Genomic DNA, 57,671 nt, shown 5'->3' on the forward strand with positions numbered 1-57,671 from the left:
AGAGCCAGAGCCAGAGCCAGAGCCAGAGCCAGAGCCAGAGCCAGAGCCAGAGCCAGAGCCAGAGCCAGAGCCAGAGCCAGAGCCAGAGCCAGAGCCAGAGCCAGAGCCAGAGCCAGAAGTGGTTGCTGAGAATGTTGAGGGTGCTGCAGATCTATCACCAGAAATGGAAGACGCAGTGGTGACATTTGCATCTGTTGAGCCGCATCCGCATATGACAGAACTGGTGGAACAGAACCGTCAGTTACGTCAGGATCTGGCAGATGTGCTGGTGGAGCTAGAAGAGTTCCGTAAAAAGCTGGTTTCTTAAAAAATTGTGTCAGGGGTGGGTTGTGTTGCAGAAAACCTCCTGCTAAACACCACTCCACACTTAACGGGCAGTAGCGCAGTCTGGTAGCGCATCAGTCTGGGGGACTGGGGGTCGTGGGTTCGAATCCCGCCTGCCCGATATTTTCTCTGAAAAATCAGTGTTGCAGAACAACCCAAAAGCCTAACTGGCTTTTGGGTTGTTTCCGTATGCCCACCGGCACCACAGCAGATTAAGTGCTGCCATAGCCGCAGGCCCAACAAACAGGCCAATCAGCCCCCATGTTTCTGCGCCGCCCAGAATACCCAATAGCACCCAAAGGAAAGGCAGCTTGGTGCTGCCGCCAATAAGGGCAGGGCGGATAAAATGGTCAGCGGTAAAAATAATCACTGCGCCAATGCAAAAAGTTGTAATGGCGGCAACAGAGCTACCCTGCACCAGAATAAGCAGAGAGACCAAGCCGACAGCTATCATGGCGCAAAAAGGAATCATGGCTGCTACGGCCGTAATCACGCCAAATAAAGCAGGGTGGGGGGCATGGGCAAATACATAGATAATGCCAAGCAGCAGGCCTTCCCCAATACCTACCAGCACCAGCCCTTGAACAGAGCCGTGAATGGAAGCAACAATCTGGCGTCCGATGCTTTCTCCGCGTTTGCCAAAAGCGCGGCATGAAACCACGCGGCACTGGCGGATAACGGAAAGCCCATCTTTATACAGAAAAAACAAGGTCAGGATGGAAAAGCAGAACAATGTGGCGCGATGCGCAACCTGCGAACCCACGGCGCGCGTAACAGCCACACCTTTGCTATCTAGATTCCCCAGCATGCCAGAAAGATCACGCGGGTCTGAAAGATGCGCCTCCCACCATTTGCTTATGGCGGCACTGCCAAAAGGTAGGCGATGAATGGTATCGGGCACAGGCACACCATATTCGCGCGCATGAGATAGCCATTCCAGTGCGCTCTGGGCTTCTCCCACAGCTTCCAGCGTTACAAGTGTAAGCGGAATAACAAATAGCAATGCCATGGCTGCCGTAAATAACAGGGGCAAAAGCGTGCCAGAGGCTGCATGAGGCCATTTATTACAGGCGCGCGTATAAAGGGGCCATGTGGCAATGGCAAAAACACTTCCCCATGCCAATGCGGGCAAAAAGCCTTGGATAGTGTAAACGGCTACTCCCACAATAAACAGCGCCAGAACTGTACGCGCCATTTCCTGCCCCCGACGAGAACGCTGGCTTGGTTTGATAAGAGAGCAGCGCGGTGAATCCGGAAGAAATTGTGATGGCAATGAATCGGGCATATTCCGGTGTGTTCTCCCAGGGGTTCCGCAATAACATTTTATCTTCAGCATATTTTGTATGCTGGGGGCGAGCATAAGCTTTGTTGTCAGACCATATCGCGCTATGGCGGCGCTGCCTATGCCATAACCAGATATGCCGCATAAGGATCATATTCCCGTATCTTTTTCTGACACTTTCGTTAGTGTCGCGCAGTTTCCTGCGGCGTAGTAAGAACTGATCCTGTCATGCTCAAAAATTTCCTTACCGTTGGCGGCTGGACAATGCTCAGCCGTGTTCTTGGTCTTGTTCGGGATCAGCTTCTGGCAGCCTTTATGGGTGCGGGGGCATTGCAGGATGCCTATCAGGTTGCATTTCGTCTGCCTAACATGTTCCGGCGCTTGTTTGGGGAGGGCGCATTTAACGCAGCCTTTGTGCCTTTGTTTTCTTCTGTGCTGACGCGAGAAGGCAAAGAGGAAGCGCAGCTTTTTGCACGCAGGGCCTTAGGCGTTATGCTGGTCTGGCTGGTGTTTTTATGCGTGCTGGGCGAAATTTTTATGCCGCAGGTGCTTAAGGTTATCGCCCCCGGCTTTTTACAAAGTGGGGATAGATACGCCCTAGCCGTCAGCCTGAGCCGTATTACCTTTCCTTATCTGGTGTTAATTTGCGCGGCAGCGCTGCTGGCGGGCGTTCTTAATGGTTTGCACCGGTTTGGTGTGGCCTCGGCGGCTTATCTAGCTTTCAACGTGGTGGGTATTGCGGCCATTCTGCTGGCTTCACCTTTTTTGCCGAATGTTGCTTACGCTGCGGCATGGGGTGTAACGGCATCGGGCGTTGCACAACTGGGGCTGCTGTTCTGGGCATGTGAGCGTGCGCATTTTGGCCTAACGCCTTTGTGGCCAGCTCTTACGCCCCGTATCCGCCTGTTGCTGCGCCGTATGGTGCCGGGGCTGATCGGCAGTGGTGTTGGGCAGATTAACCTTACTATTGATACCATTATTGGCACACTGCTTCCGGCAGGCAGTGTTTCCCTCATGTATTTTGCAGATCGGATTAACCAGTTGCCTTTGGGGGTTTTGGGGGCGGCCGCTGGCACCACGCTTTTGCCTGTGCTCACGCGCCATTTAGCGGCAGGAGAAACAGATGCAGCGCATGCAGCGCAAAATCGGTCTATTGAATATGTTCTGCTGCTTACACTTCCGGCTGTAGCTGGCTTGTTGGTATTGGCAGGGCCGATCATGATTGTTCTGTTCGGCCACGGATCTTTTACCGAGCATGATGCACTGCTTTCAGCACAATCCTTGCGGGCCTATGCTATTGGTTTGCCCGCTTTTGTGCTTGTGAAAGTTCTCTCTCCAGCATTTTTTGCACGTGGGGATACGCGCACACCGGTTTACATCGGTATTGGCGTTCTGCTGCTTAATTTTGTGCTCAATCTGCTGTTCATGAAGCCTCTGGTTCATATGGGGCCACCTTTGGCCAGTAGTTTGGCCGCTGTTATAAATGTGGCTGTGCTGGCTTTTTTGCTTCGGCAAAAAAATGCGCTGTTGCTTGCTCCAGAAATATTGGGTGGCATTGCTCGGGTTGGGCTAGGGGCGGCTGTTATGGCGCTGCTGCTTGTTGGCATAGAAACCTTGCTGCCGCTGCCCACGCATTTTCTTATGCGGTTAATATGGCTGACCGTTATGGTAGGGGCCGGGGGCATATTTTATGCCGGTATGTTGCATGTGCTGGGCGTTATGGACTTGGCAGATGTGCTGGCGGGGCTACGCAGGCGCTTAAACCGTAAGCGTGCCTAACGGGTAATAATTAAAGGGAGCCGGGGATGGTTGAGATTGTACTGGCGCACCAGGTGGATCTGGCAACATGGCGGGCCGCTACACGCCATTATGTGCAAAAGCAGGTGCTCCCCGAAAGCATAATCTGGCGTGTAGCGGGCAAAGGGCAAACACCTTGGGTGCTGGAAGCGCCAGATTCCGCCGATAATGACGCACCTCTTAACCTTCCGCGTAAGTTGGTAACTGCCGTGTTGGAAGCATTGCAGGCGCATCATCCACAGCGTTTTGAGCTTTTATATCGTGTTGTTTATCGCTTCACGCATGGCTTGCTGGATATGGAAGATTTACGGGAAGATCCGGATATCCAGCAACTTCGAGAGCTTGTGCAGAGCGTTAAACAAGAAACGGAACAGTTTCGCCTGGCTTTTTCGACATTCAGTAATCAACACCAAAGTAGAAGCCTGCAATACACACCGCAGAATTACATTGTGGAAGCAAATGGACGGTTCTGCATAGAGCGCGATGCCCAACCGTGGGAGGTTATGACACCTTACCGACGGATGTGGTGGGATGGAAACCAACTGCATTTTGCCCCAGGTGAGGCAGAGGCCGCGCATGTTTCTGCGGATATGTGGCAGGCAGACGGGCAGGGCATGTGGCAGGGGTATCCCAACACAGTGCTGGTGCCTACGCTAGAGGATGTAGTACAGGCGGCTTCTCTCGCATCTTTGTCTGCTGAGGCCATGGACTGTAGAGCTTGTTCTTTATGGCAACCTGCCAAGCGCACAGTTTTTGGAGAAGGCGCAGAAAATACGCCTCTGATGTTTGTTGGAGAACAGCCGGGAGATCAGGAAGATCTGGCGGGCCGTCCATTTGTTGGGCCAGCAGGGCAGGTGTTTGATAAGACGCTGGAAGAAGCGGGTATTTTACGACATCACGTTTACGTGACAAACGCTGTAAAGCACTTCCGCTTTACATGGAGAAACAACAGGCGCCTGCATCAGAAGCCAGATCAGGAGTCTGTCGAGGCCTGCCGAATCTGGTTGGATGCAGAGCGTAGGCTAGTACAGCCCAAGCTGATTGTTATGCTAGGTGTTACGGCAGCGCAGAGTCTTCTCAAGCGGCCTGTTACCATATCGCGCGAGCGTTCTCGTATCTTCCAGTTGAATGAGCAGTGCTCGGGGTTGGTAACGGTGCACCCGTCCTACTTGCTGCGCCTGCCGAATGAAGAGGCCAAAGCGCGGGAATATGCACGCTTTGTAGAAGACTTACGCTTAGCACATGGTTTTATAACGCAGCAGTCAGACTGAGGACCGCGAGCGTTTGCTACCAGTAACAGGCTTGTTCAGGCGCTGGTGTAGCTCTTTACCCGTTTTAAAGAAGGGAACGAGCTTTTTGCCAACCTGAACCTGCACCCCTGTTTTTGGGTTGCGGCCAATGCGTGGGTCACGCTCTTTTACAGAAAATGCACCAAACCCACGTAATTCTACGCGGCTGCCTTCTGCAAGGCTGCTGGTAATGGTGCCAAATACAATATTTACAAGTCGTGTTGCTTCTTTCAGCTGAAGATGCGGATTTTTTTGCATCAGGGCTGTAATCAGCTCGGATCTGGTCATCTTAAGTTCTCCCACCCGGCTGTTGTGTGTACAATAATTATACTCAGAACATTCCGTAATGATGAAGAAGACGTCAAGATAGAAAAGTCTGACGGTATGAACCAGAGAAATACCGCCAGACCTTTTTAGTAGTCAGTTCCTACAAATTTTATGCTGTAGGAGACTTCTTGCGGCGGCCACGGCCACCCTGTTCTTCTTCATCCCCAGCGGCATGAATTTTACGGCCAAGGCCAATTTCACGAGCCAGCGTAGAGCGGCGCTCTGCGTAGTTAGGGGCTACCATCGGGTAGTCTGCGGGCAGGCCCCAACGTTCACGGTATTGTTCAGGCGTCATGCCATAAGCGCTCTGTAGGTGGCGCTTCAGCATCTTCAGCTTTTTCCCGTCTTCCAGACAGATAATGTAATCTGGGAATACCGAGCGCTTTACCGGCACTGCTGGCTGAAGTTTTTCCGGCTCATTCTGCGGATGTTCAGCGGTTTTCAGTGCCTGATAAATATCACGGATCATGCCCGGGATAAGTGCAGGGTCTGTCTGGTTGTTGGAGACGTGTGCGGAAACGATCTCTGATACCAGATCAAGAAGGGGAGAGTAGTCCTGGTTCTCACTCATGATAAATCCAATAGGAATTTGGTGTGAATATCTGCACTCCATACTCCTTTAACTGTAGTTTGTGAATGGTGAACTCACAATTTCAGCGCATAATTGTCCATAAAAGAACATTATTGGAAGCAATGCAGGAAGTTTTGCTCATTTCAAATAATAAACAAACGGTAATATTTCGGCTCTCTGTAATCGTGCGTTCGGGTTTATTGTTCTGCTTAAGGCTATGTGCTCGTTTTATGTAAACGCAGAAACATCACTTAAGGTTGCAAGAAATATCCAGTGCCATGATTTTCTAAAATGTTTGGTTTTTACATAATATCAAAGTAAAATATTATGATGGTAGACAAATGCAGCAAAAATTACACATATTTATCAGAAAAAATTAAGAATAAGAGCTACTAGAATGTTTCTGTTGAGGGGGATGGTGGTGTGTGAAAATAAAAAAGCCCGCCCCTGAAAATGGGGGCAGGCTTTTTTATTGTGTGATATTTGGTAATGCGAGAATATTTACCGAATACCTAATTCACTCATAAGAAAATCACGGAAAACAGCTACGCGTTTAGAGCTGCGCAGCTCTTCCGGATAAACAAAATAAGCATCTACAGTTGGAGTGGTAATTTCCGGCAGGATCTGAACCAGATCCGGAAATTCTTTTGCTGCGTAAGTTGGAATGGACCCAATGCCCAAGCCCGCAGCAATAGCAGAGGCCATAGCAGCCATGCTGTTAACTTCTAGCCGAGCAGTTTGTGTGCTGCCATCGTTGCGGCAGGCTTGAGCCAGCCAGTTAACATGCGCAACCGGAGGATGGTGTTCACCAAACAGCACCAGTTGGTGTTCTTTGATTTCCTCCAGAGATTTTGGCATGCCGTATTTCTCAATATAGAGAGGGGCAGCAAAAATTGGCAGGCTAAAATCCGCCAGATGGCGTTGGATCAGGTCTGGCTGTCTGGGTGCATGCATACGCACCGCTACGTCAGCCTCCCGCATGCCTAAATCAAGATCATTATCTTCCAAAATCAGGCAGATATCTATTTCCGGGTTATCTGCCATAAAGCGATGAAGCCGCGGCATAAGCCAACAGTTACCAAAGCCGGTGGTTGTGGTTACGCGCAGCCGCCCGGCTGCCTTTTCCTTACTTTCTGTCAGCAGTGTTTGCGTCATTTCCAGTTTGGAAAAGACTTCGCGCACGGTTTTATGAAGTGTTTCACCCTGTTCCGTTAGGATCAGGCCGCGGGCGTGCCGATGAAAGAGAGGAACCTGAAGGACGTCTTCCAGCGCAGAAATCTGCCGTGATACGGCAGATTGGCTGAGGTTGAGCACATCCCCCGCGTGGGTAAAGGAACCGGCTTCTGCCACTGCATGGAAAACCCGGAGTTTGTCCCAGTCCACGCATGCCTCCTGCAAATTGAATGAAGTTACAAAAACACAGCCGTGTTTTATGCGGTGTATTACGTGCAGGAATTGGCCCCCTTGGTCAAGGGATGAAGCCGTTTTCTGTTAAGTTATCAGGCTAAACCAGCAAGATAGCGTTCTGCATCCAGCGCTGCCATGCAGCCAGTTCCTGCGGCTGTTACAGCTTGGCGATATGTTTTGTCCTGCACATCCCCCGCAGCAAAGACTCCGGGTACAGAAGTGCGCGTGGTGCCGGGTGTGGTTTCAATATACCCTTCAGCATCCAGCGTAAGCTGATCGCGGAAGATAGCTGTGTTGGGGGCATGGCCGATTGCAATAAACACGCCATCGGTGGGGATGGTCTGTTCGCTTTCATCTTGCGTATTTTTCAGTCGGACACCACACACTGTTTCTGGCGAGCCATCAGACAGAATGTCTTCCACAACACTGTTCCAGATCACGGAAACCTTGGGGTTTGCGAAAAGCCGGTCTTGCAGAATTTTTTCAGACCGCAAGCTATCGCGGCGGTGAACCAAGGTAACGTGCGCGGCATGGTGGGTGAGATACAGGGCTTCTTCAACAGCAGTATTGCCGCCCCCTACAACCACCACATTTTTCCCGCGGTAGAAAAAGCCATCACACGTGGCGCAAGCAGAAACACCAGCACCTTGTAAGCGTTTCTCGCTTGGCAGGCCTAGCCAGCGGGCCTGTGCACCTGTGGCAACAATAACTGAACGCGCTTTGTAAATGGTGCCCGAATCACCTGTAAGCAGGAATGGTGAGCCCGCTTTGAAATCAACAGATGTAATAATGTCGTATTCAATACGTGTGCCCACATTCTGCGCTTGTTCAGCCATTTGCTCCATCAGCCACGGGCCTTGGATGGCTGTGGCAAACCCGGGGTAGTTTTCAACTTCCGTTGTAATGGTGAGCTGGCCACCTGGTTGCAGCCCGGCAACCAGAACAGGAGAAAGGTTGGCGCGTGCCGCATAGATAGCAGCAGTATACCCGGCCGGTCCTGCGCCAATAACGAGCAGATCAGTTGTAATGGTTTCAGCCATATTGGCAGCGCTCCCGCATATGGAAATCAGGCATACAGGCCGCTATTGTGGCAGCAGCCTGCATATAACTGCTGGAAGCATATGGCTGCCACATGGGTTTTGGGCAAGGGTGTGCCTCTTTAGGTGTTTGCCGCCAGATGTGGTGCGTGGCATATACTCGCGCGAGTTGAATTGGGGTGCATGCCTCTTGTGCAGGATGGATCAGGAAACGTGACAGATCTGGACGCAGTTGATCTTCGCATTGTGGCAGAGCTTCAGAATGATGGCCGCATGACCAATGTGGAGCTGGCCCGCCGTGTCGGTATTTCAGCGCCTCCGTGCCTGCGTCGTGTCCGGCGTTTGGAAGAAGAACGCATTATCCGTGGTTATCATGCAGAACCTAATGCTGCCGCTTTGGGCTGGCCCATTACCTTTTTTGCGTTGATTGGGCTGGAAAGCCAGAAAGAGGCCATTCTGTGCAGTTTTGAGCAGCAACTAGCCCAATGGCCAGAAGTGCGCGAATGCCACATGATCCGTGGGGGAGGCGATTTTCTGGTTCGTTTGATTGCGCGTGATGCCGCGCATGAAAATCTGCTGACCCGCCAACTCACAGAAGCACAGCACGTGATACGCGTGCAAACTTTGCAAACCATCCGGACAAGTCTGGAGCGGTGGGGGGTGCCGGTGCAGGTTGAGGAGGAAGGGCAGGCCCCGTGACAGACCATCAAACGGTTTCAACAGAAACCGTTGCAAGAGGGCCGGATATTAGCGTGGTTGTGCCATGCTATAACGAATCGGAAAATGTGGCGCCTCTTGTCAAAGCTCTGGAGCAGGCGCTGGCGGGCAGGCGGTGGGAAGTTATCTTTGTAGATGATAATTCGCCCGATCACACAAGCCAGCGTGTGAGAGATCTGGCGCGGAATAATGCCCGTGTGCGTGGCATTTGCCGCATAGGGCGGCGGGGCCTTTCATCAGCAGTTATTGAAGGTGCGCTATCTTCTTCCGCACAGGTGGTGGCGGTGATGGATGGAGATCTTCAACATGACGAATCACGCCTTGGCGCACTGATAGATGCCGTTCTGAACAATACATGTGATGTTGCCGTTGGGAGTCGGCATGTAGAGGGCGGCAATAATGCGGGTTTGGCCAATGCGTGGCGGCATGCGCTTTCTGATGGCGGCATTTGGCTTGCGCAACGCTTTTTGCCAGTAAAGCTGACAGATCCGATGAGTGGTTTTTTTGCGTTAAGGCAAGAAACATTCGCCGCAATTGCCCCGCGTTTATCTGGCACTGGTTTTAAAATTTTACTGGATTTGTTGCTTTCTGCCGCCAAGCCCTTGCGCGTGCAGGAGGTGCCTTGTGGGTTCCGCCCACGTGTGGCGGGGGAAAGCAAGCTGGATGCGTTGGTTATGCTCCAGTTTGGTGCGCTTCTTTTAGATAAATTTGCCAAAGGCTGGGTGCCTTTGCGGTTTGTCGCCTTTTGTATGGTCGGGCTGGCAGGCGTTGGCACAAACCTTGCCGTTATGCAGTGCGCTCGGCTTGTGGGGGCGCATTTTTCTATGGCGCAGGCCATTGGCACTGTTGCCGCCATGATTCTGAATTTCTTTTTGGATAACAACTTCACGTATCGTGACAGGCGCTTGCGTGGGTGGGCGTGTATGCGCGGGCTTGTTCTCTTCATGCTGGTATGTTCGGTGGGCGCATTGGCGGATGTGGGTATTGCCCGCATGATTTACGGCCAGAATCATATGCCGAATGAAGCAAGCTTGGCTGGTGCTATTCTTGCTGTGGTGTGGAATTACGCCATGTCTTCAACCGTTGTCTGGCGCTCGTGACTGCAAAAATTTCAAACCACAATCGTGGTGTATGGATGAGCCTGGTAGCACTAGGGCTGCTCACATTGTTCCGGCTGATGCTGGCCGCATGGATTCCGCTTTCTCCAGATGAAGCCTATTATCGCCTCTGGGCATTGGCTCCGGCTGCGGGGTATCTTGATCACCCCCCCATGGTGGCGCTGTGGATGCGCATTGGCATGTTTTTTGCGGGTGATACCGCTGAAGGCCTGCGTTTTATGGGGCCAGTTTCTGCGGCTATCGGCACGGTTTTGTTGGTGCAGGCGGCGCAGCAATGGCTGCAATCTCAGAAACTGTTTGCTGTCAGTGTCGGCAACGGGTTCGTAACGGCTCTTAAACCCGGCATTATATTAAACAGCACATTAGCCGTGGGGTTGGGCACTCTGATCATGACACCAGATACCCCTCTGGTGTTTTTTATGGCCCTGCTGCTGTGGAGCGTAAGCAATCTGCTTTCTGGTAGGCATCCAGCATTCTGGTTGCTGGTAGGTCTTTCTGCCGGGTTGGGGTTTGATAGCAAATATACGGCTCTTTTGCCTGTAGCTGGTTTAGGCATGTGGTTGCTGGCAACACGCGCAGGCAGGCAATGGTTGCGCACGCCATGGCCTTGGCTTGGCGCTGTAGTGGCAATGGTATGCATGGCGCCGGTGGTTGAGTGGAATGCGACACACCACTGGGTTAGCTTTCTTAAACAAGGTGGCCGAGCAGGGGATTGGCAGCCCGCCCGTATGTTCACCTTTATGGGGGAATTGCTAGGCGGTCAGGTTGGTTTGGCATCTCCGCTTATTTTTGTGTTGTTCGCAGTGGCCATAAAATATTTGCTCAGGCTGCGTGATCAATTTGCCCAATTACTGCTCTGCATGGTTTTGCTGCCTGCGGCTGTTTTTTTGCAGCACGCTATAGGCGCACGCGTGCAGGCAAACTGGCCTGTTGTGCTGTATCCAGCGCTTGCCTTGTCTGTTGTGTGCGTACCGTATCGCTGGTGGAAAGCAGCCTGCGCGCTTGGCGTTGCCATGTTTGTTGTTGTGGTTGTGCAAGCTTTGTGGGCCCCCGCACATCTTTCGCCCCATTTTGATATGACGTTACGGCAAATGGGCGGCTGGCCTGAATTTGTGCAGACCGTAGAAAAGCAGATTCCACCTGATGCCCTGCTGATTGCAGATGAATATGGGCTTGCGGGTGAGCTTTCTTTTTATGCCCAGAATCGCAAAGTGCTGGCGGTTGAACCGAGATGGCAGTTTTTTGCGTTCCCACACGCTACATGTGGAGCGGAGGGTTATTTGCTGCGTAGCCACAGGCGGCATGATCAACCTGACCCAGCGCTTTTTGATGTTCTCTCTCAATATCCAGATATTTCACGCAGTCGCCGGGGTGCTGTGGCCGATAGTTACGCAGTTTATCGTGTAAGACTGCGTTGCTTAGGCGGCGCTACGGTAAGGGAAGACACTGCGGTATTGCCCGCCAATAAGCGTTAGACCCGCAGCCTCTGGCTGAGTGTTGTTTGCACCGGGCAGGCAAGGCAGGATACGCTGCATTCTAGTTTTTATAGCCAAGAGTAACAGGAAACATACCTCAATGGCATCATCCTTACAGGTTGCGGTTCAGATGGACCCTTTGGAGCACATTAACATCCATGGGGATTCAACCTTTGCGCTTATGCTGGAAGCTCAGAAACGCGGGCATGCCCTGTATGTGTATGAGGTGAATACGCTGGCATTGGGTGAAGGGGCAGCGGAACCAGAGCAATCTTCCAAAACTCGGGTAACGGCTTTGATGCGGCCTGTGACCGTCCGGCGGGAAGAAGGAAACCACGCCACCTTTGGTGCGCCAACGCGCCAGTCATTGGGTGATATGGATGTGGTGCTGATGCGTCAGGACCCGCCTTTTGATATGGCATATATTACAGCTACGCACATGCTGGACCACGTGCATGGTATAGGGCCGGGCAAAGCCTTGGTGGTGAATGACCCGCGCTGGGTGCGTGACAGCCCTGAAAAACTTTTGGTAACCCACTTTCCGGATCTGATGCCGCCAACATTGGTAACGTGGGATATCGAACAGATTCGCGCTTTCCGGGCCAAATGGCACGATATTATTGTAAAGCCACTTTTCGGGAATGGCGGGAGCGGTGTTTTCCGTATCCGTGAAGATGACCAGAATCTAAATGCTTTGCTGGAAATGCATTTTGCGCGTTCGCGCGAGCCGTTGATGATCCAGCGTTATGAACCCGCTGTAACGGCCGGAGACAAACGTATTATTCTGGTGGACGGAGAGCCCGTAGGTGCAATCAACCGTGTGCCATCGGGGGAAGATCATCGGTCAAACATGCATGTAGGCGGTGTGGCCAAACAGATCGGGCTGAGTGCGCGTGACCGTGAAATCTGCACGGCTATCGGCCCATTTCTGAAAGAACATGGCCTGATTTTTGTGGGAATAGACGTGATTGGCCAGTATTTAACAGAAATTAACGTTACTTCTCCCACTGGCCTTCAGGAGCTGGAACGTTTTGATGGAATCAATGGCGCAGGCGCAATCTGGAACTGCATCGAGCATAAACTGAACGCCGCGTGATCTTCAGTCTTTGCTTTTTTCCTGTGCAGGTGGTTCGTTCTGTTTGCTTGCCGCTTCCAGATCAGCCAAGGGCGTGTCCTTCCCAAAGCGGTTGTCTAGCCATTGAAATATCGATTCACGGAAATAGTAGACACCAATACTAATCCAGACAGCGATGGCGAAGATGGCGAGAAGAAATTCTAACATGGCTCTATATTAACACTATCTATTGCACTGTTGCAGCGTAAAAGGAGTATATGCCCTTACACAAGGGCGCTTTTGTGACGCGTGCCTTGTGCAGAAGAGGAAGACCTTTTGTGGCTCTTGAAGAAATGTCCACCAGCAGGCAGAGAGAGGACATGAGTGACGTTCTCCAAAATTATCCTTCCGGCGGGGGGGATAGTCCCGCGCCTCCTCCTTCCCGTTCGGCACTGGATGCGGAGGCTGTCAAAGCCGCCTATCGCCGGTGGGCAAATGTATATGATGTTGTTTTTGGCGGCATCTCCCGGTTTGGGCGTTTGCGTGCTGTAGAAGCCGTAAACGGTCTGCCCGGCACGGATGTGCTGGAAGTGGGGGTGGGCACCGGCTTGGCGTTGCCTCATTACCGGGCGGAAAAGCAGATTACCGGCATTGATCTTTCTGCCGATATGCTGGCCAAGGCGCGTGAGCGTGTGCAGCGTGATAAGCTGACAAACGTTAACGGCCTGCTGGAAATGGATGCCGAAGATACGAAGTTTGAAGATTCTTCCTTCGATATCGCCGTGGCCATGTTTGTGGCTTCCGTGGTGCCGCATCCGCGCCAGTTGCTGCATGAACTCAAACGCGTTGTGCGCCCCGGTGGTTACATTCTGTTTGTAAATCACTTTCTGGCCCCCGGTGGTGTCCGTGGTGCTGTCGAACATGCGTTGGGCCGGGCCTCTCACTCCTTGGGGTGGCATCCTGATTTCGCAATGGAATCGCTGTTACCCGCCGAAGACATCCGGCGTGCCTTTATTCAGCCTGTTCCGCCATTAGGGCTGTTTACTTTGGTCACACTAGAAAATCTGCCTGCATAACCTGTGCGCTCCTGCCAAGGCAGGGGCGTTTCTTCTGCGTGGCAGAAAATGGTATTTGCGCGTATGTAACGTAAATACGATGGAACAGTTTTATGCCGTGCCACGCGCCAAGGGCGTAGGGCTGCATGATGCCAGTAAGAAATTGGAAATTGGAGCATGATGGTCGCCCATAACCAGAGCCAACAGAATGAGACATCTGGAGATGGCATGCGTGTTGCCAGAAAAGGGAACGGCACGGGGGCTGCTTACGTGGTGCTGGCTGCCCTGGCGGCATTAGCGGGCGGAGGTGCTTCTACACTTTCTGAAATGGGCATGATGCCAGCAACAGCCGGATGGCATGCTGTTGTGCAGGCCCATCCTGTTCTTATGCTTTTATATGTTGTTGTCCCGGCTCTGCTGGGGGGATTTGGTTCTTTATGGCTGCCACGCGCCGTGCAGCGTTCGGGCGTATTGCTGCCGCGGTTGAATGATGCGGGTTTTCTGTGTGTGTTTGCTGGAGCCGCGCTGACGGTTACAGGGGCAGAGCTTAAAACCGCTACATTGCTGTGGTGTGTAGGCACGCTGATGACAAGCATGGCCCTGTTGGCAACTGTGTTTGATAGCCGCGCCGATATGGATGAACGCAAGCCGTTCTCTCCTTTTGTGTGGGGAGAAATGCTGGCGGCCGCTGTTATGCTGCTTACGGTGCCTGTTATGGCCGGGCAGATTGTAAAACACTGGCACGATGCCGCAGCGGTAAATGTAGAAAGCTTTGCTGGCCCCGTAGGGCTGGTTGTGCTGCTTGCCGGCTTTGGTGTGGTGTTTGAAATTAGCGCCCGCGTTGGCAAGTTTTCTGAAAAACCTGTTGCGTTCATTATGGCTGCTGCCGCTGCTTCTGGCGTTGTGGCATGGACCAAAAGCGTTTTTATGCAGGGCACGGAAAGTGCTGGTGCCATGCAGGTGGGCAGCACCATGCTGGCTCTGTGCTCCTTTGCGGCCACCTGTCTGGCTGTATTGTGGCTGGCAGGTGCATGGAATGCCCGTGCCACGCTTCGTGTACCTTTGCTCTGGGGCTTGGGTTTTATGAGCGTGGTTTCCGGTGGTTGGCTTGTGCAACTTATGCAGGGGAATGGCCTGCATTCTGCGCTTCAGCTTGGCGCTCTGTATGTTGTGTGCGGCGGTTTTTATCTGTGGCGCGGTGAGGAGTGCGGATATTGGTATCCGCAGCTTATGGCGTATCTGCATTTTGCCTGTACCGCTGCGGCTACGGCCTTGGTGTTTGTGCCGGGTGCACAAATGGCAAGTGGTGCATTTTTTGGTTTGGCAGCCCTGTGCTTTATTGGAGCTGTGGTGGTGAGCTTTCGGCGTAACCAGCAGGCAACAGCACATTGTGCCGCAATTCCTGTTCAGGCTTCCAAGGGATACCGGGCATGAGTGATAGCGTGGCAACCGCTTCCTTGGAAGCAACAGCAGAACGTCGTCCGCGGTTTAAGGCCGATCAGGTTGGCACCCGTGCGCGAGACTGGATTCAGCTGTTAAAGCCACGCGTGATCTCGCTGGTTGTTTTTACAGGTGCGGCTGGCATGATTGTCGCGCCCGGCCACATGAATTTCTTTGTGGCGTTGGTGACCATCTTTTGCATTTGCATGGCTTCGGGTGCGGCTGGTGCCATCAATATGTGGTATGACCGCGATATTGATGCCGTAATGCAGCGTACTATCACCCGCCCCATTCCGGGCGGGCGTATTCCAGAAAACGAGGCACTGGCTTACGGGGTAGGGCTTTCCTGCCTTTCCGTGTGTTTGATGTGGATGGCAACCAATACGTTGGCTGCTGGTATTCTGGCATTTTCTATTTTCTTTTACGCCGTTATTTACACAATGTGGCTTAAGCGCTCTACGCCGCAGAATATTGTTATCGGTGGTGCGGCTGGCGCATTCCCGCCCATGATCGGGTGGGCAGCGGTAACAGGCCATATGGCCGTTCTGCCTGTTGTAATGTTCGGGATCGTCTTTTTCTGGACACCTCCGCATTTTTGGTCGCTCTCTCTGTATGCCTGTAAGGACTACGGGCGCGCAGGTATTCCCATGCTGCCGGTTGTGCGTGGTGCGCGGCATACACGTTGGCAGATCTTTATTTACACACTGGTACTGCTGGCCGTTTCTCTGGTGCCATCCTTCATGCATCTGTGCGGTTGGCTTTATACGGTTACAGCTTTGGTGCTTGGCCTTGGGTTTGTGGCATGTGCGGTGCGCGTGTTGTTGGAACCGCAGGATGCACAGGGTGTAAGCCTAAAAGGGGATAAAGCGGCCCGGATTTCCTTCCGCTTTTCTCTGGCTTACCTGTTCTTTCTTTTTTGTGGTCTGCTGGCAGATCACTTCCTTCAGGCATGGGTGTAAGTGGTATGAATGCACAGCAGGATGGTCTGCTTGAGCAGACAGAAAAGCACAAACGGCAAAAAGAACGCGTGCGCACCATGCTGGGGTTTATGATGGTGCTGGCGGGTATCATGTTCGGGCTAACTTTGGTTCACCCGTAAGGTTTAGCTGTTAAAGCCAAATCATACTTTCTCATCCCAGTGCATAGAGCTGCGGTGAGATAAACGCTTAGCCTTGCTTTTGTGCAGGGCTTTGTGCGTTTAGAAGCGTATCTTTGCTGACATCTATGCCCTGTGTACGCAAGCGGATGAGATCTGCTTCCAGCTCTGCCAGTTTACGTTTCTGCCAGAACAGAAAAAACACACCAAAGCAGATTGCTAACGTAACACTGCATGCAGTCAGAACTTCAAGCAGCAGCATAATAGCATATCCCCCGGTAGGTATCAGGTAGGCAATAAAAAGCCCCGCCCTTAAGGTTAAAGGGCGGGGCTACAAAATGCCAGTGCTTACTGACGGGTTTGCTGTATGGCGGAAAGAAGCCAACGCCCCCCGCGAGAAGGCCGGGTAAAGGTCCATAGCTCGGTAATGTTCACCGGCTCGGTCGAACTGCCCTGAATAACCTGCCCTGTGGCATTGGTTGTAAGGTCAATCAGGCTGTAGCGCATGGCAACAGTCGCAAAATCCATGCCGTTTTCACGCCATGCCTCTGCCAGATCGCCTTGGATGAAATGCACATCCGAAACAACATTACGGGCCCCTTGGCTGGCAAGGGCAGAAAGCTGCTCGTTAAAGTAAGAGACCATTTCAGGTGTGGCCATTTGCTGCAAGGCCGGAATATTCTGCTGGTTCCACGCTGTTTGGATATCCATTAGCGTTTGCTGGAAAGCCTGATAATCCGCAGTATTAATCTGCAAGGAGGCATTTCCACCGGCAGAAGGCATAGCCCCAGGCGTTATACCCGGTGCATTGGCTACCCCGCCTGAACCCATGGCAAAATGGCTGCCACCAGAGCTTTTGTTGCCAGTAAAACGCCGCACCAGCCACATAATAATCATAACCACAAAGGCGATCTGGATCATCAACCCGATCAGGCTGAAGAAGCTGTGCATACCGCCAAAAAAGCCGTGCCCACTCAACAGGCCAAACAAGCCAGCTCCCAAAAACCCACCGGCAAATCCGGTTAGGAATGGGTGCCGAACGCCAGGCTGAGCAAAGGGTGCTGCCGGACGTGCAAACGGTGCTGTTTGCGGCCCATAGTTAGGGGAAGGCGCGGTGCGCGGCGTAATGGAGCGTTCCATTGGGGCCGCACTATAAGGTGCCGTGCGTGTGGGTGGAGGCGCGCTCCATGTTCTGCTGCCACGGCTGCCCATAGAGCCACCTTGGCCGGGGCGGGCATCAGCATGCAGGGCCAAAGGCCCGGCAAGAAGGCTGATGCTCAGGAAGGCAGTGAGAACAGGTGCAAAAATGCGGGGTTTCACAGAAAGAATAGTCTCCGGCTGAGAGAGGTTATGCCCCGGCAATGCTTAGGGCATCTGTACGTAATGTGGGGGCGTCCGTGCCAAAACGGAAGTCCAGATCATGAGCTAATGTAATGGACGCAAAAATATCCAGAAGGTTGCCTGCCAAGGTGAACTCGGCAGCGGCTTCTGCAATCTTGCCATCGCGAATCATAAACCCAGAAGCGCCACGGCTGTAATCACCGGTAAGGCCATTGATGGAAGATCCCATCATCTCGGTAATATAGAGGCCTTCCTTGATATCCGCCATCAGTTCGGTGGGGGAGAGTGTGCCGGGTTCAAAAAACAGATTGGTGGCAGACGGGCCGGGTGGGCCAGATGTTCCGCGAGAGGCATGGGCATTGCTTTGCAGCCCAAGTTGGCGCGCACTTCGGCTATCCAAAATCCAGCTTTGCAAAGTGCCATTTTCTACCAGATGCAATGGTGCAACCTGCATGCCTTCACCATCAAACGGGCGGGAACGCAGGCCCTTTTTGCGGGTTGGATCATCCGTAATGGTTACGTTCTGGGCAAAAATAGGCTGGCCCAGTTTGTTCTTTAAAAAGGATGTACCACGCGCAATGGCCGTGCCTGTAATGGCCCCTGCAAAGTGCCCCAAAAAGCTATTTGCTACCCGTGGGTGAAACACAACAGGGTAGCGGCCAGTACGGGGTTTAATGGGGTTAAGGCGTGCAATGGCTTTTTCACCGGCACTTTTGCCAAGTTCTACCGCATCTTTTAGATCACGCAGCCATACCGTGCCGTGGTAATCGTAATCACGCTGCATGCTGTCGCCAGCACCAGCCAGCACACATACAGAGTTGGAGTGCTGCGTACGGGTATAGCTTCCGGCAAACCCGGCGGATGTAACCAGATATACTTCTGTGCGCCCACAAGAGGCACTGCTACCGGCGCTGTTGGTTACGCCTTTTATGCCCAGAGCTGCTTCTTCTCCAGCGCGTGCACGGGCCAACAGTTCTTCGGTTGTAGGTTCAGCCGAATCTGCCAATTCCAGATCATTCTGGGTAAAGCGGCCTTGCTGGGCTAGTGGGTTAAGCCCGGCGTATTGATCTTCTGGCAGAACGCGGGCCATGGCCATGGCTTGTTCTATCAGCGCATCAAAGCGCGAAGGCTCCGGCGTGGTGGTAGAAAGAATGGCACTTTTTTTGCCAGCAAAAACACGAAGCCCCAGATCCGTGGTTTCAGATCGTTCCAGTTCTTCTGTCACGCCATTGCGGACACCGGCACCTGCCGCCACGCTGCGGACAAATACGGCATCTGCCGCATCTGCCCCAGCCTTGCGTGCGCGGGCAACCAGATCAGAAATACGGTCTAGGGTTTGTTCCGTCATGCTGCCAGTTTCTCCGTAATGATCTGCAAGGAAGGAATGTGCTCAATCGGGCCAAGAGCCGCAAGCGTGGGTGTGCCCGTAAAAATGCGCGATGCCGCACGGCAAATATCCCCAGCGTTTACAGCCTCAATTTTGCGGACAGTTTCGGCTGTAGGAATAATCCGACCGAAAATCTGCAACTGTCGTGCAATCTGTTCGCATCGGCTGCCGGTGCTTTCCAAGGACATCAAAAGCGAGGCTTTAAGCTGTGCCCGTGCGCGCACGAGTTCTTCTTCCGTAACATACCGCTGAATTTTGTTCAGTTCTTCCAGCGTTACGGGCACCAGTTCCGCACATTCCTTGGCGCCTGTGCCTGCATAAATGCCGAAAATACCACCATCAGTGAACGGTGCATTGAAGGAATAGACCGAGTAAACAAGCCCACGTTTTTCCCGAATTTCCTGAAACAGGCGGGAAGACATGCCACCACCCAACACAGTGGAAAGCAGAAGAGCCGGAAAGTAATCCGGGTCTTCATACCCAAAGGAGGGAAAGCCCAGCACAACATGCGCCTGATCCAGCTCCTTCACCTGGCGGAATTCCCCGCCGCCATAACGGGCAGAGAGTGTTGCCGGTGCAGAGGATGAGGACAGATTGGCAAAATGCTGCTGCACACGCTGCACCACATCTTCATGGTGCAAGTTACCAGCGGCTGCCACAATCATGTTGTCTGTGGTGTAATGCGCTTTCATATAGCGCATCAGGGTTTCGCGGCTCATATCCCGGATCAGGCTTTCCGTGCCCAATGTTGGGCGGCCCATCGGTTGGTCAGGGAAAGCTGTTTCCTGAAAATGATCAAAAACCACATCGTCAGGCGTATCATTTGCCTGTCCGATTTCTTGCAGAATAACCCCGCGTTCGCGCTCCATTTCCGCAGGATCAAACGTGGAGTTGGTGAGGATATCACCAATGATATCAACACCTAGCCCCAGATTTTCCTTAAGAAGCTTGACGTAATAAACAGTCTGCTCCCGCGCGGTGTAGGCATTGATATGCCCGCCAACATTCTCGATTTCCTCGGCAATGCGCAGGGCGGAGCGGCTGGTTGTGCCTTTAAAGGCCATGTGTTCCAAAAAGTGAGAAACACCGTTTTCTTCTGCCGTTTCGTGGCGTGTGCCTGTGGCCACATAGGCCCCGAAAGAAACTGTTTCCACCCGTTCCATGCGTTCTGTCACAACAGTTAAGCCGGAGGGCAGGCGGGTAATGTTGATGGGGTCTGTCATTCTTGTCCTGAAAAAGAAAGGCCGCCGGGCAAGGCGGCCTGACACGGGAAAGTAAGATGTGGGGTGTTAGGGAGCGTTTGCCAGTACCGCAGCGCGCACAGCATCCTTAATTGCGCCTTCGGTTGCTGGAACAGTGCGGTAACGTTCTTCCCGTTCAAACAGATCTTCCAGATGCACAGGCAATGCCGGATGAATACCCGTAGCCGCCACCATGGCATCGGGGAACTTGGCCGGATGTGCTGTGGCTTCTGCAATCATCGGCACGCCAGCCTGCCGGAATTTGCGGCCAGCCGCAATACCAATGGCGCTGTGTGGGTCTGCCAGATAATTGGACTTCTGGTGCAGGTTGCGAATTTCCGCTTCCGTCTGTTCATCATCCAGCGCAAGGCCAGAGAAAACGGTGCGGGCATTTTCCCACACTTCTTCAGGCACATCCATATGCCCTGTGGCGCGGAAGCCCGTCATGATGCGTGCGCAGGCAGCGGCATCACGGCCCAGAAGTTCAAACAGCAGACGTTCAAAGTTGGAAGACACCTGAATGTCCATGGATGGGGAAAGGCTGGGGACCACGCCTTTGATTGTCATGTCATTGGCGTTCAGGAACCGGGTGAGAATGTCATTCCGGTTGGAGCCAACGCACAGGTGCTTGATAGGCAGCCCCATTTTGCGTGCGGCCCAAGCAGCAAGAATATTGCCAAAGTTGCCTGTAGGCACAGCAAAGGAAACTTCACGCTCTGGGGCGCCAAAGTTTAAAGCCGCATAAACATAGTAGGGCATTTGAGCTGCAATACGTGCCCAGTTGATGGAATTGACGGCTGAAAGATGCATTTCCCGGCGGAAAGGCAGATCAGCAAACAGGGCTTTTACCAGATCCTGACAATCATCAAACGTGCCTTCAACGGCGAGGTTGGTGACGTTGGAATCCAGAACGGTTGTCATCTGGCGGCGCTGCACTTCAGAAGTGCGGCCTTTGGGGTGCAGGATGATAACAGACAGACGGTCCCGCCCACGGCAGGCTTCAATAGCGGCAGAGCCTGTATCACCAGAGGTGGCGCCTACAATGGTTACGTGGTCATTCCGCTGGGTCAGCACATGTTCAAAAAGCTGGCCAAGCACTTGCATGGCCATGTCTTTGAATGCCAGCGTGGGGCCGTGGAACAGTTCTTGCACAAACAGGCCATCTTCCACCTGTGTAAGTGGCACAATGGCTGGATGATCAAAATTGGCATAGGCCTTGGCGCACAGGCCGCGCAGTGTTTCCAGATCTATATCCGGTGCTGCAAACGGGGCCAGAACACGGGCAGCCAGTTCCGGATAGGGCAGGCCACGCAGGCTTTCCCAATCAGATAGCGAGAATTCGGGCCATGTTTCGGGCAGATACAGGCCGCCATCCTCGGCAAGACCGGTAAGCAGAACATCGGCAAAGGAAAGGACGGGAGCATTCCCGCGTGTGGAAATATAGCGCATGGAGAAACTTATATCCTGAATGGCGAACGCCGCGAAGTGTCCTTTTTAGGGGAAAAGCCTGTAGTCTTTATTGGGGTGGAGGCGTTGTGGGCAGCGTAAGCTGATACACCGTAATCGGCCATGAAATAGAAGGCGTTGCGGCCCCAAACCCTACGCTGTGATCAAGCTGACTGGCTGCTACGTACAAATGGCCGTGGCCATCCAAACCGGGCGTGGTGGGCCATTTCAGGCGCTCATCCATCACCAACCGGCGCGGAATGCGCCCAACTGTGTAACTCAGGATGCTACCTGTGGTGATATCAGACCAGTAAAGCGTGCCATCATTATCAATGGTCAGGCCGCCCAGAGCAGGGGTTTTATACCATTGTGTCACGCCTTCTTCAAACGCTGCCGGAGTAACGTCCGGGTCCGTAAACAAAGAGGTGGAAACACGATACAGAAAACCTGCGGGCGGCTGCATGACAATCCATGTGCCATCCGGGCTTACGGCAATCATGCTGGTATCTACGGCAATGGCCTGACCATTCGCGTTCAGCAGCGGGCCTGTGGGAGTCTGGATCGGCTTAGTGGCGGTAAGGGCAGGGTGATGGTCCAGAAAACGCCGACCGGATGCAGATGGAATATCAATAAGCAACAGCCCAGCCACGCCAGAATCCGGCACGTAAGCCGTGGTGCCATGCACAGCAATGCCAGAAAGAATACTGCCCTGATGTAGCAGATTGGCTTCTATCGGCACTGTATGGGTGACAGTGTTGGTGGTTGGGTCAATCTGGATCAGGCGCGGGGCCGCAACGGGCGGTTTTTCACGGTTCGGCACGCCGCTATCCAACACCCAGATGCTGCCATCTGCGGTGCGTGTCATGCCTGCAAGGGCTACAAAATGGGTATCGTTTGTGGCCTCACGGGTGTTCCAGCCTGCATCTGGGTATGGGGCAAGGCTGCCATCAGTCTGCCTTACCCATAACTGCGGGCCCGTGTTGCCAACCCACGCAGGGGCTTCCAGCAACATCCGTCCATCCGGCAGGGGTAGAATGGCATCCCATATCTGTTGGTTGGACTGCATAAAAGGCACCAACGCAGAAGCAGGAAGTTCCGGCACTTTGGGCATATGCACTGCCCATGCAGAGTGCCCGACAAAAGGAGAGAGCAGTGCAGCCGCCAGCATGGCACGGCAAACCGTGCGGCGCGGCAGAACAGAACGCAGGAAAGAATGCTTCATCAGGGGCGTCCGGTCAGAAATCTTGCAAACGGGTGAAAAATGAATGTGGCAGTCTCGGGGCTGTAAGTCGTTTATGCAAACGCGTTCTGTGCGGGGCGGATGCCCCGCTGCCACATTCAGGCATGAAGGAAAGAAACGGTGGCTTATGCGTCTTCCGCGCGTTCCACATAACGGCGCTGGATATGGGCCAGATAGGCCGAGGCATCCAGCTTGCGCCCTGTGGCGTCCTGCACAATCTGGGGCATGGAGGCACTGCGTGCACGGCTATGCACGTTTTCACGCAGCCACCCCAACAGCGGCCTAAAATCACCTTTGGCAATGGCAGGCATAATTTGCGGCACCTGTTTGCAAGCGGCTTCTCGCAGTTGTGCGGCTGTTAAAGCGCCAAGAGTGTAGCACGGGAAGTAACCGAACAGCCCCTCCGGCCAATGAATATCCTGCAAGCAGCCGCGCCCATCATCCGGCACATGCAGCCCCAGAAGTGCATGAATACGCTCATTAAACGCAGCGGGCAGGTCGGCCAACGGTAAGTCACCAGAAATCAGTGCTTTTTCCAGTTCATAACGTACGAGAATATGAGCCGGGTACGTGACCTCATCAGCATCTACCCGAATAAAGCCTGGCTGCACGTGAGTAAGAAGCCGGTGGATATTTTGTGCATCCCAGCCAGCGGTGGCTGCGGGGACATCAAAAGCGGCCTGAAGTTTGGGCGCAAGCCATCCTGCAAAAGCGTTGGAACGGCACACTTGCATTTCCATCAGCAGGGATTGGCTTTCATGCAGCGTCATGCCCCCGGCCTGCCCAACGGGCTGAGAGAGCCATTCTTGCGGCAGGCCCATATCATATAGGGCGTGGCCGGTTTCATGCAGCACACCCATCATGGCGGGGATGAAATCATTTTCATCGTAACGGGTGGTCAGCCGCACATCATGCGTTGCCCCACCGCAAAAGGGATGCGTGCTGACATCCAGCCGCCCGCGCGTTACATCAAACCCAAGCTGCTGCATAAGCTGGCGGCCCAGCGCTTCCTGCCGCGGCACGGAAAATGGGCCGGGCAATGGCGTAGCAGCGGGTAGGCTGTTCTGTTTTTCCAGCACTGTGCCAATCAGTTCAGGCAGACCAGCAGCAAGTTGTGTAAAAACCGGATCTATATCTGTTTGGCGGGTGCCGGGGTCAAACGTATCCAGCAGTGCATCGTAAGGGGAAAGGCCCAGCTTTTCCCCTGTAGCAACAGCAACTTCACGCGTGAGGCGCAGTACTTCAGAAAGCGTGGGGAGAATGGCTGCAAAATCACCATTCTCGCGTGCAGTGCGCCATACCATTTCGCAGCGCGCCGTGGCCTGCGTGCTGGCTTCTACCAGTTCTCCGGGTAAGGCTGTGGCGTGGGCGTGCAGGCGGCGCATTTCTTCCAGATTGGCGCTGCGCCAGACATCATCACCCGGTTCTGCCTGTTCTAGTAGTTCGGCAACAACTGGGGCTGTCAGAATTTCGTGGCGCAGGCCTTCCAGCATGGCCAGATTTTCTGCCCGGCGTTCTGCCGCGCCGGAGGGCATGATCACCTCTTTATCCCAGCAGAGTATGCCGATGGCATCATTCAGAGAGGAAAGGCGGGCAAAGTGGCGTTCAAGGGAAAGATAGGCTTTATTCATGGCCTATATGGTAAAGCATACACGCCGCGCACGGAATGCACTTTCTGAGGCATCTCAGATGACAAAAAGGAGTCAGCTAGAACCATGCAGATAGATACACAGGTAGAATCTGCACTGGTATTGCTGGCGCAGGGTAATGCGGAGCAGGCTTTGCGTGTTTTGCAAAATTGCCTGCAGCAGAATCCGGGCCATGCGGGCGCACTGCATGGCATGGCCTGTGTGGCGCGTGCGGGTGGAGATAACCGCGCCGCAGTGGCCTTGGCGGCCAAGGCTGTGCAGTTAGAGGCCGAACCGCATTTTCATATTACGTTGGGTTTGGCCTTGTTGGCAGAAGGGCAGGTAGAGGCTGCGCGGGCAGCCATTCATGTTGCTGTTCTTGCATCCCCAAGAGACCCACGCGCGCATGATGCCATGGCCTCGGTTCTGGAAGCACAGCATCGTATTGCAGAGGCCGAACGCGCTTTGCGTACGACCATAAGATTGCGGCCATTGGAGCAGGAGCGCCATCTGGCGCTGGCAGCTTTTTTGTCCCGTCATGGGCAGTTGGAAAAAGCGATAGAGGTTTCCGGCAAAGCTTTACGGCTGGATACACAAAATCTGTTTGCGCAAAATCTACATGGCATGATCCTGCATGGGGCAGGCAAGGCGGCAGAAGCCGAACCCTATTTTCGGGTTGTGGCCGCAGAGTTGCCAACATCTGCGCCTGCTCTGGCTAATCATGGAGCAGCGTTGTTTGCCACGCGCAGTTATGAGCAGGCCCGAGACGTTCTGGCAAAATCTGTGCAATTAGAACCCAAAGCAGCAGAAACACGCAGTAATCTGGGGCTAGTGCATATGGCGCTGGGGCAGTTGGAAAATGCTGCCCAAGAACTCCAAGTTGCGTGTGCATTACAGCAGAATGATGCCCGCTTGATGCTCAATTACGCCACGGCTCTTGCTGATTTAGGAGAGAATGAGCGGGCAGAGGCATTGCTCTGCAAGGCAGAAACCCTAGCAGGCAAAGGTATGGATGCCGCCCGTGCACGGATGAACCTCGGTGTGCTGTATTTGGCGGAAGGTCGTTTTGCTCAGGGCTGGAAATTGTTTGAGGCACGCCGCCAGCTTGTTGCCCCTCCGGCTTGTGCGGCTGGCTTGCCACAATGGGACGGTACGCCACAGGAAAGCCCGGTGTTGCTATATGCAGAGCAAGGGTTGGGCGATGTATTGCAATTTCTGCGTTATGTTGCTCCGGCGGCGCGGCGCGTTCCGGTGCTGTTGTATGTGCCGCAAAGCATACGCAGTTTTGTGCAGCAGATGGATCTGGCGCGCCTGCCAAATGTAACGGTATGCGCAAGCCAACGCGCTTTAAAAGCTAAGGCAGCTTGCGGGCTTATGAGCCTACCTGATGTGCTGGGGATGGAAGCGCCGTTTGCGTGGCAGCCCGATATTGCGGGAGTTCAAAAGTCTGCACCCGGCAAAAAATCTGTTTTGCATGTCGGGCTATGTTGGGCGGGTAACCCCACTTATCAGTTTGATCGCAGGCGTTCGATCAATCCGCAAGTGCTCGAACCATTGGGGCGGCTGAATAATATTGTGTTTCAGTCTCTCCAAAAAAATGCGGGAGCACAGCAAACTCCGTTCCCAATGGCACAATTACCGCAAGGGGATGTGCTGGACACATTCCGTATCATGGCGGGGCTGGATGTGGTGATAACCGTGGATACGATGATAGCGCATTTGGGTGGTTTACTCGGGCTGCCCGTGTTGCTGCTTGATCGCTTTGGCGGAGACTGGCGCTGGGCGGCTGGTTCCACCATTACGCAGCCAGATGGAGAGGTGCGAAGCCTGTGGTATCCTTCCGTTAGGGTTATTCGTCAGCCTCGGGCAGGCGAGGGTGATGCCCCGTGGCAGCCCTGTATAGCAACTGTTGTGCAGGTTTTGCAGAAGATGGCTGAAAAACGCACGGATATGGTGCCCTAAAGGCTGTTGCCGCTATGCGAGAGCACTTTATGATAGCGGTATGACACGCATTTCCTCCAAAGGCGCTACGCCGGCAATGGCGCAGTGGTTCACCCTCAAGGCCGAAAATCCTGAAGCCCTGCTGTTCTTCCGTATGGGCGATTTTTACGAACTGTTTTTTGATGATGCCACGGCTGCCGCCGCCGCGCTGGATATTGCCCTAACAGCACGAGGAACCCATGCGGGGGAACCGATTCCCATGTGTGGGGTGCCTGTGGCGGCGGCCCCAGCTTATCTTGCGCGTTTGATCCGGCGCGGTTTCCGGGTGGCGGTGGCAGAGCAGACGGAAACACCCCGTAAAGGCAGGCCGGCAAACAAGGGGCCTTTGGCGCGTGGCGTTGTAAGGGTAATTACCCCCGGCACGTTAACAGAAGATGAATTGCTGGAACCGGGGCGTTCCAACCTTTTGCTTGCGCTGGCGCTCACAACGCCACAAGGGAAGGGGAAAGGCAAAAAAGCTGAGGCATCCTTTGCGGATACAGTTATTGGCGCGGCGTGGATTGATGTTTCAACCGGCTTATTTGAAACCGAAAGCCTGACAGGTAAGGGGCTTCCCGCGCTTTTAGGCCGTTTGGATCCTGCGGAAATTCTTGCGCCTGCCGTTCTCAATCTGGCGGATTATGAGGCCCGCCGTGCGCCGGAAACTGTGGCATCTGGCGCAGATACGGCCCGCCAGCGTTTGGCTAGTGCCTTTGATGTGGCCAGCATAGAAGCCTTTGGCACTTTTACGGATGAAGAAAGCGTGGCCGCTGCCATGGCGGTGGAATACGTTCAGCGTAGTCAGGCTGGCAAGTTGCCACGTTTGGCACATCCTGTTCCGCAAAACGAAAGCGGGATTCTGGGCATAGATCCGGCCACACGGGCCAGTTTGGATATTTTGCGTGCGCGGGACGGAGGGGATGAGCACACGCTATTTTCCGCCGTAAACCGTACGGTCAGTGCCGCAGGTGCGCGTATGTTGGCAGAGTGGCTGGCGGCTCCACTTACACATGCAGGCCAGATTGCAGCCCGGCAGGAAGGTTGGTGGTGGCTGAAAGAAGATTCTGTGCGGCGTGAGGCGTTGCGTGGAACACTCAAAAAAGCACCGGATATTGCTCGGGCATTAGGTCGCTTATCCCTTGGGCGTGGGCAACCGCGAGACCTGGCCGCCATGCGTGATGGCCTTATGGTAGCGCGGGAGGCCGCACGTATTCTTACGGCCTCTGCTGCCTCATTACCTCCGGCGTTACATCAGGCGGTTACAAGGTTAGGCGGAGGGCAAGCGCTAGAGGCTGAACTCATGCGTGCGCTGGCGGAAAACCTTCCAGCGCGGCTGGATGATGGCGGCGTTATCGCGCAGGGCTATGATGCCAAACTGGATGAATACCGAGGGTTACGAGATGATTCACGCCGTCTGATAGCGGGCTTGCAGGCGAAGTATGCTGCACATTATGGGCTGAACAGCCTTAAAATCCGTCATCATGCGCAGCTTGGCTACGTGATGGAAGTGCCCGTGGCGGCCAGCGCCAAGCTGAAGGATAAGCCAGAACTTATCTTGCGGCAGGGCACAGCCAGCAATGCGCGTTTTGCTACAGAAGAACTCTCAACGCTGGATGCCCGTATAACCGAGGCCGCAGAAAAAGCATCTCAGCGTGAAAAAGAATTATTCAGCGCGTTGGTGGAACAGGTTCTGGCAGAACGCAGTATGCCGGTTTTGGCACAGGCCTTGGCTGTGCTGGATGTTTTGCAATCCTGTGCAGATCTTGCGGGAAGTGGCACGTGGTGCCGGCCAGAGGTGACGGAGGATTTCGCATTCGCGTTGGAAGGATGCCGCCACCCGGTAGTAGAAGCAGCCTTGCCAGCCGGCACGCGTTTTACACCCAATACGTGTGATCTGGCACCGCAGCAGCGCGTTATGCTGCTAACAGGGCCAAATATGGCCGGTAAATCCACCTATCTGCGCCAGACAGCGCTAGCAGTTATTCTGGCGCAAGGAGGGTTCCCTGTTCCGGCAGACCGGGTCCGAATCGGAGTGGTGGATCAGCTTTTCTCTCGCGTAGGGGCTTCGGATGATCTGGCGCGCGGGCGCTCCACTTTTATGGTGGAAATGACGGAAACTGCCGCCATTCTTAACCAAGCTGGCCCGCGTTCTCTTGTTGTGGTGGACGAGATTGGGCGCGGCACGGCCACATTGGATGGTTTGGCAATTGCATGGTCTGTGCTGGAGGCTTTGCATTCCAGCGTGCGCTGCCGTGCAATCTTTGCAACGCATTTTCATGAACTTTCGCGCTTGGTGGATACACTCCCGCGGCTTTCTTTGCATACTATGGCGGTGCGGGAATGGCGGGGGCAAATTGTGTTTTTGCATGAAGTGCTTGCAGGATCAGCTAAAAAAAGCTGGGGTGTACACGTTGCGCGGTTGGCCGGTGTGCCGCACGCTGTGGTGGATCGGGCAGGGCGCCTGCTGCGGGAGTTGGAACGTGCTGAAAATACAATACCCGAACCCCTTCCGTTGTTTGACACGCAGAAGGCATTACCCCCAGAGCCCCAAAATACGTTAAGTAAACGTTTGATGGAAATTGACCCGGATAGTCTGACACCCCGCGCAGCGCTGGATCTTCTGTACGAATTGCGCAAGGAAGCGGCGCAGGAAGAACACGCGCAGGTGGCAGACTAAACACTATGACGCCAGACCCCATTCAGGAGCAGAACTCGCCTCTCATGCCCACCCCTTCCGTAGAGCCTGCCGCAGCGCAGCAGTCCGACATGACCATGCTGGCAACCCTAACGCCAGAAATGCTTTCTGCGTGTCTGACGCGGGAATTAAGAGACGCAACACCGGAAGATGCGGTTATTCCTGAACGGGATGATGCTGTTGCCATTTTCCGCCGTCATCTGGGGCGGTATCAGGCGGATATACGCAACCGTTTTGAACGGCATGAACTTAAAGGTGCTGGGGCAGCCAAAAAGATAGCCGTTTTTACGGATGTTATGGTGCGTGCCATTGTTGATCTGGCCGTACGCGCCACCATTGGGGCGGGCACTGTAGAAAGTGGCATGCTGCCCAGCTTTGCCATTGCCGCCACGGGTGGGTATGGGCGCGGGCTTTTGGCCCCTTTTAGCGATATCGATCTGCTGTTTCTGGTGGCGGAAGAAAGTGCAGAACGGGCACATCCGCTTATTGAATACGTTCTATATTTCCTGTGGGATCTGGGCGTGAAGGTGGGGCATGCTACCCGCACCATCAATGAATGTATTGAAGAAGCTAAAAAAGATACCACAGTGCGTACCGCGCTGCTTGATGCGCGTTTACTGGCTGGGGATTCAGCCCTTTTTGCTACGTTTGAGGCCCGCTATATTCTAGCCTGTGTGGATGCAGGTGCCGCTGGCTTTATTCACGACAAACGGCGTGAACGTCTGGAACGCCACCGGCGGTTTGGTGATAGCCCGTATCTGGTAGAGCCCAACATAAAGGAAGGGCGCGGGGGGCTGCGTGATCTGCAAACCCTGTACTGGATGTGCCGCAACACTTTTGGTACGCGCCATGTCAAAGATCTTCTGGCTCCGGAGTTTATCTGGATGGGGCTGCTCACAGAGCAGGAAGCCGCACGCGCCCGCCGGTCTTGGGACTTTTTGTGGACAGTGCGTTTGCATCTGCACTACGTGGCAGGGCGTGCAGAAGAACGACTGACCTTTGATATGCAGCCCGTTATTGGCGCACGCATGGGGTATACCCGGCATGGGCGCCAAAATGGGGTAGAACGCTTTATGCGCCACTACTTCCTGACAGCCCGGGAAGTTATGCGGTTAACCCATGTTTTAGAACCCGCAGTGCTTCGGCAGGCCCAAGGGCCAGTGGCCAATGCTGCCAAGCCAGATGAAGCTATGCGGCAAGCCGGGTTTACCCTACTGGATGGCCAGATTCTGCCTGATCGTGGCGTAAGTTTCGATCAAGAACCCATTAAAATGATGCAGATTCTGGATTGGGCGCGTGTGCGCCGCCGTCCGCTGCACCCGTTGGCGCGGCATCAGCTCATCCGGTGGGAGCGGCGGGCTACCAGCCTGCGGGATAACCCGGAAGCCGCGCGTATTTTCCTTGATCTGCTGTGTGGTGATGAATCCACGGTGGAGCAAAAACCACGCCGTCGCCCGGCAACGGCTTCTGTACCTTCCGTAGTGGAAGAAAGTGGTCTGTCCTACTCTGCTGCTTATGGGGAATATCCACCCGCAGGGCATGCGCACTGGCTGCATATTCTGAACGAAACCGGCATTTTTGGCCGTCTGATTCCAGATTGGGCGCGCATTGTCGGGCAGATGCAGTTTGATACGTACCACGTGTTTACGGTGGATGAGCACACCATAGAAGCCGTGCGTATTCTGGATGAAGTGGCCTCTGGCCGCATGGCGGATGAAATCCCCATTGCCTATGAACTGGTAAAAGGGCTGCATTCCAAGCGGGCGTTGTATATGTCCGTTCTGTTGCACGATGTTGCCAAGGGGCGGGGTGGAGACCACTCTGAAATCGGGGCGGAAATTGCGGCTGAACTTTGCCCGCGCTTAGGTATGTCCGGCGAAGAAACAGAAACTGTTTCGTGGCTGGTGCTGCATCATCTGCTGCTGAGCCATACAGCGTTCCAGCGCGATATTGATGACCCCAAAACCATTTTGGATGTGGCAGACATTGTGCAGTCTCCAGAACGTCTGCGGCTGCTGTTGCTGCTGACTATTGTGGATATGCGCGCCGTGAGTTCCCGCGTGTGGAACGCATGGAAGGCCACGCTGCTGCGTGAACTATATGTGCGTGTAGCAGAAGTTCTGGCCGGTGGTCTGGCCACCACGGAACGAGATGTGCGCGTGCGCCATGCCAAGGAAATTACAGCCGATATTCTCACTGAAGAAGGTGTTCCCCAAAAGGATATCGAGCGCTTTTTAGGGCTGGGTTACGCTGGTTACTGGCTTTCCTTCGACTATGAGACACATCGCCGTCATGCACGGCTTATCCGGGCGGCAGATGCCAAGGATGCACCGCTTACGGTAGAAGTGCTGCCTCTGCCTGCGCGTGGGGTGACGGAAGTAACCATTTACACAGTGGACGTTCCGGGCCTGTTTTCCAAAATAGCAGGAGCTTTGGCTTTGGCAGGGGCTTCCATTGTGGATGCGCGTATTCATACCATGACACACGGCATGGCGCTGGATACGTTCTGGATTCAGGATACCTCTGGGCAGGCATATGAAGAAACACACAAGCTTGCCCGTCTGGCATCTTTGATTGAGCAGGGCTTAAGCGGTCATATAGATATTAGCGAAGAAATTGCGCGGGCCGGATTTGGTCATATGCCCATGCGTATGCGGGCCATTCATGTTCCGCCACGTGTGGTGATAGATAACGGTATTTCCAATACTTACACCGTTATTGAAATCAACGGGCGGGATCGTCCCGGCCTGCTGCATGATGTCACGGCTGCCATGAGCCGTGAGAACCTGCAAATTGCCTCTGCCCATATCACCACGTATGGCGTGCGGGCAGTGGACGTTTTTTACGTAAAAGACCTGTTTGGTCTGAAAATTACGGATAAAAAACGGCTGGAGGAAATTCGTGAGCGCTTGCTGGCCGGGCTGAAGGAAGCTGAAGCCGAAGCCAGCGCTTGCGCAGATGCCCGCTATTCAGCCTGAAAGATCAGGCTGAAACAGGATGGTACCCGGGGCTGGCAGCGGAAAGGCCATGGTTAAGCCCCGTGCGTAGCTGTTGGCCTGCTAATGTGTTGGCATCTATCAGGCCATGGCGCAGGAACAGATCAATCAGCACCAGATTGACGTTGAACTTAAATTCATCCGTATCTCGCACAATCTGAAACACTTTAGCTAACGGCAACAGCGCGAAAGATTCCACTTCGCCATCAGCGGCTTCTGGCTCAAAGCTTTCAGGCAGGTAGAGATCATAACAAACAAGAATATCTCGCCTTAGTCCTTCTGGCCGCTCCATGGCGTAAACCAGATGCCCGGTTTCCTGTGCCTGAGCTACAAGATCGTGGGGAATGCTGGCTTCTTCTGCGGCTTCCTTAATCAGGGCTTCACGCGGGGTGTGGCCTGTAGGTACGCCGCCAGCTACCAAGTGGTCCAGCTTGGAAGGGTCTAGCCGCTTGTTTGCAGCCCGGCGTCCTGTCCATAGATAAAGACCGTCTGCTTTGCGCACCAGCCCGTTCATGTGCACGCCTGTGGCCACCAGTCCAAAAAGGGGCAAGGCTCCACGATCAATGCGGGCAATGGCAGGTTCACCTACATCTGTTCGCACATCAAACAGTTCGTGGTGGGAGCGGTAAAAACCTTCTTGCGCCAAAGCTTCGCCCAAAGCTTCCAGCTTGCTCGGGTCTGGCAGGTTAAAACCTGTTGTGCGGTTGCCCAAGCCTGCTTTTTCCAGCCTGTCAAACAGTTCTGGCGTAATCCACCCGGCAGATGTGCCAGCCAGAGAAAAAGGGGCACGTTTGCCAGGAATGATAGCAGTGTTGCACTGCCTGAGATGCCGAAGAAAGGGCGTGATGTCGGGGGACATGGAAACAAAATCCTGTTGAACTGTGCCTAGCGTGTCTGAAGTTGTTATCGGGTGTGGCAAAGGCGGTGGCAAGGTGTGGCGGGGTTGCAAAATGCGCCCAGCATGGCACATGCGAGTTATGCCACCACGTCGCGCGGCTGCCGGGCCGCTCAAAAAGCCGGTTTCCATAACACTTTCGCGTTTGCTGCCATATTTGTGGCCACAGGAAAATCGTGCCCTGCGTTGGCGGGTTGTGCTGGTTCTTGTGGTTATGCTTGGGGGTGAACTGGCCACATTGGGTGTTCCGTTAGTTTACAGCCAGGTGGTGGATAGGTTTACGCATCCTCACTCGTTGGCCATGGCGCCTGCGGCTTTAATTCTCTGTTACGGATTGGTGCGGCTGGTTTCCGCGGCCCTTACCAATTTGCGAGATGCTTTGTTTGCGCCAGTCCGGTTCCGGGTGGCAAGGCAGGCGGCTTACCGCAGTTTTGAGCATATGCATGCGCTCTCCCTGCGCTTTCATCTGGATCGCCGCACCGGAGGGGTCACGCGTGCTATTGAGCGCGGCACAGAGGCCGTGGAAACGCTGCTGCGGATGATCATGTCTATTTCCCCCACCATCCTGCAGGCGGCGTTGGTGATGGTGGTTATCTGGCGTGTTTTTAATTGGCAGTATGTGGCGCTAATGGCGCTGATGATTGCGGCCTACATTCTGTTTACCGTGCGGTTTACATCTTGGCGGTTGGGAATCCGGCGTGAGATGAATGAAACCAACAGCGAGGCCACAGGCAAAGCGCTAGACAGCCTGCTGAACTATGAAACCGTAAAATATTTTGGCAACGAAACGCACGAAGCCCAAAGGTATGATAGCGCACAGGCGCGCTACGAACAGGCCGCGCGCAAAACGCAGTATTCCTTAGGCTTTCTCAACTTCGGGCAGGCGGCCATTATCGCTTTGTCTCTTACGGCCATTATGCTGCTGGGTGGGCATGATATTGAGGCCGGGCGCATTACGGTTGGCGAGTTTGTTATGGTCAACACGTATCTGCTGCAACTTTATGGGCCACTGAATTTTCTGGGTTCTGTCTATTCCGCCATTCGTACTGCACTGGTTGATCTGGAACACATGCTAGGGCTGACGGAAGAGGAAGTGGAAGTTGCAGATCCTGCACATCCTCTCCCCATAGCCACACGCTTGCAGGTTTCTGCGCCAGCACGGGTGGCGTTTAGGGATGTGCATTTTGGATACCGGGCAGAGCGTGAAATTCTGCACGGTATCAGCTTTGAGGTGGTGCCGGGCCGTAAGGTTGCCATTGTAGGCACGACAGGAGCAGGGAAATCTACCATCAGCCGGTTGTTGTTTCGGTTTTACGATGTGTGGTCGGGTTCTGTGTTGGTAGATGGGCACGATGTGCGCGATTATCGGCAGGCAGACTTGCGCGCCGCCATTGGTGTGGTGCCGCAGGATACCGTGCTGTTTAACGAGAGCATTGGTTACAACATTGCCTATGGCCGCTTAGGGGCTACACCGGCAGAGGTGCAGCATGCGGCCCAGTTGGCGCAGATACATGATTTTATCATGTCCTTGCCCGAAGGGTATGAAACACAGGTGGGTGAACGCGGGCTTAAACTGTCCGGCGGAGAAAAGCAGCGAGTGGCCATTGCCCGCACGATTTTGAAAGACCCACGCGTTCTTGTGCTTGACGAGGCCACGAGTGCGTTAGACACACATACTGAAAAAGAAATACAGGCAGCGCTTAAAACGGTTTCCGCACGCCGCACAACTCTTGTTATTGCCCACCGTTTGTCCACCATTGTGGATGCAGACGAAATTTTGGTGATGGCCAAGGGGCATATTGTTGAGCGTGGCACGCATGCAGCCCTGCTGGCCCAGAATGCGGTGTATGCATCCATGTGGGCTGCTCAGGGGGGAGAAAGCGGGCAGGAGACGTGATAAAAGGCGAAGGCCTGCTGGTAAGGCTTGGCTGTGTCTGACGAATCGCGCGCCCGCAGAGAATGTGGGCCGCAGAAAAATGAAGGATCAAAAGAGATGACCGAAACAGCAGGGCAGACTCCCGCAGCAGGCCCGAACATGGATGTGCCCGAAGATCTGGCGCGGTGCGATATGGTTATTCAGCACGCTATTGAACATCTGCGGAGTGAAAAATATCCGCCGCTGGCAGTGGCATCCGCTCTTTTGGGTAATTCTGTAGGTATTCTTGCCCAGATTATGGATAAGGACACCGTTTTGCGCATTCTCGATTCAGCTGCTCAGAGCGTCAGATCGGGTGAAGTGCATGCGTCTGTTCGGGCACAGACCGGGCAGGAAAACGAGAAAGCCTGAGCACAACCCTTGACTGAAAGCCGTGGCTAAGCCATAAGCCGCGCCAATCCTGAATGTGGTCGCCGGGCGCTTGTCTCGGCCCTCTGTTCCTATTTTGTATAAGACAAGGATGAGACAATGTCCCGTCGTTGCCAGATTACCGGCAAAGGTGTGCTGACCGGAAACAACGTCAGCCACGCTAACAACAAATCCCGCCGTCGCTTCCTGCCTAACCTGCAGGATGCTTCCTTGGTTTCCGAAACTCTGGGTTCTGCCGTGCGTATGCGCGTAAGTGCTCGTGGCCTGCGCACCATTGAACACAATGGCGGCTTGGATGCATTCCTGCTGAGCACGCCTAACCGCAAGCTTCCTGAAGAAGCACAGGTCATCAAGCGCCGCGTTCTGCGCGCTCAGGCCAAAAAACAGGCAGCCGCAGGCGCCTGATTCAGGGGTTTACCTAATTCAGTGGAGCCGGATCTGCTCTTTTAGTGGAGTGGGGCCGGTTTCTGCGGTGTAGATGTCTGGCAAGGTGCCAGACATCGTCGTCTATCGGCCGGTTTCCGGCAGCCGGGTTTCCTGAAGATTTTAACATCACAGGTGCCAATACGGCGCGCGGCGGCCACAGGCGCGAAGGGATTCCCATTCGCGCCTGACCTGTTTTCTGGAGGTTTTCGTGTCCGCCACATCCGATCTGTCCAAGATTCGTAATATCGGTATTACCGCGCATATTGACGCAGGTAAGACGACCACGACCGAACGTATGCTGTACTACACCGGCGTTTCCCATAAAATTGGTGAAGTGCACGAAGGTAACACCACAACAGACTACATGGCTCAGGAACGTGAGCGTGGTATTACCATTACGTCCGCCGCCGTGACCTGTGAGTGGGACGGCCACCGTATTAACATTATTGATACGCCCGGACATATCGACTTCAACATTGAAGTGAACCGCTCCTTGCGTGTGCTCGACGGGGCCGTGTTCATTATTGAAGGTGTGGCTGGTGTGCAGCCGCAGTCCGAAACCAACTGGCGTCTGGCAGACCGTTACAAGGTGCCTCGGATCATCTTCATCAACAAGCTGGACCGTACCGGTGCAGACTTCTACCGCGCATTTGATACGCTGAAAGAAAAGCTGGATATCGTTGCTATCCCGCTGCAGCTGCCAATTGGCGCAGAAGACAAGTTTGTTGGCGTTGTTGATCTGGTGGAAATGAAGGCCATCGTCTGGGAAGGCGGTGAACTTGGCGCGAAGTTCCACGATGAAGAAATTCCGGCTGACCTGAAGGAAAAGGCTGCAGAAGCACGCCAGAACCTGCTGGATACGGCGCTGGCTGTTGATGATGCAGCTATGGAAGAATACTTCGAAAAGGGTGACGTTTCTGTTGAAACCCTGAAGCGCTGCATCAAGAAGGGCGCCATTTCCGGTGAATTCCGTCCGGTTCTGTGCGGTACGGCGTTTAAGAACAAAGGCGTGCAGCCTCTGCTCGATGCCATTATCGACTACCTGCCAGCTCCGAACGACGTTGAAGGTATTCGTTGCGCTCCGCCGGAAGGTGAAGAAGAAGACGAAAAAAACCAGCCCATCATTCCGGTTGACCCGAATGGCAAGTTTGCTGGTCTGGCCTTTAAGATCATCAACGATAAGTACGGTACGCTAACCTTTGTGCGCGTTTATCGCGGCGTGCTCAAAACCGGTGATACGGTTCTGAACACCACCAAAGGCCACAAGGAACGTATCGGCCGTATCTATCAGATGCATGCTGATAAGCGTGAAGAACTGACAGAAGTGCACGCTGGTGACATTGCTGCGTTTGTGGGCCTGAAAGATTCTCAGACAGGTGATACGCTGGCAGATCCGGCAGATCCGGTTGTTCTGGAACGTATGTCCTTCCCGGTTCCGGTTATCGACATCTCCGTCGAACCGAAAACCAAGGACGCAGTGGAAAAGATGACACTGGCACTGCAGAAGCTGGCTGGTGAAGATCCCTCCTTGCAGCTCAAGACCGACCAGGAAACAGGCCAGACCATTCTGTCCGGCATGGGCGAATTGCATCTGGACATCATTATCGACCGTCTGCGTCGTGAATATGGTGTGGATGCAAACGTGGGCGCACCGCAGGTGGCATACCGTGAAACCATCACGCAGCCGCATACGGAAACCTACACCCATAAAAAGCAGTCTGGTGGTTCCGGTCAGTTCGCTGAAGTGAAGATCGAGTTCCAGCCGGTTGAACGTAACGAAGGTATCCTGTTCGAAAACAAGGTTGTTGGTGGCTCTGTTCCCAGAGAATACATCCCAGCCGTTGAAAAGGGTATTCGCGTTCAGTCTTCTACTGGCGTGCTGGCAGGCTTCCCGACAGTGGACTTCAAGTTCACGCTGCTTGACGGTAAGTACCATGACGTTGACTCGTCCGCTCTGGCGTTCGAAATCGCGGCTAAGGCTTGCTTCCGTGATGGCATGAAAAAAGCTGGTCCGGTTATTCTGGAACCGATCATGGACGTGGAAATCACCACCCCGAACGATCACGTTGGTGACGTGGTGGGTGACCTGAACCGTCGTCGTGGCATGATCCAGAGCCAGGAAACTTCCGGCTCCACCGTTATGGTGCGTGCTTATGTGCCGCTGAAAGAAATGTTCGGCTACATTTCTCACCTGCGCTCCATGACGAAGGGCCGTGCCTCCTTCACCATGCAGTTCCATCACTACGATCCGGTGCCGCGCAACGTTGCTGAAGAAATTATGGCTCAGTCCAAGTAATTTCAGCCGTTTTTCGGTTTCGGAATATAAAGGCCGCTCCCTGTAAAGGGGGCGGCTTTTTTATTGTGCAAAACCAGATTACGTTGCGTGCGCTAAATACAAAGCGGCATGGTATGGCTGAATATGTCATGCGCTGAGTATGTGTGATGGCGCAGAAAAGAAACGGAAAGACGAGCAAGATGCCGAAGCTGTTTGAATGTGCAATGGATGAGACCGCGCAGAAAACACGGGTAAACCGGCGTGCGCTTATGCAGTTTACGCTGGGGGGTATGGCATCGGGCTTTTTTGCCCATAAAGCCTTTGCTCAGGCTCCTTCGTTGGCTTTTGCATCTTCTTCCGTAGATAAAATGCCGCCTATCAATGGGGTGTATGATTGGCGCGCTTTACCGCCCACACCCTTGGCGCTGGAAGCTGAAAGTGGTGGCTTACCTGTTGATACGGGCATGGTGCCAGCACAAGGTAAGGCCCAATTATATTACGCATCGGCGGGGGAGGGTGTGCCCGTCATGCTACTGCATGATGGTTTGGCCAATTCCAATTATATGGGAGACCTCGCCCGTGCGCTCTTGCGTGCCAGATGCCGGGTGATTGTGATGGATATGCGTGGGCATGGGCGCAGCACAATGGGGGCTTTGCCCTTGGGGTATGATTTGCTGGCCGATGATGTGCTAACGGTTATGGCGTTTTTACACCTGCGGCGCGTGGCCTTGGTGGGATGGGGTGATGGCGCAGTGCAGGCGCTAGACGTTGGCATGCGCCACCCCAGCAGTGTCAGCCGGATATTTGCTTTTGCATCGTGGAGCACTCCAGATGGTCTGCTTGCGCGCGCAGGAGATATTCCTGCTTACAAATCTTTTATGGAAAGAACCCGGCAGGAATACAGGCAGCTTTCTTCCACACCACATAGGTTTGGAGATCTGGAATCTACAGTGCAGACTATGCGCAGCAGGCAACCCAATTGGACGGATGCAGATCTTATGCGGGTAACAGCACCGTTATGGGTGGCTGCCGCAGATCATGATGGCATTGTGGGGCGTGTTCAGGCCGAGCATATGGCGGCTACGGTAGAAGGGGCAGGGCTCTTGGTGCTGCCCAATACCAGCCATTTTGCCTTTTTGCAGAATCCGCAACTCTTTACGTTGGCTGTGGAGAGCTTTCTAGGGGGCAGATAAAGTGTGGGGCCACCATTAAGGCAGCCCCTTTTTTATAAAAAAGCCTCAGCCAAAAGCGCCGATATTGTGCATGATGGCGACGCTGATTTCACGAATAAGCTCAAACATCTGTTGCATTGGCACAAAGATGTCTCTGTGCTCGCGCTCGTAAATACCTTCTTCGCGCGGGCCGCGTGGTTCATGAAAATCAAGGTTGGTTGGGCCAGTGCTGGTGGGGAAGATATGCTCAAGTTCTTCCAGCACAGCCGAAATATCCAGACACAGTATATGCTGCATCATGACATCATGGTTAAAGCCCCCACGCGGCATAAAGAAAGGCACACGGCATGCCAGAAGCCATATTTGCTCAATAAGCATAATGCGGATGGCATGCAGAAGCCGGATTTGAGGCTCTGTGCGTGGTGCGTGCTCCCAGGCCTCTCTTAACGCAAGATGGTCGGCCTGAATGCGGCGGAACATGGTGAGAAGTTCGGCTGATAGGTCAAGCTTTTCCAGATCCTGCATCAGGGAAAGAAAAGCCTTCCGACGAGCCGGTGTTTTTTCCTCGGTAGCGCGATCAAGCCAGAAACCAGGATCCAGCAAACAGACAACGCTTTTCAGAACTTTGTCATCCGAGCACGCAAGACCATGTTGGGCAAAATCCAGAGCACGATGAAAACGCGGGCTGGATGTGCGGAATGTTTCAAAGGTTTCCGGGTGGCGGCGTACGGCTGCTCCCAAGCCTTGCAAGGTGTTGGCGCACCATCCGAGTTGCTGAAGGATCGCGTTGTTGGGAATGGCGCGTAGCTGGCTGGGGTGGGTAATACGCTTATGGGTTGCGCTTTCTGCACTTTGGCGTGCAGGTGGCCGAGAGCCGGTTCTATCAATAAGGGAAGGGCCAAAAGCCCCCAGCAACGCGGCATAACCGGGGTCTTCCACCAGTTTTTTCATGCCCTCGCTAATGCTGGAGAAGAAATCAGCCGAAAAATCGGGCTGATCATAAATAGGGTCTTCTTCCTGCCGTAAGGGCAGAAACAGGTTTTCCGCAATGGTGGCCATTGTAGCACTTGCCAGTTCCGGCGTGCCAAAAAGGAGATAGCCATCTCCGCCCTGAAAAGCTGTTTCCTCACGGCAGGCAATGCCTGTGGCTTTAAACCGCGCCCGCACATGCGGTGGGGAAAGGTAATCCAGCCTATCTGCCATACGGAAAGGGTGCGCGCCGCGGCCTATGCTTTCACCGTGGGTATCAAAAAACACCACGGTAATATCCTGCATATTCCATCGAACCAGCAGATCATGAATGCGCAGGCGCAGGCGCTCTATCTGATACGTTGCGGCCAACTGGCCGACATACCGGCCAGAATCGGAATATCCAAACTGGAAGCACATGCGGCCGATACGACGGATATATGCACGCCATGTGGGAGAGCGCAGGGCTTCTTCCACAATGTGCTCGCCATTCATAAGGGCATCTTCAGTTTCAAACAGTGGCGAGATTTCAATTTTATCTGCCACGCCAAAGCAGGAAGCGACCCAGAGGGCGGAGAGCAACGTGTAACCGGTTTCTGTTTCTGCAATCAGAAAGCGGACAGGCGTATCGGAATCGATAAATTTGACCATTTGCGCAATGGTCATCATCAGCCGCCCAGCACTGGAAGGATCGCTTAGCAGTGCGCCAAAATCCACCGGAACAGGCGTAACAGCTTCTAGCGCCTCGTTAATCTGGTTCAGCAATGCTCGGCGATGGGCCGGGTTGTTGGGGTCATCCAGCAGGTTCAGCTTCTGACGCACAAAGTTATGGATCTGGGAGGCATTGAGCCGCACATGTGTATGGGCTAACCCCAGCCCATGCGCCACAAACCCAGCGCGGGCAACAGCAAGCGGAATGCGTGCAGAAGGCGGCGCTGTATTAATGGCAGCCTCAAGCAAGCTATCCAATTCTGCGGCGTGTGTTAGTGCGGTATTGCGCTGAGAAACCAGAAGTTTTGCAAAATTTGCCACAGCTTGCGCATCGCTAGGGCCTGCAGGAACAGCGCTAATTTGTTCTTTTACGCAGGCAATGGCCCGTTGCAGTTTTTCTGTGAGCTCAGGGGCTAGTAAGCCTTCGTGCATGATCTGGCTTTTCAACCGCATCAGCTGGAACAGTTTCATACGTAGGCGTAGGCGTAGAGTATCCCACCATCCAATATCTGTGCGGCCATCGGTATCGTAGCCAACCCAACTGGTTGCAATAACCGGGCAGGGCTTCAGTTTTGTCCATTCCTGTGGCCAACGGGTGGCAGCTTCTTCCAGCAGGGCAGTCGCTAACAAATCCATGGCGTCACGCGCACGGGTGATGGCTTGTGCAGCCAGTGTAAATTCTTCTTCCAGCGTAGGAGGCGCAGAACGTCTGTGCGTTTCAAAAAACGGTGCTTCCTGCGGGGGGATGGCTTGGGATGCACTTTCTGCCAAAGCCGCGTACACTGGGTTGCTGAGGGCGAAAGTAGGGTGTGCCGTAAAAACCGCCGCAAATTGAATGGCGGAAATGCGATCCTGATACTCTGTAAAAGAACCGGTAGGGCATGTTTCTGCTATCGAACGGGCAACATTACGAAGCTTTTCTTGCGTGGCTTCAAGTGTTGCCCCGCCTACATACCGGTGCAGTTTACGGGCACGCGCCAGAAAGGCTTCATCACGGAGCTTTTGCACCAGGCTTACAATATCTGCCTGTGAGATTTCCTTGCTGGCAAAGGCTTCGCCCAGCCGGAGCGCAATGCCCATAACAGGATTTGTGCCTTCAGCTGCTATGCCGGCATCTGGGTGAGCAGTGGCGGACGCAAGGATACTGTCCAAACGGGAAAGAGAAGATGTGTTATCCATAGTCATAAGGGCGTCCTGAAGGTTCCTGCAGTAAAACAGTTATAAAGCCGGAATGAATCGAAATAACAACGAAATAGCTTGAAAAGAATGATGAACAACTTTTCACGTCTATGTTTTGTATGCAACCAGCTCACGCACTCTTGGGGGTGTTTGCGCACAGTGCTATTGAGTGGGATATGACATCTCAACCTCATCAGGATGCGGATTTCGCTGCCCGCCAGACACTGCGGCGATACAAAAATGCAGCTACAGGGCTGGTTGGCCTTATGGCTGGGGTAACGGTGCTGGGGTACGCAGCACCAGCCGCCGGATGGGTAAGAGATGGATTCTGGCTGGAAATGTTGCGGGCAGGGGCGCGGGCAGGCGTTGTAGGCGGCTTGGCAGACTGGTTTGCCGTGGTGGCGCTCTTTCGTCGGCCTATGGGCTTGCCCATTCCGCACACCGCTATTTTACCTGCGCAAAAGGATAGGCTTGGCCGCGCACTGGGGCGGTTTGTTGCGGGGCAGGTGTTTACCCAAAAGGAAGTTGAGCGCGTACTGGGGCAGGTCGATCTTCCTGCTTTTCTGGCGGATATGCTGGATGATCCCGGCACGCGGGATGCTTTGGTAAAATCCATAACACGCTCTTTGCCCCAGATGCTGGACAGGCTGGAAGATGGCCGCGCCAGCAATGCAGTTGCCCGTGTTATGCCCAAGCTATTGGGTGGCAGTAATCTAGCGCCCATTATTGCGCGTGCCCTGCGCAGCCTTGTGGATGATGATAAGCATCAGGAAGTGCTCTCCTTCCTGCTTGAGCAGATCAAGGATGCGTTACAATCCAAAGAAGGCGCGCTGCGCCAGATGATTGAAGAGCGCGTGCGTGAACAGGGCGGCCGTTTGCTTGGTTGGGCCATTGGCGGGTCTATCGCCACCAAGGTTTTGTTGGCAGCAGCCAAGGAACTTGAGCGAATCGACCCACAGAATTCTAGCCTGCGTGAAGGCTTTACCAACTGGGTGCGTGGCCAGATTGACCGCATAGAAACAGACCCTGAAAAGGGAAAAGAGTTTTCCCAAACCATTATGGGCGTGCTTTCCCATGAAAGTGTTGTGGGATGGTGGGGAGACATCTGGTTACGCTTTCGGCGCATGGTGGAAGCAGATGTGGAAGATCCAGAAGGCCGCATAGCATCCGTAGTGCAGGATGCGCTTGAACGCATGGCTGCCCAGATGCGCTATGATCAGAACATGCGGCAACGGATTATGGATAGCGTAAACCGCACTGTTTTGAAGATGCTCCCTTTCATGCGTGAACGTATGGCAGAGTTTATTTCCCGTGTAGTTTCTGGCTGGAATGCTGTGGAAATAGCTGAAAAACTGGAACTTCGGGTTGGTAAGGATCTGCAGTTTATCCGGTTTAACGGCACCCTGGTTGGCTTTGGTGTGGGGGCGCTGCTTTTTGCTGTATTGCGGCTTCTATTTGGGTTGAACGCGCAGTAAGGCAGCCGATCACGTTTGCGCTGGATGCTTTTGTCCGCTTGTTTTGGGTTGACGCAAGGGCAGTGTGTCGCCATGTATCCGAAACAGGACCGCTCAGGTCTTTAATTGGGTCAAGGGCAGATAATGCTGAAACTTTCCCGCCTGGCGGATTATGCAATCGTCATCTTGGTGAAACTGGGTGAACAGGAAGGCGTTGTAACGTCTCCAACACTTGCAGCCATTACAGGGGTGCCAGAGCCAACAGTGGCCAAGGTGCTTAAGGTGCTGTCTGCGCATGGGTTTGTGCTTTCCCAGCGTGGGGCAAAAGGCGGATACCGCCTTGCTAGAGCGTTGGCAGATATTTCTGTTGCCAGTGTTATTACAGCCGTAGATGGCAAGATTGCGCTCACAGCCTGTGTAGATGGCGGAGAGTGTGATACCGGCGTGTCGTGCGGTCTGTGTGGCAGCTGGGATACCATTAATCAGGCCATACGAACCACGTTGGAGGGCATTTCCTTGGAAAGCATGCGCAGCAAGGCATCGTGTTTTTCAAACATGCCACGATCCAATACGCAGCCCAGCGCTGCTATGCCACGTGAGGGGATCTGAACCATGCCGACAGTTACTGAAACCCGCGAAGCGGTCGAAAAGCTCGGCCAGTCCACTTACAAGTGGGGCTTTGAAACAGATATTCAGATGGACCTCGCCCCAAAAGGGTTGAATGAGGACATCGTCCGCCTGATTTCTGCGCGTAAGAACGAACCAGAATGGCTTCTGGAATGGCGCCTGACGGCATTCCGCAAATGGCAGTCCATGAAGGAGCCTACGTGGGCCAAGGTTTCTTACCCGCCGATTGATTATCAGGATGCGCATTACTATGCCGCTCCGCGCAAGAAAGAAGGCCCGAAATCTCTGGATGAGGTTGATCCGGAACTTCTAAGAACCTACGAAAAACTGGGTATTCCCCTGCACGAGCAGGCTATGCTGGCAGGTGTGGAATTGCCCGAAGGTGAAACGGCGCGTCCACCTGTTGCTGTAGATGCGGTGTTTGACAGTGTTTCCGTTGTCACCACTTTCCGTAAAACCTTGGAAGAAGCAGGGGTGATCTTCTGCCCTATTTCTGAGGCCGTGCAGGAACATCCGGAACTGGTGCGTAAATATCTGGGCAGCGTAGTGCCGGTGGCAGATAACTTCTATGCCGCCCTTAACTCCGCAGTATTTACCGATGGCTCCTTTGTGTACGTGCCCAAAGGGGTGCGTTGCCCGATGGAGCTTTCCACCTACTTCCGTATCAATGCGCGCAATACAGGGCAGTTTGAGCGCACCCTGATTGTGGTGGAGGATGGTGCTTCCGTTTCCTATCTGGAAGGTTGCACAGCCCCTATGCGGGATGAAAATCAGCTCCATGCGGCGGTGGTGGAACTGGTGGCGATGGAAGATTCTTCCATCAAATATTCCACGGTGCAGAACTGGTACCCCGGTGATTCCGAAGGGCGCGGCGGTATTTACAACTTTGTGACCAAGCGTGGCGCGTGCCGCGGGGCTCGCTCCAAAATTTCATGGACACAGGTGGAAACAGGTTCTGCCATTACATGGAAGTATCCATCCTGCATTTTGCAAGGTGATGGATCTGTGGGTGAATTCTATTCCGTGGCTGTTACCAACAACTGCCAGCAGGCAGATACAGGCACGAAGATGATCCATATCGGGCGCAATACCCGTTCTACCATCATTGCGAAAACTATCAGCGCAGGGCGGTCAGACAGCACATATCGCGGTCTGGTGCGTGTGCAGCCCAAGGCTTCTGGCGCACGTAACTTCACCCAGTGTGATAGCCTGCTGATTGGTGATGAATGCGGCGCGCATACTGTGCCGTATATCGAAAGCCGGAACATGGCAGCGCGTATTGAGCACGAAGCCACAACATCCAAGATTTCAGAAGATCAGCTTTTTTATTGTCGCCAGCGCGGCCTGTCTGAAGAAGATGCGGTCGGGTTGATTGTAAATGGTTTCTGCCGGGATGTTCTTAAGGAACTGCCCATGGAATTTGCTGTGGAAGCACAGAAACTGTTGCAGATCAGCCTTGAAGGCAGCGTAGGCTAAGGGAGTACAGAACATGAGCCAGTTTTTGGAAATTTCCGGTCTGTGCGCCCGGATTGATGCCGATGGGCAGGAAAAGCAGATTCTCCGTGGTGTGGATCTCACCATTCCGCCGGGTGAAGTGCATGCCATTATGGGGCCGAACGGGTGTGGTAAATCTACCCTTTCCTATGTTCTGGCTGGGCGTGAGGATTACGAGGTTACGGCTGGATCTGTTACCTTCAAGGGGCAGGATCTGCTGGCTATGGAGCCGGAAGAACGGGCTGCTGCGGGCCTGTTTCTGGCGTTCCAGTCTCCTATTGAATTGCCGGGTGTGAATAACGCCAATTTCCTGCGCACGGCGGTAAATGCTGTGCGCCGTGCCCGTGGGCTGGAAGAACTGGATGCCGTTGCGTTCCTGAAAATGGCGCGTGAGGCTGCCAAGTCTCTTTCCATGGCGCCGGATATGCTCAAGCGTAACGTCAACGTTGGTTTCTCTGGTGGTGAAAAGAAGCGCAATGAAGTGTTGCAGATGACACTTCTTCAGCCTTCTTTCGCCATTCTGGATGAAACCGATAGTGGCCTGGATGTGGATGCCCTGCGTATTGTAGCAGAAGGGGTGAACCGTTTGCGCTCACCAGATTTCTCTGCACTGGTTATTACGCATCACCAAAAGCTGCTGGACTATCTGGTGCCAGACCGCATTCACGTTATGGCCAAAGGCCGGATTATTCTTTCTGGTGGGCCAGAACTGGCCAAGAGGATTGATCAGGAAGGCTACACCAAGTTTCTGACGGAGGCGGCGTGAACGCGATCAGCAAAGATATGAGCGGCCCTCTATCTTCGTTCGCGCAACGCCTGAACGATGTTGAGGGGGTAGAGCAGCAAGCAGCCATTGGCGCACTGCTCAGAACCGGCCTGCCAGACAGGCATGTAGAGGCATGGAAATATACCAGCCTGCGCCCATTGGCTGCGCAGGAGTTTCTGGCCCCGCCAGCGCAATATGATGCAGCGCAGGCAAAGAGCCTGTTGGATAACCTGCTTAGCAAGCATGATACGGTGCAGTCTGTGCCACGCATTGTGTTTGTAAATGGCCGATTTGAGAAAGATCTCAGCCTTCTGCCAGAAGGTGTGGATGTTTCCTTTTTTAGCCAGAACAACCTGGTATCAGATGTGCAGGCCAGCCCGGACAGAGATCCTCTTGTGGCGCTAAACACGGCTTTGGTGGAAGACGGTGCCACATTGCACGTTGCCAAGGGTGCAGATGCAGGGCGCGTGCTCCTGATTTCTTTAGGCGTAGCGGGCGATACCGTAATCTCTTTCCACCCACGCCATAGCGTGGTGTTGGAAGAAGGTGCGCATCTTTCCTTGCTGTCACTCAGCGCAGGCGTTGGGCAGTATTTCCATAATCCGGTTATGGAAGTAACGGTGGGAGAAAGAGCCAAACTCTATCATACCACGTTGCAGACAGAAGGGCCGCAAGCCATAGCGTTGGCAACAACCTATGTGCAGGTTGCCGGGCATGGCGTTTACAATAGCTTTGCTCTTGGTTTGGGTAGTTTGTTGTCTCGGCATGAAGTGCATGCACGGTTGAATGCGCCACATGCTCAGTTGCATGTGAATGGTGCGCAAAACCTTGCAGAACATCAGGTGGGGGATATCACGAGCGTCATCACCCATGCGGCTTCGGACTGCATTTCCCGCCAGACTGTTCGGAATGTGCTGGATGGCCACGCGCGGGGTGTTTTCCAAGGCAAGGTGCTGGTTGAACAGGTTGCCCAGAAAACCGATGGCTACCAGATGAATCAGGCATTGCTGCTTTCTGAAAACGCAGAAATTGACGCAAAGCCTGAGCTTGAAATCTATGCGGATGATGTGCGTTGTAGCCACGGGGCAACCGTGGGGGCGCTGGATGATGACCAACTGTTTTATATGCGTAGCCGTGGCGTGCCAGAGGCACAGGCCCGCCAGATCCTGATTGCAGCGTTTCTGGATGAAGCTCTTTCCCTGATTGAAGATGAAACGGCGCAGGAATACTGCCGCGCCATGCTGGCAATCCGTTTTTCTGCTGAAAGGAAGGCCGCGTAATGTCTCATCCTTCTATTACAGACACATCCGGGCTGGATCTGACTGCTATTCGTAAGCAGTTTCCTATTCTGTCGGAAAAAGTGCACGATCGCCCCCTGGTGTTTCTGGATAGCGCCGCTTCGGCCCAAAAGCCGGATGCCGTTATCAACGCTATGGTGCACACCATGCACCATCAGTATGCCAACATTCACCGTGGCCTGTATTGGCTGAGTGAACGTGCAACCGAGGCTTATGAAGCTGTTAGAGATCAGGTTGCGGGCTTTCTCAACGCACCTTCGCGGGAAGAAATTGTTTTTACCCGTAACAGCACAGAAGCTATTAATCTGGTTGCGTATTCCTTTGGCTCTCTGCTTACGCCGGGGCAGGCTGTGGTTATTTCCGAAATGGAACACCATGCCAACCTAGTGCCGTGGCAGATGCTGCGTGACCGTATGGGCATTGAGTTGCGCATAGCCCCGATTACCGATGCTGGTGATCTGGATATGGATGCGTTCGGCCACCTTTTGTCTGATGGCAAAGTAGCACTTGTTGCTATTACCCATATGTCCAACGTGCTGGGTACCATTACACCAGCGCGCCAGATTGCTGATATGGCGCATGCAGCCGGTGCGCTGGTGCTGTTTGATGGCAGCCAGGCCGTGGTGCACCACCGCACAGATGTGCAGGCTCTGGGGGCAGATTTTTATACCTTTACCGGGCATAAGCTATATGGCCCAACCGGCATTGGCGTTTTGTGGGCGCGGCGTGCGCTGCTGGAAGATATGCCGCCATTTATGGGCGGGGGAGACATGATCTCCACCGTGACGTTTGAAAAATCCACATGGGCGAATGTTCCACACAAGTTTGAGGCGGGCACGCCTGCGATTGTTGAAGCCATAGGCCTTGGTGCTGCAATTGCTTGGGTGGAAAAGTTTGGTTTTGATGCCATTGCGGCGCACGAACAGGCTTTAACCAGCTATGCGTTGGAGCGTCTGGGCACTGTTCCGGGGCTGAACGTTGTTGGGCATCCCAAAGAGCGTGGAGGCGTTATTTCCTTCACGATGGCGGATGTGCACCCACATGATATTGCCACTTTGCTGGATCGCAACGGTATTGCCGTACGTGCGGGCCACCATTGTGCAGAGCCGCTTATGCGCCGCTTGGGGCTAACGGCCACAGCACGCGCCAGCTTTGGTATTTATACCATGCAGGAAGAAATAGATGCGCTTGCCGATACGTTGGTGCGTATCCGGGAATTTTTTGTGTGACACAAACCGTGCCAGATTCTGATGCCCTGTATGACCGCGTGATTGTAGAGCGCGCACGCGCCCCACAATATGCGGGCAAGCTGGAAGCACCTTCAGTGCAGGGCGAAGGCAAAAACCCCATGTGTGGGGATAAAACACGGGTGGATATCGCACTGGATGCAACCCATATCCAAAGTGTGCGCCACACCACACGTGGATGCGCTATTTGTGCAGCAGCGGCTGATTTAATGGCGCAGCAGGTTTCTGGTTTGGATGTTGCGCAAGCTGTCAGCCTATCTGGTCGGTTTTCTGCCATGCTGGTGGGGGAAAGTTCTTCTGCTGCAACGGCGGATACTTCATTAGGGCCGTTAGAGGTTTTCCAGCCTCTGCGGTCTCACAAGGCACGGATACGATGTGCCGAACTGCCTTGGATTGCGTTAAAGGAGGCGCTTTCTCATGCCGACGTCTGAAGACGTGCATGCTCCCGTTCTGCCAGAGGTAGAAAAGGAAGCTAAAACAGCAGAGGCTTCTGCCGATGTGCTGCATGCTGATCATGCACCTGCTGGAAATGAAGCCGGAAAAGTAGAAAGCTGGACACCGGATGAAGGGGCAGAACAGCCCGCTAAGCCGCAGTCTGCCGGTGCTGTTTCGGAAGATGCGGTTATTGAGGCGATTGCCACAGTGCATGACCCGGAAATTCCGGTGAACATCTATGAACTTGGCCTGATTTACGCAATCGACCTGTATGATGATGGCCGCGTGCGTATTGAAATGACGCTAACAGCCCCCAACTGCCCCAGCGCGCAGGAACTGCCTGTGCAGGTGAAAGAAGCAGTGGAAAAAGTGCCGGGCGTAAAATCTGCTGAAGTGGAAGTGGTATGGGATCCACCGTGGGATATGTCGCGTATGAGTGATGAAGCCCGTCTTGCGCTGAACATGTTCTGAACCGAAAACAAGGTGAGGGTATAAAATGTCTCAGAAAACGGCTGTTGCTCCCACAAAGCGGGAACTTCCTCCTCTTATGCGGGTGTCTCAAGCTGCGGCAGATCGGTTGCAGCATTTATATGCCACGGCACATGCGGGCCAGTTGCTGCGTATTTCTGTAAGCACCAAAGGCTGCTCCGGAAAAGCATATGACATGCAGTTTGTGGATACAGCAGGTGAGGGCGATGAAGTGGTAAAAGACCACGGCGTAACCTTGCTGGTAGATCGCAAAGCTACGCTTTACCTGATTGGTTCTGAAATGGATTATCAGGAAGGTGATCTGGAGGCCGGGTTTGTGTTTTCCAACCCTAACGAGAAAGGCCGTTGCGGCTGCGGCGAGAGCTTTCACGTTTGAAGCTACAAACGGCTTCAATTTCTGCAGACCATAAAAACTGGTCAATTACAGTTACATTTTCCACCGTATATCCAGCTTTGGCCAGCAGGCTTGCATCCTGCGCCAAGGCGGCGGGGTTACAGCTTACATAAATAATGTGGGTGGGTAACCCTTGCGCAATCTGGCGCATTTGCAACTTTGCCCCTGCGTGCGGGGGGTCCAGCACAACCACAGCGGAAGCTGCTATTTCCTTAGCCAAAACCGGCTGATGGTTTAGGTCCCGACAGAATGTGCTGATCCGTGTGCCGACTGTCGCTTTCTTCAGGGCTTCCAAAGCGGGTGCATAGCCTTCGTAAGCGTTTACGCGGGCACGTTCTGCCAATGGAAACGTAAGTGTGCCACAACCGGCATAAAGCTCGGTGATAATATCGCGGCGGTTCAGCTTGGCAGGCAGGCTTTTTACAACGGCATCCTGAATATATTTCTCACTTTCACCCGTTGCCTGCAAAAAAGTGCCAGGTGGCGGTGTGATTTGGTGAGAAGCAATTGTCTGAACAACAGAGCCCGATTGCGCAGCCACTTCTGGCTGACCTGTATCTTTGATCAACTGCCAACTGATACGCGGAATGTGCTGCTCTGTAGCCAGTTGCGCCAAACGCACGCGGTCTGGTGCAGTTAGCGGCCCATCTGTTTGCAACAGAACATCCAGCCCAGAATCCAGCAGATTAATATGCAAATTGGCTTCACGCCGAATGGCGTTCAGGCTGCGGAGTGTGGCCCGAAAAGCAGGCAGGGCCGCTAGAATGTCGGGATGCAACACAACGCAGGTGGTAAGGTCTGTAACGGCATGGCTATTGCGCGCATGAAGCCCAATAACGATACCATCAGGCTGACGCCTTACAGCCAGATCTGCTCTACGGCGAGAGTATGGTTGCACCTGCTCGGCAGAAAATGCTGGAAGGTTATTAAACCCAGCCTTTTGCAAAGCGTGTTGAATAGTAGCCATTTTCCACTGCAAAATAGCAGCAGGCTTTACATGTTGGAGCGTGCAGCCACCGCAGCGCTCAAACAAGGAGCAGGGCGGTATTTGCCGGTCTGGTGAAGGTTGAAGAACTTCAACAAGCTGCCACTTGCCATCTGAATTTTTATTCAGACGCACATGCTCACCAGCAAGAGTTTCCGGAACGTAAGCTACATGACCATCTGGCGTACGCACGGCACCATCGCCCTGCGTTGCCAGATAGAGAACATCCGTATCGTAAGTTTCAGTCACAGATTATGTTCAGGCGTGCGTGTCTGCGGCGTGTTCAGCCGTTGCATCTGTTCCCGGTGAGGCAGGCCTTACAGAGTTTCGGCGCGGCAGCAGCATGAACGCTGGCACCATATCGCCAAAGCCCTGCACGTCACCACCAGGAGCGGGCGGAATTTCATCCCGCTGATGGCGTGTATTGCGCGTAGGCTGACGTTCTGGGCGTGCTGCCTGCTGAGGTTTGGCTTCAGGCTGCTGCTGTTCGCGTGCTGCTGGTGCTGGATTTTCACGTTCCCGCTCGCGCTGCGGTGTGCGGGGTTTGCGTGTGCGCCCTGCCGGTGGCCGCTTTTCATCAGACCATTCAAGCTGCTTCACACCATCCAGCGCCATGCGCGGAATTTCTTTGCCTGTCAGCTTTTCAATAGCTTCGGCCAGCGCTTTATCATACGGCGTTGCAATGCTGTAGGCGTGGCCTTCACGCCCTGCACGGCCAGTACGTCCGATTCGGTGCACATAGTCTTCTGCATGGAAGGGCAGGTCGAAATTGAAGACGTGCGAAAGGCCGCCAATATCAATGCCACGTGCGGCTACGTCTGAGCACACAAGCACTTTCAGCTCATCGTTCTTGAATTTTTCCAGCGTGGAAAAGCGCACGGACTGGGGCAAATCGCCATGCAAAGCAGCGGCTGAAAAGCCATGTTTCACGAGCGATTTGGTTAAAATATCCACATCACGCTTACGATTGCAGAACACAATAGCGTTCTGTAGCGCAGGGTCTTTCAACAATTGGCGGAGCGTTTCCCGCTTGCTGTATTCATCCACCACCACAATGCCGGTTGTAATGGTTGTGGCTACAGAAGATTGCCGTGCAACCGTAATTTCTTTGGGAGAATGCAGGAAGGTATCTGCCAGCTTACGGATGGTCGGCGCCATAGTGGCGGAGAACAGCAGTGTCTGCCGGTTAGGAGGCAGCAGCCCGACAATTTTTTCAATATCGGGAATGAAGCCCATATCCAGCATACGGTCAGCTTCATCAATCACCAGAATGCCGGTGTGGTTCAGCATCAAACCGCCGCGTTCAAACAGATCAAGCAGGCGGCCGGGGGTGGCAATCAGCACATCCACGCCACGGTTCAGCACTTCTTTCTGATCCGCCATGCTTTCTCCGCCAATCAGCAGAGCATGGTTGAGCTTGAGGTATTTGCCGTAGTTCACAAAATTTTCTGCAACCTGCAGCGCCAGTTCACGCGTGGGTTCCAGAATAAGGGAGCGCGGCATACGGGCCCGCGCCCGCGAATCCGCTAAAATCTCCAGCATGGGCAGCGTGAAGGACGCAGTCTTACCCGTTCCTGTCTGTGCAACGCCCATAACATCCCGCGCCATCAGAATGGCCGGAATAGCCTGAGCCTGAATAGGGGTGGGGTGTGTGTAGCCCATGTCCGAAATAGCACGCAGGAGAGGCTCGGATAGCTCCAGATCAGCAAATGTGACGGAGTCTGTATCTTCTGCAGCTTCAACTGTAATTTCTGCGGTTTTTTCAGCAGGAGCCAGTTCCGGAGTGGCGGTTTCTTCTGCCTTGGCTTTTGGAGCAGGCTGTTTTTCCGCAGGGGGTTCCGGCGCAACTTCAGGCGCTTGTTCAACAACCTCAACAGCAGAAGCCGCGGCTTCTACAGGAGCGGGAACTTCTGTTGCTGGGGTTGCTTCTGCCTGTTCTGGGGCGGCTGCAGCTGGTTCTTCAGCTTTTTCCACCTTTTCAGCTTTTGGCTTCCGGCGTCTTACAACACGTTTTTTGGGGGCAGGTTTTGCCTCGGCTGCAACCGCTTTTTCAGCGGGAGCTTCGGTTGCTGTGCCCGTATCTTCTGTGGCGTCTGCTGCGCTCACAGGGGCAGGGGCAGCCGTTTTTTTGCGGCTACGTGTTGTTGTCTTGCGGGGGGAGGCGGGCGTTTTAGCTGTCAATCTGCTCTCGGAACCGTAGGTCTGTCTGTTGTCAGCACTGGCTGAAGAGCCTGCCCGTATCGGGGTGCCTCAACTAAAGTGACTGAGGCACCGATTCACGTATCTACCCGGTCAGGCGTTTGTTCCGATAAAGCTGTTTTGGCCTGAAATCAAGTTTTTGCCAGAATGTTGCTGTGTTTCTTAGGCAAAAGGATGGCCAAGGCAGGCAGAAAGCACTGCCAGCACGCCCAACGCCACAATAAGCAGCACGCGGGAGCGAATGGAGTCGAACACAGAAGGCTGCGGGCGGATGGAGCGCCGTGCTTTCTGGTAAGGCCCTGTGTACATCATAACAAACAGCACAGCCATGATAATGCCCAAAAGCTGCATGAGGTTGGTTGTCCATGGCGCGTTTGCAAACCCGCCTTCATGAATAATCAACAGCCAGCCGGTAATCAGCGCTGTGGGGATAACGTGCGTTAAAACCTTAAAAAAGCGGGCCAATGTCTGCAAATGTACAGAATTGCGCTGCGTTGCATCCAGCAGGCGTAGGCTCGGGCGCAAAATAATAACGGCATAGGCACCACCACCAATCCACAAGATGATGCTGACAAGGTGGAGGGTGAGAACAAGGCTCCAGAGAATGGAATGGGGCATGCTGAACTCCGCTTGGCGTTAATGCAGGAAAAAGGCGCGGGGCGGGGAAGGGGTTATCGTCCAACGCTTGTCTGCTGCCTGATTGCCAAGGGGACGGACACTGCGCAAGGGGCTATATTTGCACAAATCATCGTCTGCTCTATGTGCGGAGGCTCGGTATGGCAGCAATATATCCTTCTCTTCTGAGCGTTTATTCCCCTGATGAAATGGGGAAAATTGACCATATTTCGGCGCAGACTGTGCCCGTTTCCGTATTGATGGAAAATGCGGGCCGGGCGGTGGCGCGCGCTATTCTCCGATACGAAAAGCCAGCCCGCGTGCTTGTGCTGTGTGGCCCCGGTAATAACGGGGGGGATGGATACGTGGTTGCGCGGCATCTTCATGATGCAGGTTGGCCTGTGGCTGTAGCGGAAATGGTGGCTCCCAAGCCGGGCGGTGCTGCGGCAGAAGCCTCGGCCCGATTCCGAGGTATTCGCGTGCCATTTTCAGCACAGGAATCTGCGCGGGCAGATTTGGTGGTTGATGCTGTCTTCGGCGCAGGATTGAGCAGAGACGTTACGGGTTTGCCTGTTGAGGTTCTGCAGGCGGCGCGGCGTATTATTGCTGTTGATATGCCTTCAGGTGTGGATGGCGCGACTGGCTTGGTGCGTGGATATGCACCGCAGGCCGCCATGACGGTAACGTTCTGCCGGTTCAAGCCGGGGCATTTGCTATATCCGGGCAGGGAATATCTGGGCCGGTTAATTCTGGCAGATATCGGAATTCCAGAAGCTGCGCTTGATCAGGTGCCTCCAACAACGTGGCGGAATGAACCCGGCTTGTGGCATTTGCCGATTCCCGGTCCTGAAAGTCATAAATATACGCGCGGTGTGGTGAGTATCTGCGCGGGCGAATCCATGCCGGGTGCAACCCGCTTATGTGCGGGCGGTGCACGCGCTGCCGGTGCTGGTTTGGTGCGTGTGGCTGCTGGTGCGGGTGCTGCGGCTTATAAACTGGGTGCGCCCGGCCTTATTGTGGATGACGCGCCGTTGCCGACATTGTTGCAAGACAAGCGCCGCCGCGTGTGGGTTTGCGGCCCCGGTTTAACAGAGGTGGAAGTGCAGGCCACGCTGCCGGTGTTGTTAGCGGCAGAAAAGAGCGTTCTGGCTGATGCCGGTGCTTTAAGCGCTTCGGCGGGTGACCCCGAAAAACTTAAAGGTGTTGCAGTTATAACGCCGCATGTTGGGGAGTTTACCCGCGTATTCGGCCCGGTGGGCGGTAATCCGCCAGAGCATATTCGGCAAGCGGCCCAGCAGATTGGGGCTGTGGTGGTTCTAAAAGGGGCTTCCACCATGATTGCAGCGCCAGACGGGCGGCTCGCAATTAATGATCATGCAACTCCGGCTTTAGGCACAGCGGGTTCGGGGGATACACTTTCTGGTGTTATTTCAGCCCTGCTGGCTGCTGGTATGCCCGCGTGGGAGGCTGCATGTGCTGGCGTGTGGCTGCATGGGGAAGCCGGGCGGCAAGCCGGACCATGGCCTGTGGCGGAAGATTTGGACCTTCATTTGGGCGCTGCGCGAGAAAAAGCAGCTCATATGCAGAAACAGAGGGTGAACTCGCACATCGGCATCTTGCCGTGAGCGAATGTTTGGGTTAAGTCCACCCAACTCGTGACGGTGAGCATTATGCGCGGGTGTGGTGGAATTGGTAGACACGCCAGATTTAGGTTCTGGTGACGCAAGTCGTGGGGGTTCAAGTCCCTCCACCCGTACCAATTTATTTTAGTCATGCTCCCGTCCTGGTCCGCGACGGCCTTTGCGTAGCGGGTGTTTGAGTTTTGTACCGAAAGGAAGGCCTGACCGATGCAGGTTACCGAGACCCTTTCCGAAGGGCTGAAGCGTGGTTTTACCGTAACAGTTCCAGCGGCGGAAATTGCCAGCAAGCGTGATGCGCGGCTGAAGGAAGTTGCAGCAAACCTAAACCTGCCGGGCTTCCGTCCGGGTAAGGTGCCTGTTTCTCTGGCCAAACAGCGTTACGGCGAAAGCGTGTGGGCAGAAGTGCTGGAACAGACGGTATCTGATGCTCTGCGTAACGTTTTTGACGAACGCGGTATCCGTCCTGCTGGTCAGCCTAAGGTAGATCTGGTTTCGGGTCAGGCCGATGATGGAAAAGATCTGGAATTCACAGTTGAAGCAGAGCTTCTGCCAGAAATCGCTGTGCCAGACCTGTCCGACCTCACGCTGACACGCCTGAAGGCGAACGTAAGCGATGAAGCCATCAACAAGGTGCTGGAAGATATCGCGAAGCGCGGCCGCACTTTTGAAGTGGTGGAAGAAGTTCGCCCCGTTGCCAAGGGTGATGTGGTTGCTATCGATTTCGTTGGTAAGCGCGACGGTGTTCCCTTCGAAGGCGGTTCCGCTGAAGATGTGAACGTTGAAATCGGCGGCGAAGGCTTTATTCCTGGGTTTGCTGAGCAGATCGAAGGCATGAAGCCGGGTGAAGAAAAAGTTATTACGGTAACTTTCCCCGCAGATTACGGCGCAACCGAGCTGGCAGGTAAAGAAGCAACCTTCGATATCAAAGCCAAGCAGATCAAGAAGCCAGTTGATGCGCCGATTGATGATGAACTGGCCAAGAAGATGGGCTTTGAAAGCCTTGATCAGCTGAAAGATCTGATTCGCAAGCAGATTGAAGGCGAATACGATCAGCTTTCTCGTTTGCGTATTAAGCGTGAACTGCTGGATGAACTGGCAAAGAAAACTGATTTCACTGCGCCGGAAGGCATGGTGGATGCAGAATTCAACCAGATCTGGGCGCGCGTTGAAGAAGACCGTAAGTCTGGCCAGCTTGATGACGAAGACAAGAACAAAGACGAAGAAACCCTTCGCGCTGATTACCGCAAAATTGCGGAACGCCGCGTAAAGTTGGGTCTGCTTCTGGCTGAAATTGGCCGTAAGAACAACATTACGGTTACGCCGGACGAACTGGGCCGTGCAGTGCGGGCAGAAGCCATGCGCTACCAAGGCCAGGAAAAGCAGGTGTTCGAATTCTTCCAGAAGAATCCGCAGGCTGCAGAATCCCTCAGGGGGCCAATCTTTGAAAACAAGGTTGTCGATTACCTGATTGAACTGGCTAAAGTGACGGATAAAGAGGTCACACCAGAGGAACTTTCAGATATTCCACCAGCGAATATCTAATAAGAAAAAGGCCGTGTCCCGCCAGTGTGAACTGGCGGGACATTCTTTTTGGGCATGTTTTTCTTTTCCGGGGTGGCATCTTTCCACTTTATCTCTATCTTGAACCAGAGTGCCTGAGCTTTCTTGTGTTTGCGCAGGAAGGCGGGAAGGGCTAATTCAGTTTTTTATACGGGAATGAGTGGTATGAGGGATCGTGATCCCGTTGAGATTTTCAGCAATGCGCTGGTACCGATGGTGGTCGAACAGACCTCTCGCGGTGAGCGGGCGTTTGATATCTATTCCCGCCTGCTTCAAGAGCGGATCATCTTCCTGACTGGTCCCGTGTACGATCAGGTTGCATCCTTGATTTCCGCGCAGCTTCTGTATCTGGAAAGCGTGAACCCGAACAAGGAAATCTCTTTTTACATCAACAGCCCGGGTGGCGTGGTTTCTGCCGGTTTGGCAATTTATGATACCATGCAGTACATTCGCAGCCCCGTAAGCACAGTGTGCATCGGGCAGGCAGCCTCTATGGGCTCCTTGTTGCTGGCTGGGGGTGAAAAAGGTCGTCGTTTCGCGCTGCCAAATGCGCGCGTTATGGTGCATCAGCCTTCTGGTGGCGCGCAGGGTCA

At 54.0% G+C, this 57,671-nt stretch carries 48 protein-coding genes, 2 tRNA genes and 2 pseudogenes (1 of these 52 running past the window's edge); 33 read left to right on the forward strand and 19 right to left on the reverse strand.

Going from position 1 to position 57,671, the window contains the following annotated elements; all coding sequences use genetic code 11:
• Both ACP7IZ_RS10555 and ACP7IZ_RS10560 read left to right on the forward strand, forming a co-directional pair.
• A pseudogene (locus ACP7IZ_RS10555) lies at positions 1–307 on the forward strand (MerR family transcriptional regulator); the annotation flags it as partial.
• A gap of 64 nt (positions 308–371) precedes the next feature.
• A tRNA-Pro gene (locus ACP7IZ_RS10560) sits at positions 372–445 on the forward strand.
• Positions 446–487: 42 nt separating this feature from the next.
• On the opposite strand, the gene ACP7IZ_RS10565 is transcribed toward ACP7IZ_RS10560, so the two are convergent.
• Positions 488–1,660, reverse strand: a complete 1,173-nt coding sequence (locus ACP7IZ_RS10565) for an AI-2E family transporter (RefSeq protein ID WP_426849104.1) — start codon at positions 1,658–1,660, stop codon at positions 488–490.
• Positions 1,661–1,834: 174 nt separating this feature from the next.
• On the opposite strand from ACP7IZ_RS10565, the gene murJ reads away from it, so the two are divergent.
• Together murJ and ACP7IZ_RS10575 are read left to right on the forward strand one after the other, a co-directional pair.
• Entirely contained in the window at positions 1,835–3,385 is a 1,551-nt protein-coding gene (murJ, locus tag ACP7IZ_RS10570; RefSeq protein ID WP_426849105.1) for a murein biosynthesis integral membrane protein MurJ, read from the forward strand.
• 26 nt (positions 3,386–3,411) lie between these two features.
• Positions 3,412–4,674 (forward strand): UdgX family uracil-DNA binding protein, encoded by a 1,263-nt coding sequence (locus ACP7IZ_RS10575; protein WP_426849106.1) that lies wholly within the window; start codon positions 3,412–3,414, stop codon positions 4,672–4,674.
• Here ACP7IZ_RS10575 and ACP7IZ_RS10580 read toward each other — a convergent pair.
• From ACP7IZ_RS10580 to trxB, 4 genes are all read right to left on the reverse strand, one after another.
• Positions 4,666–4,980, reverse strand: coding sequence for an integration host factor subunit beta (locus ACP7IZ_RS10580; protein WP_426849107.1), 315 nt, complete (start codon positions 4,978–4,980; stop codon positions 4,666–4,668). The two genes, ACP7IZ_RS10575 and ACP7IZ_RS10580, sit on opposite strands and share 9 nt — an antisense overlap.
• Before the next feature lie 148 nt (positions 4,981–5,128).
• Positions 5,129–5,632: a MucR family transcriptional regulator gene (locus ACP7IZ_RS10585; protein ID WP_006116515.1), complete on the reverse strand. Its 504-nt coding sequence runs from the start codon at positions 5,630–5,632 to the stop codon at positions 5,129–5,131.
• 459 nt (positions 5,633–6,091) lie between these two features.
• The gene (locus ACP7IZ_RS10590) at positions 6,092–6,973 is read right to left on the reverse strand and encodes a LysR family transcriptional regulator (protein WP_426849108.1); all 882 of its coding nucleotides are present in this window, start codon (positions 6,971–6,973) and stop codon (positions 6,092–6,094) included.
• A 116-nt stretch (positions 6,974–7,089) separates the two neighbouring features.
• Positions 7,090–8,037: a thioredoxin-disulfide reductase gene (trxB, locus tag ACP7IZ_RS10595; RefSeq protein WP_006116517.1), complete on the reverse strand. Its 948-nt coding sequence runs from the start codon at positions 8,035–8,037 to the stop codon at positions 7,090–7,092.
• Positions 8,038–8,217: 180 nt separating this feature from the next.
• Between trxB and ACP7IZ_RS10600 the strand changes: the two genes are divergently transcribed.
• The 4 genes from ACP7IZ_RS10600 to gshB all read left to right on the forward strand — a co-directional run bounded on the left by ACP7IZ_RS10600 (position 8,218) and on the right by gshB (position 12,440).
• Entirely contained in the window at positions 8,218–8,733 is a 516-nt protein-coding gene (locus ACP7IZ_RS10600; RefSeq protein WP_003624051.1) for an Lrp/AsnC family transcriptional regulator, read from the forward strand.
• Positions 8,730–9,851: a glycosyltransferase gene (locus tag ACP7IZ_RS10605; RefSeq protein WP_089179250.1), complete on the forward strand. Its 1,122-nt coding sequence runs from the start codon at positions 8,730–8,732 to the stop codon at positions 9,849–9,851. The genes ACP7IZ_RS10600 and ACP7IZ_RS10605 overlap by 4 nt, the downstream gene beginning before the upstream one ends.
• 35 nt (positions 9,852–9,886) lie before the next feature.
• The gene (locus ACP7IZ_RS10610) at positions 9,887–11,344 is read left to right on the forward strand and encodes an ArnT family glycosyltransferase (RefSeq protein ID WP_426849111.1); all 1,458 of its coding nucleotides are present in this window, start codon (positions 9,887–9,889) and stop codon (positions 11,342–11,344) included.
• A gap of 100 nt (positions 11,345–11,444) precedes the next feature.
• The gene (gene gshB / locus ACP7IZ_RS10615; protein WP_426849113.1) at positions 11,445–12,440 is read left to right on the forward strand and encodes a glutathione synthase; all 996 of its coding nucleotides are present in this window, start codon (positions 11,445–11,447) and stop codon (positions 12,438–12,440) included.
• A gap of 3 nt (positions 12,441–12,443) precedes the next feature.
• On the opposite strand, the gene ACP7IZ_RS10620 is transcribed toward gshB, so the two are convergent.
• Positions 12,444–12,626 carry a hypothetical protein gene (locus ACP7IZ_RS10620; protein ID WP_426849114.1) on the reverse strand — a complete coding sequence of 61 codons (183 nt, stop codon included), beginning with the start codon at positions 12,624–12,626 and terminating at the stop codon, positions 12,444–12,446.
• 50 nt (positions 12,627–12,676) lie between these two features.
• Here ACP7IZ_RS10620 and ACP7IZ_RS10625 point away from each other — a divergent pair, with 50 nt between their 5' ends.
• The 4 genes from ACP7IZ_RS10625 to ACP7IZ_RS10640 all read left to right on the forward strand — a co-directional run bounded on the left by ACP7IZ_RS10625 (position 12,677) and on the right by ACP7IZ_RS10640 (position 15,992).
• A complete protein-coding gene (locus ACP7IZ_RS10625; protein ID WP_006116522.1) occupies positions 12,677–13,474 on the forward strand; it encodes a class I SAM-dependent methyltransferase in 798 nt (265 codons plus the stop codon).
• Positions 13,475–13,630: 156 nt separating this feature from the next.
• Positions 13,631–14,887 (forward strand): cbb3-type cytochrome c oxidase subunit I, encoded by a 1,257-nt coding sequence (locus ACP7IZ_RS10630; RefSeq protein ID WP_426849115.1) that lies wholly within the window; start codon positions 13,631–13,633, stop codon positions 14,885–14,887.
• On the forward strand, positions 14,884–15,852 hold the full coding sequence (locus ACP7IZ_RS10635) for a heme o synthase (RefSeq protein ID WP_089179245.1): 969 nt from the start codon (positions 14,884–14,886) through the stop codon (positions 15,850–15,852). The genes ACP7IZ_RS10630 and ACP7IZ_RS10635 overlap by 4 nt, the downstream gene beginning before the upstream one ends.
• Before the next feature lie 5 nt (positions 15,853–15,857).
• Positions 15,858–15,992, forward strand: a complete 135-nt coding sequence (locus ACP7IZ_RS10640) for a hypothetical protein (protein ID WP_255411703.1) — start codon at positions 15,858–15,860, stop codon at positions 15,990–15,992.
• Positions 15,993–16,059: 67 nt separating this feature from the next.
• Here the strand turns inward: ACP7IZ_RS10640 and ACP7IZ_RS10645 are convergent, their stop codons facing one another.
• The 8 genes and pseudogenes from ACP7IZ_RS10645 to ACP7IZ_RS10680 all read right to left on the reverse strand — a co-directional run.
• Positions 16,060–16,251 (reverse strand): hypothetical protein, encoded by a 192-nt coding sequence (locus ACP7IZ_RS10645; protein ID WP_426849117.1) that lies wholly within the window; start codon positions 16,249–16,251, stop codon positions 16,060–16,062.
• Between the two features lie 86 nt (positions 16,252–16,337).
• Positions 16,338–17,309: a TIM44-like domain-containing protein gene (locus ACP7IZ_RS10650; protein ID WP_426849119.1), complete on the reverse strand. Its 972-nt coding sequence runs from the start codon at positions 17,307–17,309 to the stop codon at positions 16,338–16,340.
• Between the two features lie 28 nt (positions 17,310–17,337).
• Complete coding sequence (locus tag ACP7IZ_RS10655; RefSeq protein WP_426849121.1) at positions 17,338–18,678, reverse strand: TldD/PmbA family protein; 1,341 nt, start codon at positions 18,676–18,678, stop codon at positions 17,338–17,340.
• A complete protein-coding gene (locus ACP7IZ_RS10660; RefSeq protein ID WP_426849122.1) occupies positions 18,675–19,940 on the reverse strand; it encodes a M16 family metallopeptidase in 1,266 nt (421 codons plus the stop codon). The genes ACP7IZ_RS10655 and ACP7IZ_RS10660 overlap by 4 nt, the downstream gene beginning before the upstream one ends.
• Positions 19,941–20,006: 66 nt before the next feature.
• The gene (thrC, locus tag ACP7IZ_RS10665; protein ID WP_426849124.1) at positions 20,007–21,407 is read right to left on the reverse strand and encodes a threonine synthase; all 1,401 of its coding nucleotides are present in this window, start codon (positions 21,405–21,407) and stop codon (positions 20,007–20,009) included.
• Between the two features lie 67 nt (positions 21,408–21,474).
• On the reverse strand, positions 21,475–22,626 hold the full coding sequence (locus tag ACP7IZ_RS10670) for an L-dopachrome tautomerase-related protein (protein WP_426849125.1): 1,152 nt from the start codon (positions 22,624–22,626) through the stop codon (positions 21,475–21,477).
• 143 nt (positions 22,627–22,769) lie between these two features.
• Entirely contained in the window at positions 22,770–24,275 is a 1,506-nt protein-coding gene (locus ACP7IZ_RS10675) for a carboxypeptidase M32 (RefSeq protein WP_426849126.1), read from the reverse strand.
• Between the two features lie 76 nt (positions 24,276–24,351).
• A pseudogene (locus tag ACP7IZ_RS10680) lies at positions 24,352–24,420 on the reverse strand (hypothetical protein); the annotation flags it as partial.
• Between ACP7IZ_RS10680 and ACP7IZ_RS10685 the strand changes: the two are divergent.
• Genes ACP7IZ_RS10685 through ACP7IZ_RS10695 form a run of 3 tightly spaced genes read left to right on the forward strand, consistent with a single transcriptional unit; the run spans position 24,396 to position 31,925 of the window.
• Positions 24,396–26,234: a tetratricopeptide repeat protein gene (locus tag ACP7IZ_RS10685; protein WP_426849127.1), complete on the forward strand. Its 1,839-nt coding sequence runs from the start codon at positions 24,396–24,398 to the stop codon at positions 26,232–26,234. The pseudogene ACP7IZ_RS10680 and the gene ACP7IZ_RS10685 sit on opposite strands and share 25 nt — an antisense overlap.
• A 40-nt stretch (positions 26,235–26,274) precedes the next feature.
• Positions 26,275–28,929 carry a DNA mismatch repair protein MutS gene (gene mutS, locus ACP7IZ_RS10690; protein ID WP_426849128.1) on the forward strand — a complete coding sequence of 885 codons (2,655 nt, stop codon included), beginning with the start codon at positions 26,275–26,277 and terminating at the stop codon, positions 28,927–28,929.
• 5 nt (positions 28,930–28,934) lie between these two features.
• Positions 28,935–31,925, forward strand: a complete 2,991-nt coding sequence (locus tag ACP7IZ_RS10695; RefSeq protein WP_006116534.1) for a [protein-PII] uridylyltransferase — start codon at positions 28,935–28,937, stop codon at positions 31,923–31,925.
• A 4-nt stretch (positions 31,926–31,929) separates the two neighbouring features.
• Here the strand turns inward: ACP7IZ_RS10695 and ACP7IZ_RS10700 are convergent, their stop codons facing one another.
• A complete protein-coding gene (locus ACP7IZ_RS10700; protein WP_426849130.1) occupies positions 31,930–32,802 on the reverse strand; it encodes an NUDIX domain-containing protein in 873 nt (290 codons plus the stop codon).
• Positions 32,803–32,983: 181 nt separating this feature from the next.
• On the opposite strand from ACP7IZ_RS10700, the gene ACP7IZ_RS10705 reads away from it, so the two are divergent.
• The 5 genes from ACP7IZ_RS10705 (at position 32,984) to ACP7IZ_RS10725 (ending at position 39,037) form a co-directional block, all read left to right on the forward strand.
• Positions 32,984–34,735: an ABCB family ABC transporter ATP-binding protein/permease gene (locus ACP7IZ_RS10705; protein ID WP_426849188.1), complete on the forward strand. Its 1,752-nt coding sequence runs from the start codon at positions 32,984–32,986 to the stop codon at positions 34,733–34,735.
• 96 nt (positions 34,736–34,831) lie between these two features.
• Positions 34,832–35,125 (forward strand): hypothetical protein, encoded by a 294-nt coding sequence (locus tag ACP7IZ_RS10710; RefSeq protein ID WP_035352632.1) that lies wholly within the window; start codon positions 34,832–34,834, stop codon positions 35,123–35,125.
• A gap of 117 nt (positions 35,126–35,242) precedes the next feature.
• The gene (gene rpmB / locus ACP7IZ_RS10715) at positions 35,243–35,548 is read left to right on the forward strand and encodes a 50S ribosomal protein L28 (protein ID WP_003624085.1); all 306 of its coding nucleotides are present in this window, start codon (positions 35,243–35,245) and stop codon (positions 35,546–35,548) included.
• A 229-nt stretch (positions 35,549–35,777) separates the two neighbouring features.
• Positions 35,778–37,865, forward strand: coding sequence for an elongation factor G (fusA, locus tag ACP7IZ_RS10720; protein ID WP_426849131.1), 2,088 nt, complete (start codon positions 35,778–35,780; stop codon positions 37,863–37,865).
• Between the two features lie 146 nt (positions 37,866–38,011).
• Entirely contained in the window at positions 38,012–39,037 is a 1,026-nt protein-coding gene (locus ACP7IZ_RS10725) for an alpha/beta fold hydrolase (protein WP_426849132.1), read from the forward strand.
• 45 nt (positions 39,038–39,082) lie between these two features.
• On the opposite strand, the gene ACP7IZ_RS10730 is transcribed toward ACP7IZ_RS10725, so the two are convergent.
• Positions 39,083–41,881: a phosphoenolpyruvate carboxylase gene (locus tag ACP7IZ_RS10730; RefSeq protein WP_426849134.1), complete on the reverse strand. Its 2,799-nt coding sequence runs from the start codon at positions 41,879–41,881 to the stop codon at positions 39,083–39,085.
• Between the two features lie 104 nt (positions 41,882–41,985).
• On the opposite strand from ACP7IZ_RS10730, the gene ACP7IZ_RS10735 reads away from it, so the two are divergent.
• The 9 genes from ACP7IZ_RS10735 to ACP7IZ_RS10775 all read left to right on the forward strand — a co-directional run bounded on the left by ACP7IZ_RS10735 (position 41,986) and on the right by ACP7IZ_RS10775 (position 50,061).
• The gene (locus tag ACP7IZ_RS10735; RefSeq protein ID WP_426849136.1) at positions 41,986–43,350 is read left to right on the forward strand and encodes a DUF445 domain-containing protein; all 1,365 of its coding nucleotides are present in this window, start codon (positions 41,986–41,988) and stop codon (positions 43,348–43,350) included.
• A 123-nt stretch (positions 43,351–43,473) separates the two neighbouring features.
• Positions 43,474–43,938 carry an SUF system Fe-S cluster assembly regulator gene (locus ACP7IZ_RS10740; RefSeq protein WP_426849137.1) on the forward strand — a complete coding sequence of 155 codons (465 nt, stop codon included), beginning with the start codon at positions 43,474–43,476 and terminating at the stop codon, positions 43,936–43,938.
• Positions 43,939–43,941: 3 nt separating this feature from the next.
• Positions 43,942–45,432, forward strand: coding sequence for a Fe-S cluster assembly protein SufB (gene sufB / locus ACP7IZ_RS10745; RefSeq protein ID WP_426849139.1), 1,491 nt, complete (start codon positions 43,942–43,944; stop codon positions 45,430–45,432).
• A gap of 13 nt (positions 45,433–45,445) precedes the next feature.
• Positions 45,446–46,216 carry a Fe-S cluster assembly ATPase SufC gene (gene sufC / locus ACP7IZ_RS10750; RefSeq protein ID WP_006116545.1) on the forward strand — a complete coding sequence of 257 codons (771 nt, stop codon included), beginning with the start codon at positions 45,446–45,448 and terminating at the stop codon, positions 46,214–46,216.
• A 17-nt stretch (positions 46,217–46,233) separates the two neighbouring features.
• Entirely contained in the window at positions 46,234–47,496 is a 1,263-nt protein-coding gene (gene sufD / locus ACP7IZ_RS10755) for a Fe-S cluster assembly protein SufD (RefSeq protein WP_426849190.1), read from the forward strand.
• A complete protein-coding gene (locus ACP7IZ_RS10760; protein WP_426849141.1) occupies positions 47,496–48,743 on the forward strand; it encodes an aminotransferase class V-fold PLP-dependent enzyme in 1,248 nt (415 codons plus the stop codon). Before sufD ends, ACP7IZ_RS10760 begins: the two co-directional genes overlap by 1 nt.
• Complete coding sequence (gene sufU, locus ACP7IZ_RS10765) at positions 48,740–49,192, forward strand: Fe-S cluster assembly sulfur transfer protein SufU (RefSeq protein WP_426849142.1); 453 nt, start codon at positions 48,740–48,742, stop codon at positions 49,190–49,192. The genes ACP7IZ_RS10760 and sufU overlap by 4 nt, the downstream gene beginning before the upstream one ends.
• Complete coding sequence (locus tag ACP7IZ_RS10770) at positions 49,179–49,667, forward strand: SUF system Fe-S cluster assembly protein (protein ID WP_426849144.1); 489 nt, start codon at positions 49,179–49,181, stop codon at positions 49,665–49,667. The genes sufU and ACP7IZ_RS10770 overlap by 14 nt, the downstream gene beginning before the upstream one ends.
• Positions 49,668–49,692: 25 nt before the next feature.
• Positions 49,693–50,061, forward strand: coding sequence for a HesB/IscA family protein (locus ACP7IZ_RS10775; protein ID WP_426849146.1), 369 nt, complete (start codon positions 49,693–49,695; stop codon positions 50,059–50,061).
• Here ACP7IZ_RS10775 and ACP7IZ_RS10780 read toward each other — a convergent pair.
• The 3 genes from ACP7IZ_RS10780 to ACP7IZ_RS10790 form a co-directional block, all read right to left on the reverse strand.
• Positions 50,015–51,313, reverse strand: a complete 1,299-nt coding sequence (locus ACP7IZ_RS10780) for a class I SAM-dependent RNA methyltransferase (protein ID WP_426849148.1) — start codon at positions 51,311–51,313, stop codon at positions 50,015–50,017. The two genes, ACP7IZ_RS10775 and ACP7IZ_RS10780, sit on opposite strands and share 47 nt — an antisense overlap.
• A 9-nt stretch (positions 51,314–51,322) precedes the next feature.
• Positions 51,323–53,245: a DEAD/DEAH box helicase gene (locus ACP7IZ_RS10785; protein ID WP_426849150.1), complete on the reverse strand. Its 1,923-nt coding sequence runs from the start codon at positions 53,243–53,245 to the stop codon at positions 51,323–51,325.
• Positions 53,246–53,425: 180 nt separating this feature from the next.
• The gene (locus ACP7IZ_RS10790) at positions 53,426–53,881 is read right to left on the reverse strand and encodes a membrane protein (protein ID WP_006116552.1); all 456 of its coding nucleotides are present in this window, start codon (positions 53,879–53,881) and stop codon (positions 53,426–53,428) included.
• A 158-nt stretch (positions 53,882–54,039) separates the two neighbouring features.
• Between ACP7IZ_RS10790 and ACP7IZ_RS10795 the strand changes: the two genes are divergently transcribed.
• The 4 genes from ACP7IZ_RS10795 to ACP7IZ_RS10810 all read left to right on the forward strand — a co-directional run.
• The gene (locus ACP7IZ_RS10795) at positions 54,040–55,503 is read left to right on the forward strand and encodes an NAD(P)H-hydrate dehydratase (protein ID WP_426849151.1); all 1,464 of its coding nucleotides are present in this window, start codon (positions 54,040–54,042) and stop codon (positions 55,501–55,503) included.
• Positions 55,504–55,552: 49 nt separating this feature from the next.
• A tRNA-Leu gene (locus ACP7IZ_RS10800) sits at positions 55,553–55,637 on the forward strand.
• 88 nt (positions 55,638–55,725) lie between these two features.
• Positions 55,726–57,060: a trigger factor gene (tig, locus tag ACP7IZ_RS10805; RefSeq protein ID WP_006116554.1), complete on the forward strand. Its 1,335-nt coding sequence runs from the start codon at positions 55,726–55,728 to the stop codon at positions 57,058–57,060.
• 174 nt (positions 57,061–57,234) lie between these two features.
• Positions 57,235–57,671, forward strand: the 5' portion of a protein-coding gene (locus ACP7IZ_RS10810; RefSeq protein ID WP_019088390.1) for an ATP-dependent Clp protease proteolytic subunit. It continues 226 nt past the right edge of the window; only the first 437 of its 663 coding nucleotides appear in the window; the start codon lies at positions 57,235–57,237; its stop codon lies off the right edge, out of view.

The sequence above is a fragment of the Acetobacter sp. AAB5 genome (assembly GCF_050106715.1).
GTDB classification, from domain to species: domain Bacteria; phylum Pseudomonadota; class Alphaproteobacteria; order Acetobacterales; family Acetobacteraceae; genus Acetobacter; species Acetobacter oryzifermentans.

What these genes read in the sequence shown, in the direction of transcription:
- ACP7IZ_RS10710 (WP_035352632.1), top strand. Translation starts at nt 34,832, where the DNA reads ATGACCGAAACAGCAGGGCAGACTCCCGCAGCAGGCCCGAACATGGAT.
- rpmB (WP_003624085.1), top strand. Translation starts at nt 35,243, where the DNA reads ATGTCCCGTCGTTGCCAGATTACCGGCAAAGGTGTGCTGACCGGAAAC.
- sufD (WP_426849190.1), top strand. Translation starts at nt 46,234, where the DNA reads ATGAGCGGCCCTCTATCTTCGTTCGCGCAACGCCTGAACGATGTTGAG.
- ACP7IZ_RS10735 (WP_426849136.1), top strand. Translation starts at nt 41,986, where the DNA reads ATGTTTTGTATGCAACCAGCTCACGCACTCTTGGGGGTGTTTGCGCAC.
- ACP7IZ_RS10645 (WP_426849117.1), bottom strand. Translation starts at nt 16,251, where the DNA reads ATGCTGCTGCTTGAAGTTCTGACTGCATGCAGTGTTACGTTAGCAATC.
- ACP7IZ_RS10795 (WP_426849151.1), top strand. Translation starts at nt 54,040, where the DNA reads ATGGCAGCAATATATCCTTCTCTTCTGAGCGTTTATTCCCCTGATGAA.
- murJ (WP_426849105.1), top strand. Translation starts at nt 1,835, where the DNA reads ATGCTCAAAAATTTCCTTACCGTTGGCGGCTGGACAATGCTCAGCCGT.
- ACP7IZ_RS10610 (WP_426849111.1), top strand. Translation starts at nt 9,887, where the DNA reads ATGAGCCTGGTAGCACTAGGGCTGCTCACATTGTTCCGGCTGATGCTG.
- ACP7IZ_RS10620 (WP_426849114.1), bottom strand. Translation starts at nt 12,626, where the DNA reads ATGTTAGAATTTCTTCTCGCCATCTTCGCCATCGCTGTCTGGATTAGT.
- thrC (WP_426849124.1), bottom strand. Translation starts at nt 21,407, where the DNA reads ATGCGCTATATTTCCACACGCGGGAATGCTCCCGTCCTTTCCTTTGCC.
- ACP7IZ_RS10635 (WP_089179245.1), top strand. Translation starts at nt 14,884, where the DNA reads ATGAGTGATAGCGTGGCAACCGCTTCCTTGGAAGCAACAGCAGAACGT.
- sufB (WP_426849139.1), top strand. Translation starts at nt 43,942, where the DNA reads ATGCCGACAGTTACTGAAACCCGCGAAGCGGTCGAAAAGCTCGGCCAG.
- ACP7IZ_RS10675 (WP_426849126.1), bottom strand. Translation starts at nt 24,275, where the DNA reads ATGAATAAAGCCTATCTTTCCCTTGAACGCCACTTTGCCCGCCTTTCC.
- ACP7IZ_RS10625 (WP_006116522.1), top strand. Translation starts at nt 12,677, where the DNA reads ATGCCCTTACACAAGGGCGCTTTTGTGACGCGTGCCTTGTGCAGAAGA.
- ACP7IZ_RS10565 (WP_426849104.1), bottom strand. Translation starts at nt 1,660, where the DNA reads ATGCTGAAGATAAAATGTTATTGCGGAACCCCTGGGAGAACACACCGG.
- ACP7IZ_RS10655 (WP_426849121.1), bottom strand. Translation starts at nt 18,678, where the DNA reads ATGACGGAACAAACCCTAGACCGTATTTCTGATCTGGTTGCCCGCGCA.
- gshB (WP_426849113.1), top strand. Translation starts at nt 11,445, where the DNA reads ATGGCATCATCCTTACAGGTTGCGGTTCAGATGGACCCTTTGGAGCAC.
- ACP7IZ_RS10600 (WP_003624051.1), top strand. Translation starts at nt 8,218, where the DNA reads ATGCCTCTTGTGCAGGATGGATCAGGAAACGTGACAGATCTGGACGCA.
- ACP7IZ_RS10640 (WP_255411703.1), top strand. Translation starts at nt 15,858, where the DNA reads ATGAATGCACAGCAGGATGGTCTGCTTGAGCAGACAGAAAAGCACAAA.
- ACP7IZ_RS10695 (WP_006116534.1), top strand. Translation starts at nt 28,935, where the DNA reads ATGACGCCAGACCCCATTCAGGAGCAGAACTCGCCTCTCATGCCCACC.
- ACP7IZ_RS10670 (WP_426849125.1), bottom strand. Translation starts at nt 22,626, where the DNA reads ATGAAGCATTCTTTCCTGCGTTCTGTTCTGCCGCGCCGCACGGTTTGC.
- ACP7IZ_RS10585 (WP_006116515.1), bottom strand. Translation starts at nt 5,632, where the DNA reads ATGGAGTGCAGATATTCACACCAAATTCCTATTGGATTTATCATGAGT.
- ACP7IZ_RS10760 (WP_426849141.1), top strand. Translation starts at nt 47,496, where the DNA reads ATGTCTCATCCTTCTATTACAGACACATCCGGGCTGGATCTGACTGCT.
- ACP7IZ_RS10725 (WP_426849132.1), top strand. Translation starts at nt 38,012, where the DNA reads ATGGCGCAGAAAAGAAACGGAAAGACGAGCAAGATGCCGAAGCTGTTT.
- ACP7IZ_RS10630 (WP_426849115.1), top strand. Translation starts at nt 13,631, where the DNA reads ATGATGGTCGCCCATAACCAGAGCCAACAGAATGAGACATCTGGAGAT.
- ACP7IZ_RS10660 (WP_426849122.1), bottom strand. Translation starts at nt 19,940, where the DNA reads ATGACAGACCCCATCAACATTACCCGCCTGCCCTCCGGCTTAACTGTT.
- sufC (WP_006116545.1), top strand. Translation starts at nt 45,446, where the DNA reads ATGAGCCAGTTTTTGGAAATTTCCGGTCTGTGCGCCCGGATTGATGCC.
- ACP7IZ_RS10770 (WP_426849144.1), top strand. Translation starts at nt 49,179, where the DNA reads ATGCCGACGTCTGAAGACGTGCATGCTCCCGTTCTGCCAGAGGTAGAA.
- ACP7IZ_RS10740 (WP_426849137.1), top strand. Translation starts at nt 43,474, where the DNA reads ATGCTGAAACTTTCCCGCCTGGCGGATTATGCAATCGTCATCTTGGTG.
- ACP7IZ_RS10700 (WP_426849130.1), bottom strand. Translation starts at nt 32,802, where the DNA reads ATGTCCCCCGACATCACGCCCTTTCTTCGGCATCTCAGGCAGTGCAAC.
- ACP7IZ_RS10580 (WP_426849107.1), bottom strand. Translation starts at nt 4,980, where the DNA reads ATGACCAGATCCGAGCTGATTACAGCCCTGATGCAAAAAAATCCGCAT.
- ACP7IZ_RS10790 (WP_006116552.1), bottom strand. Translation starts at nt 53,881, where the DNA reads ATGCCCCATTCCATTCTCTGGAGCCTTGTTCTCACCCTCCACCTTGTC.
- trxB (WP_006116517.1), bottom strand. Translation starts at nt 8,037, where the DNA reads ATGGCTGAAACCATTACAACTGATCTGCTCGTTATTGGCGCAGGACCG.
- tig (WP_006116554.1), top strand. Translation starts at nt 55,726, where the DNA reads ATGCAGGTTACCGAGACCCTTTCCGAAGGGCTGAAGCGTGGTTTTACC.
- ACP7IZ_RS10775 (WP_426849146.1), top strand. Translation starts at nt 49,693, where the DNA reads ATGTCTCAGAAAACGGCTGTTGCTCCCACAAAGCGGGAACTTCCTCCT.
- mutS (WP_426849128.1), top strand. Translation starts at nt 26,275, where the DNA reads ATGACACGCATTTCCTCCAAAGGCGCTACGCCGGCAATGGCGCAGTGG.
- ACP7IZ_RS10575 (WP_426849106.1), top strand. Translation starts at nt 3,412, where the DNA reads ATGGTTGAGATTGTACTGGCGCACCAGGTGGATCTGGCAACATGGCGG.
- ACP7IZ_RS10730 (WP_426849134.1), bottom strand. Translation starts at nt 41,881, where the DNA reads ATGACTATGGATAACACATCTTCTCTTTCCCGTTTGGACAGTATCCTT.